The sequence below is a fragment of the Pseudomonas sp. AC532 genome, from assembly GCF_979258965.1.
Genome location: NZ_OZ409888.1, coordinates 3,149,285 through 3,206,046, shown reverse-complemented (window position 1 = coordinate 3,206,046; position 56,762 = coordinate 3,149,285). Strand labels below are relative to the sequence as shown.

General features: G+C 62.7%; 53 protein-coding genes and 2 pseudogenes (2 of these 55 running past the window's edge). 29 read left to right on the top strand and 26 right to left on the bottom strand.

Translation table 11 applies throughout. The features are described 5' to 3' along the window. The 3 genes in view from ftsX to ftsY are tightly spaced (each overlapping or abutting the next) and all read right to left on the bottom strand, a layout consistent with a single transcriptional unit that may run on beyond the window. Positions 1-49, bottom strand: the beginning of a protein-coding gene (gene ftsX / locus ACZ0AV_RS15055) for a permease-like cell division protein FtsX (protein WP_499151774.1). 968 nt of this gene lie to the left of the window's left edge; only the first 49 of its 1,017 coding nucleotides appear in the window; it begins with the start codon at positions 47-49; its stop codon lies beyond the left edge, outside the window. Further along, complete coding sequence (gene ftsE / locus ACZ0AV_RS15050; protein ID WP_070881017.1) at positions 46-717, bottom strand: cell division ATP-binding protein FtsE; 672 nt, start codon at positions 715-717, stop codon at positions 46-48. Before ftsE ends, ftsX begins: the two co-directional genes overlap by 4 nt. Continuing rightward, positions 717-2,123, bottom strand: coding sequence for a signal recognition particle-docking protein FtsY (gene ftsY, locus ACZ0AV_RS15045; RefSeq protein WP_499151773.1), 1,407 nt, complete (start codon positions 2,121-2,123; stop codon positions 717-719). Before ftsY ends, ftsE begins: the two co-directional genes overlap by 1 nt. Positions 2,124-2,390: 267 nt before the next feature. On the opposite strand from ftsY, the gene ACZ0AV_RS15040 reads away from it, so the two are divergent. From ACZ0AV_RS15040 to ggt, 9 genes are all read left to right on the top strand, one after another. Next, entirely contained in the window at positions 2,391-3,746 is a 1,356-nt protein-coding gene (locus ACZ0AV_RS15040) for a M16 family metallopeptidase (protein WP_499151772.1), read from the top strand. Beyond that, entirely contained in the window at positions 3,739-5,229 is a 1,491-nt protein-coding gene (locus ACZ0AV_RS15035) for a M16 family metallopeptidase (RefSeq protein WP_499151771.1), read from the top strand. The genes ACZ0AV_RS15040 and ACZ0AV_RS15035 overlap by 8 nt, the downstream gene beginning before the upstream one ends. Next, positions 5,229-5,834: a 16S rRNA (guanine(966)-N(2))-methyltransferase RsmD gene (rsmD, locus tag ACZ0AV_RS15030; protein ID WP_499151770.1), complete on the top strand. Its 606-nt coding sequence runs from the start codon at positions 5,229-5,231 to the stop codon at positions 5,832-5,834. Before ACZ0AV_RS15035 ends, rsmD begins: the two co-directional genes overlap by 1 nt. After that, positions 5,827-6,393, top strand: coding sequence for a hypothetical protein (locus ACZ0AV_RS15025; protein WP_499151769.1), 567 nt, complete (start codon positions 5,827-5,829; stop codon positions 6,391-6,393). The genes rsmD and ACZ0AV_RS15025 overlap by 8 nt, the downstream gene beginning before the upstream one ends. A 22-nt stretch (positions 6,394-6,415) precedes the next feature. After that, a complete protein-coding gene (locus ACZ0AV_RS15020; protein WP_499151768.1) occupies positions 6,416-7,423 on the top strand; it encodes a hydrolase in 1,008 nt (335 codons plus the stop codon). A gap of 71 nt (positions 7,424-7,494) precedes the next feature. Continuing rightward, a complete protein-coding gene (locus ACZ0AV_RS15015; RefSeq protein ID WP_499151767.1) occupies positions 7,495-8,910 on the top strand; it encodes a coniferyl aldehyde dehydrogenase in 1,416 nt (471 codons plus the stop codon). Between the two features lie 121 nt (positions 8,911-9,031). Further along, positions 9,032-9,514, top strand: a complete 483-nt coding sequence (gene coaD, locus ACZ0AV_RS15010) for a pantetheine-phosphate adenylyltransferase (RefSeq protein WP_499151766.1) — start codon at positions 9,032-9,034, stop codon at positions 9,512-9,514. Positions 9,515-9,664: 150 nt separating this feature from the next. Next, on the top strand, positions 9,665-9,916 hold the full coding sequence (locus tag ACZ0AV_RS15005; RefSeq protein WP_499151765.1) for a YfhL family 4Fe-4S dicluster ferredoxin: 252 nt from the start codon (positions 9,665-9,667) through the stop codon (positions 9,914-9,916). 2 nt (positions 9,917-9,918) lie between these two features. Further along, on the top strand, positions 9,919-11,604 hold the full coding sequence (ggt, locus tag ACZ0AV_RS15000; RefSeq protein WP_499151764.1) for a gamma-glutamyltransferase: 1,686 nt from the start codon (positions 9,919-9,921) through the stop codon (positions 11,602-11,604). An 89-nt stretch (positions 11,605-11,693) separates the two neighbouring features. Here ggt and ACZ0AV_RS14995 read toward each other — a convergent pair whose 3' ends face one another. From ACZ0AV_RS14995 to ACZ0AV_RS14985, 3 genes are all read right to left on the bottom strand, one after another. Then, complete coding sequence (locus ACZ0AV_RS14995; RefSeq protein WP_499151763.1) at positions 11,694-12,035, bottom strand: multidrug transporter; 342 nt, start codon at positions 12,033-12,035, stop codon at positions 11,694-11,696. Positions 12,036-12,152: 117 nt separating this feature from the next. Continuing rightward, positions 12,153-12,965 (bottom strand): bifunctional DNA-formamidopyrimidine glycosylase/DNA-(apurinic or apyrimidinic site) lyase, encoded by an 813-nt coding sequence (gene mutM, locus ACZ0AV_RS14990; RefSeq protein ID WP_499151762.1) that lies wholly within the window; start codon positions 12,963-12,965, stop codon positions 12,153-12,155. Positions 12,966-13,046: 81 nt separating this feature from the next. Further along, positions 13,047-13,859, bottom strand: coding sequence for an HDOD domain-containing protein (locus ACZ0AV_RS14985; protein ID WP_499153371.1), 813 nt, complete (start codon positions 13,857-13,859; stop codon positions 13,047-13,049). A gap of 219 nt (positions 13,860-14,078) precedes the next feature. On the opposite strand from ACZ0AV_RS14985, the gene ACZ0AV_RS14980 reads away from it, so the two are divergent. From ACZ0AV_RS14980 to gloA, 6 genes are all read left to right on the top strand, one after another. Then, a complete protein-coding gene (locus ACZ0AV_RS14980) occupies positions 14,079-14,618 on the top strand; it encodes a type 1 glutamine amidotransferase domain-containing protein (RefSeq protein ID WP_499151761.1) in 540 nt (179 codons plus the stop codon). 181 nt (positions 14,619-14,799) lie between these two features. Continuing rightward, positions 14,800-15,996 carry a class I SAM-dependent rRNA methyltransferase gene (locus ACZ0AV_RS14975; RefSeq protein ID WP_499151760.1) on the top strand — a complete coding sequence of 399 codons (1,197 nt, stop codon included), beginning with the start codon at positions 14,800-14,802 and terminating at the stop codon, positions 15,994-15,996. Positions 15,997-16,234: 238 nt separating this feature from the next. Next, positions 16,235-18,073, top strand: a complete 1,839-nt coding sequence (gene ilvD / locus ACZ0AV_RS14970) for a dihydroxy-acid dehydratase (protein WP_499151759.1) — start codon at positions 16,235-16,237, stop codon at positions 18,071-18,073. Positions 18,074-18,171: 98 nt separating this feature from the next. After that, entirely contained in the window at positions 18,172-18,495 is a 324-nt protein-coding gene (locus ACZ0AV_RS14965) for a hypothetical protein (RefSeq protein WP_499151758.1), read from the top strand. 63 nt (positions 18,496-18,558) lie between these two features. Further along, positions 18,559-19,017 carry a metallophosphoesterase family protein gene (locus ACZ0AV_RS14960; protein ID WP_499151757.1) on the top strand — a complete coding sequence of 153 codons (459 nt, stop codon included), beginning with the start codon at positions 18,559-18,561 and terminating at the stop codon, positions 19,015-19,017. A 191-nt stretch (positions 19,018-19,208) separates the two neighbouring features. Continuing rightward, positions 19,209-19,736 carry a lactoylglutathione lyase gene (gene gloA, locus ACZ0AV_RS14955; RefSeq protein ID WP_499151756.1) on the top strand — a complete coding sequence of 176 codons (528 nt, stop codon included), beginning with the start codon at positions 19,209-19,211 and terminating at the stop codon, positions 19,734-19,736. A gap of 32 nt (positions 19,737-19,768) precedes the next feature. Here gloA and ACZ0AV_RS14950 read toward each other — a convergent pair whose 3' ends face one another. From ACZ0AV_RS14950 to ACZ0AV_RS14940, 3 genes are all read right to left on the bottom strand, one after another. After that, positions 19,769-20,263, bottom strand: coding sequence for a DUF3060 domain-containing protein (locus ACZ0AV_RS14950; protein WP_499151755.1), 495 nt, complete (start codon positions 20,261-20,263; stop codon positions 19,769-19,771). Positions 20,264-20,359: 96 nt separating this feature from the next. Next, a complete protein-coding gene (locus ACZ0AV_RS14945) occupies positions 20,360-21,253 on the bottom strand; it encodes a LysR family transcriptional regulator (protein WP_499151754.1) in 894 nt (297 codons plus the stop codon). Between the two features lies 1 nt (position 21,254). After that, complete coding sequence (locus tag ACZ0AV_RS14940) at positions 21,255-21,923, bottom strand: DUF3592 domain-containing protein (RefSeq protein ID WP_499151753.1); 669 nt, start codon at positions 21,921-21,923, stop codon at positions 21,255-21,257. Between the two features lie 283 nt (positions 21,924-22,206). On the opposite strand from ACZ0AV_RS14940, the gene trpB reads away from it, so the two are divergent. Both trpB and trpA read left to right on the top strand, forming a co-directional pair. After that, entirely contained in the window at positions 22,207-23,418 is a 1,212-nt protein-coding gene (trpB, locus tag ACZ0AV_RS14935; RefSeq protein ID WP_499151752.1) for a tryptophan synthase subunit beta, read from the top strand. Then, the gene (trpA, locus tag ACZ0AV_RS14930; protein WP_499151751.1) at positions 23,415-24,224 is read left to right on the top strand and encodes a tryptophan synthase subunit alpha; all 810 of its coding nucleotides are present in this window, start codon (positions 23,415-23,417) and stop codon (positions 24,222-24,224) included. The genes trpB and trpA overlap by 4 nt, the downstream gene beginning before the upstream one ends. A gap of 57 nt (positions 24,225-24,281) precedes the next feature. Here trpA and ACZ0AV_RS14925 read toward each other — a convergent pair whose 3' ends face one another. Beyond that, positions 24,282-25,232, bottom strand: coding sequence for a 2-hydroxyacid dehydrogenase (locus ACZ0AV_RS14925; protein WP_499151750.1), 951 nt, complete (start codon positions 25,230-25,232; stop codon positions 24,282-24,284). A 354-nt stretch (positions 25,233-25,586) separates the two neighbouring features. Between ACZ0AV_RS14925 and ACZ0AV_RS14920 the strand changes: the two genes are divergently transcribed. Next, positions 25,587-26,885, top strand: coding sequence for an Nramp family divalent metal transporter (locus ACZ0AV_RS14920; protein WP_499151749.1), 1,299 nt, complete (start codon positions 25,587-25,589; stop codon positions 26,883-26,885). Between the two features lie 128 nt (positions 26,886-27,013). On the opposite strand, the gene ACZ0AV_RS14915 is transcribed toward ACZ0AV_RS14920, so the two are convergent. Then, a complete protein-coding gene (locus ACZ0AV_RS14915) occupies positions 27,014-27,625 on the bottom strand; it encodes an NAD(P)-dependent oxidoreductase (protein WP_499153370.1) in 612 nt (203 codons plus the stop codon). Positions 27,626-27,841: 216 nt separating this feature from the next. On the opposite strand from ACZ0AV_RS14915, the gene ACZ0AV_RS14910 reads away from it, so the two are divergent. Next, positions 27,842-28,744 (top strand): LysR family transcriptional regulator, encoded by a 903-nt coding sequence (locus tag ACZ0AV_RS14910; RefSeq protein ID WP_092371543.1) that lies wholly within the window; start codon positions 27,842-27,844, stop codon positions 28,742-28,744. An 18-nt stretch (positions 28,745-28,762) separates the two neighbouring features. Here the strand turns inward: ACZ0AV_RS14910 and pbpG are convergent, their stop codons facing one another. The 4 genes from pbpG to ACZ0AV_RS14890 all read right to left on the bottom strand — a co-directional run bounded on the left by pbpG (position 28,763) and on the right by ACZ0AV_RS14890 (position 32,083). Continuing rightward, positions 28,763-29,668, bottom strand: a complete 906-nt coding sequence (gene pbpG / locus ACZ0AV_RS14905; RefSeq protein ID WP_092371708.1) for a D-alanyl-D-alanine endopeptidase — start codon at positions 29,666-29,668, stop codon at positions 28,763-28,765. A 175-nt stretch (positions 29,669-29,843) separates the two neighbouring features. Continuing rightward, a complete protein-coding gene (locus tag ACZ0AV_RS14900) occupies positions 29,844-30,707 on the bottom strand; it encodes a carboxylate/amino acid/amine transporter (protein ID WP_499151748.1) in 864 nt (287 codons plus the stop codon). 63 nt (positions 30,708-30,770) lie between these two features. Continuing rightward, positions 30,771-31,133 (bottom strand): DOPA 4,5-dioxygenase family protein, encoded by a 363-nt coding sequence (locus ACZ0AV_RS14895; protein ID WP_092371549.1) that lies wholly within the window; start codon positions 31,131-31,133, stop codon positions 30,771-30,773. Further along, on the bottom strand, positions 31,130-32,083 hold the full coding sequence (locus ACZ0AV_RS14890; RefSeq protein ID WP_499151747.1) for a choline sulfate utilization transcriptional regulator: 954 nt from the start codon (positions 32,081-32,083) through the stop codon (positions 31,130-31,132). Before ACZ0AV_RS14890 ends, ACZ0AV_RS14895 begins: the two co-directional genes overlap by 4 nt. Before the next feature lie 112 nt (positions 32,084-32,195). Between ACZ0AV_RS14890 and betC the strand changes: the two genes are divergently transcribed. From betC to ACZ0AV_RS14875, 3 genes are all read left to right on the top strand, one after another. Continuing rightward, on the top strand, positions 32,196-33,704 hold the full coding sequence (gene betC / locus ACZ0AV_RS14885) for a choline-sulfatase (protein ID WP_499151746.1): 1,509 nt from the start codon (positions 32,196-32,198) through the stop codon (positions 33,702-33,704). 97 nt (positions 33,705-33,801) lie between these two features. After that, entirely contained in the window at positions 33,802-34,731 is a 930-nt protein-coding gene (gene choX, locus ACZ0AV_RS14880) for a choline ABC transporter substrate-binding protein (RefSeq protein WP_092371558.1), read from the top strand. A gap of 501 nt (positions 34,732-35,232) precedes the next feature. Beyond that, the gene (locus ACZ0AV_RS14875) at positions 35,233-36,798 is read left to right on the top strand and encodes a SulP family inorganic anion transporter (RefSeq protein ID WP_499151745.1); all 1,566 of its coding nucleotides are present in this window, start codon (positions 35,233-35,235) and stop codon (positions 36,796-36,798) included. Positions 36,799-37,260: 462 nt separating this feature from the next. On the opposite strand, the gene ACZ0AV_RS14870 is transcribed toward ACZ0AV_RS14875, so the two are convergent. Then, on the bottom strand, positions 37,261-38,508 hold the full coding sequence (locus ACZ0AV_RS14870; RefSeq protein ID WP_499151744.1) for an MFS transporter: 1,248 nt from the start codon (positions 38,506-38,508) through the stop codon (positions 37,261-37,263). Positions 38,509-38,725: 217 nt separating this feature from the next. Here ACZ0AV_RS14870 and ACZ0AV_RS14865 point away from each other — a divergent pair, with 217 nt between their 5' ends. After that, positions 38,726-39,628 (top strand): alpha/beta hydrolase, encoded by a 903-nt coding sequence (locus ACZ0AV_RS14865; RefSeq protein ID WP_499151743.1) that lies wholly within the window; start codon positions 38,726-38,728, stop codon positions 39,626-39,628. 101 nt (positions 39,629-39,729) lie between these two features. Here ACZ0AV_RS14865 and ACZ0AV_RS14860 read toward each other — a convergent pair whose 3' ends face one another. Genes ACZ0AV_RS14860 through ACZ0AV_RS14850 form a run of 3 tightly spaced genes read right to left on the bottom strand, consistent with a single transcriptional unit; the run spans position 39,730 to position 41,637 of the window. After that, positions 39,730-40,032: a hypothetical protein gene (locus ACZ0AV_RS14860; protein WP_499151742.1), complete on the bottom strand. Its 303-nt coding sequence runs from the start codon at positions 40,030-40,032 to the stop codon at positions 39,730-39,732. Further along, on the bottom strand, positions 40,029-41,201 hold the full coding sequence (locus ACZ0AV_RS14855) for a baeRF3 domain-containing protein (RefSeq protein WP_499151741.1): 1,173 nt from the start codon (positions 41,199-41,201) through the stop codon (positions 40,029-40,031). Before ACZ0AV_RS14855 ends, ACZ0AV_RS14860 begins: the two co-directional genes overlap by 4 nt. Positions 41,202-41,211: 10 nt before the next feature. Further along, the gene (locus tag ACZ0AV_RS14850; protein WP_499151740.1) at positions 41,212-41,637 is read right to left on the bottom strand and encodes an HPF/RaiA family ribosome-associated protein; all 426 of its coding nucleotides are present in this window, start codon (positions 41,635-41,637) and stop codon (positions 41,212-41,214) included. Between the two features lie 719 nt (positions 41,638-42,356). Between ACZ0AV_RS14850 and ACZ0AV_RS14845 the strand changes: the two genes are divergently transcribed. The 3 genes from ACZ0AV_RS14845 (at position 42,357) to ACZ0AV_RS14835 (ending at position 45,484) form a co-directional block, all read left to right on the top strand. Then, positions 42,357-43,010 (top strand): hypothetical protein, encoded by a 654-nt coding sequence (locus ACZ0AV_RS14845; protein WP_499151739.1) that lies wholly within the window; start codon positions 42,357-42,359, stop codon positions 43,008-43,010. An 8-nt stretch (positions 43,011-43,018) separates the two neighbouring features. Beyond that, positions 43,019-44,077 carry an energy transducer TonB family protein gene (locus tag ACZ0AV_RS14840; RefSeq protein WP_499151738.1) on the top strand — a complete coding sequence of 353 codons (1,059 nt, stop codon included), beginning with the start codon at positions 43,019-43,021 and terminating at the stop codon, positions 44,075-44,077. A gap of 258 nt (positions 44,078-44,335) precedes the next feature. Further along, positions 44,336-45,484 (top strand): aldose epimerase family protein, encoded by a 1,149-nt coding sequence (locus ACZ0AV_RS14835; RefSeq protein WP_499151737.1) that lies wholly within the window; start codon positions 44,336-44,338, stop codon positions 45,482-45,484. A 138-nt stretch (positions 45,485-45,622) separates the two neighbouring features. Here ACZ0AV_RS14835 and ACZ0AV_RS14830 read toward each other — a convergent pair whose 3' ends face one another. From ACZ0AV_RS14830 to ACZ0AV_RS14820, 3 genes are all read right to left on the bottom strand, one after another. Next, on the bottom strand, positions 45,623-46,318 hold the full coding sequence (locus tag ACZ0AV_RS14830; RefSeq protein ID WP_499151736.1) for an OmpW/AlkL family protein: 696 nt from the start codon (positions 46,316-46,318) through the stop codon (positions 45,623-45,625). 465 nt (positions 46,319-46,783) lie between these two features. Further along, positions 46,784-47,038, bottom strand: coding sequence for a hypothetical protein (locus tag ACZ0AV_RS14825; protein WP_499151735.1), 255 nt, complete (start codon positions 47,036-47,038; stop codon positions 46,784-46,786). A 43-nt stretch (positions 47,039-47,081) separates the two neighbouring features. Continuing rightward, a complete protein-coding gene (locus ACZ0AV_RS14820) occupies positions 47,082-47,333 on the bottom strand; it encodes a glycine zipper domain-containing protein (RefSeq protein ID WP_499151734.1) in 252 nt (83 codons plus the stop codon). 295 nt (positions 47,334-47,628) lie between these two features. On the opposite strand from ACZ0AV_RS14820, the pseudogene ACZ0AV_RS14815 reads away from it, so the two are divergent. Further along, positions 47,629-48,822, top strand: a pseudogene (locus tag ACZ0AV_RS14815) (IS4 family transposase). Positions 48,823-48,885: 63 nt separating this feature from the next. On the opposite strand, the gene ACZ0AV_RS14810 reads toward ACZ0AV_RS14815, so the two are convergent. After that, a protein-coding gene (locus tag ACZ0AV_RS14810; protein ID WP_499150580.1) for an IS3 family transposase occupies positions 48,886-50,036 on the bottom strand; the annotation gives its coding sequence in 2 pieces (ribosomal slippage) (positions 48,886-49,793 and positions 49,793-50,036; 1,152 coding nt in all). Between the two features lie 236 nt (positions 50,037-50,272). On the opposite strand from ACZ0AV_RS14810, the gene ACZ0AV_RS14805 reads away from it, so the two are divergent. Next, positions 50,273-51,466: an IS4 family transposase gene (locus tag ACZ0AV_RS14805; protein WP_499151733.1), complete on the top strand. Its 1,194-nt coding sequence runs from the start codon at positions 50,273-50,275 to the stop codon at positions 51,464-51,466. Between the two features lie 242 nt (positions 51,467-51,708). Here the strand turns inward: ACZ0AV_RS14805 and ACZ0AV_RS14800 are convergent, their stop codons facing one another. Continuing rightward, positions 51,709-51,915: a hypothetical protein gene (locus tag ACZ0AV_RS14800; RefSeq protein WP_499151732.1), complete on the bottom strand. Its 207-nt coding sequence runs from the start codon at positions 51,913-51,915 to the stop codon at positions 51,709-51,711. After that, complete coding sequence (locus ACZ0AV_RS14795; protein ID WP_499151731.1) at positions 51,912-52,529, bottom strand: hypothetical protein; 618 nt, start codon at positions 52,527-52,529, stop codon at positions 51,912-51,914. Before ACZ0AV_RS14795 ends, ACZ0AV_RS14800 begins: the two co-directional genes overlap by 4 nt. A 382-nt stretch (positions 52,530-52,911) precedes the next feature. Between ACZ0AV_RS14795 and ACZ0AV_RS14790 the strand changes: the two are divergent. Beyond that, a pseudogene (locus ACZ0AV_RS14790) lies at positions 52,912-53,091 on the top strand (IS4 family transposase); the annotation flags it as partial. Positions 53,092-53,184: 93 nt separating this feature from the next. Here the strand turns inward: ACZ0AV_RS14790 and ACZ0AV_RS14785 are convergent. Then, positions 53,185-56,762: the 3' portion of a two-partner secretion domain-containing protein gene (locus tag ACZ0AV_RS14785; RefSeq protein WP_499151730.1), read on the bottom strand. It continues 4,240 nt past the right edge of the window; only the last 3,578 of its 7,818 coding nucleotides appear in the window; its start codon lies beyond the right edge, outside the window; the stop codon is at positions 53,185-53,187.

Genomic DNA, 56,762 nt, shown 5'->3' with positions numbered 1-56,762 from the left:
CGCCGACGCGCTGGGCCGGCTGCGGTGGTGGAACGCGTGAGGCGCTCATTCTGCAGCCTCCCCATCGCCGATCAGGCGACCGCGTTGCAGGGTGAGCATGCGGTGGCGCATGCGGGCGATCAGCGCCAGGTCGTGACTGGCGATCAGCACACTGGTGCCGAGGCGGTTGATGTCTTCGAATACGCCCATGATTTCCGCCGCCAGACGCGGGTCGAGGTTACCGGTGGGTTCGTCGGCCAGTAGCAGGGCCGGACGGTGAACGATGGCGCGGGCAATGCCGACGCGCTGTTGCTGCCCGGTCGACAGGTCGCCGGGATACAGCTCGGCCTTGTCGCTGAGGGACACCCGTTCCAGCGCAGCGCCGACACGGCGGCCGATATCGGTCTTCGACAGGCCCTGGATCTGCATCGGCAACGCCACGTTGTCGAACACGCTGCGGTCGAACAACAGCTGGTGGTTCTGAAACACCACGCCGATCTGCCGACGCAGGAAGGGAATCTGTGCGTTGGTGATCTGCGACAGATCCTGACCGGCGAGCAGCAACTTGCCCGACGTCGGTCGCTCCATGGCCAGCAACAGGCGCAGCAGCGTGCTCTTGCCGGCGCCGGAGTGGCCGGTGACGAACAGAAACTCGCCGCGCCGCACGCGGAAACTCAACTCATGCAACCCGACATGACCGTTGGGGTAACGCTTGCCGACCTGCTCGAATCGGATCATCACTGCTCCCGCTGTTGGAAAAGCGCCTGAACGAAGGGTTCGGCCTCGAAGGTGCGCAGATCGTCTATGCCTTCGCCAACGCCGATGTAGCGAATCGGCAGGCCGAACTGCTTGGCCAGGGCGAAAATCACACCACCCTTGGCCGTACCATCCAGCTTGGTCAGGGCCAGCCCGGTCAAGTTCACCGTCTGGTTGAATTGTTTGGCCTGGTTGATCGCGTTCTGCCCGGTGCCGGCATCCAGCACCAGCAGCACCTCGTGGGGCGCAGTGTCGTCGAGTTTGCCGATCACCCGGCGCACCTTCTTCAGCTCCTCCATCAGGTTGTCTTTGGTATGCAAACGGCCCGCGGTGTCGGCGATCAGTACGTCCATGCCGCGGGCCTTGGCCGCCTGCACGGCATCGAAGATCACCGATGCCGAGTCGGCGCCGGTGTGCTGGGCGATCACCGGGATCTTGTTGCGCTCGCCCCACACCTGCAGCTGCTCCACCGCAGCGGCGCGGAAGGTGTCGCCAGCGGCGAGCATGACCTTCTTGCCCTCGCCCTGCAGCTTCTTGGCCAGCTTGCCGATGGTGGTGGTCTTGCCGGCGCCGTTCACGCCGACCACCAGAATCACGAACGGCCGCTTGCCGGTATCGATGTGCAGGGGCTGCTCGACCGGGCGCAGCAGCGCAGCGAGTTCTTCCTGCAGGGATTTGTACAGCGCCTCGCTGTCGGTCAGCTGCTTGCGCGCGACCTTCTGGGTCAGGCTGCCGATGATCGCCGTGGTGGCTTCGACACCCACGTCGGCGGTGAGCAGGCGGGTCTCGATCTCGTCGAGCAGGTCATCGTCGATGGCTTTCTTGCCGAGGAACAGGCTGGCCATGCCCTCGCCCAGGCTGGCGCTGGTCTTCGACAGGCCCTGGCGCAACCGCGCGAACCAGCCACCCTTGTTGTCCGACGGCTTGTTCTGCTCGACCACCGGCGCGGGCACTTCGACCGGCGCGGCGACCACGGCCGCCGGGGTCGCTGGCATGGCGTGGTGCACGTCGCTGCCGGTGGCCAGGTCGACGGGGTGTTCGAGAGCAGCCGCCGGCTGCTCGGCGACGGGCTCGGCCATCGCTTCGGGGCCATGCCGAGTCGGCTCTGGGTCTATAACGGCCGGTTCGGGCTCTACCTCAGGCTGAGGCTCAGGCTCGAAACGGAGCGGCTGCTCAATAGGCGCCGGCAGATCAGCCACGACGGGCTCAACCGTCTCGGGCTCAGGCGCGCCCTGCGGCGTTTCCGCTTCGGGCGCGGTGGGCGCGGGCTCTGCGGGCTTCTTGCGCAACCAGCCAAACAGGCCGCGCTTCTCGGTGGCTTTCTCTGTGCCCTGCTCGGCGCTGGCGTCGGGGGCCGGGGTCTTGTTGTCGTCTTTTGAACCAAACATGAAGGACGGCTATCTCAGAGGGGCGAACGCCAAGGCCCAGGCACGATGGGGCTGAGGGCGGTGCAGAGCGGCAAGTGCACAGGGGATTCGCACACCATCGCTGCACAGACGTGGTCGCCAGTAAAACGGATGCGTATCCTAGCACCTCCGCACAGGCCACGGCTAAGCCAAGCAGCCCGACTGGCGCTGCGCGGTACCTGCTGCACGACCACGGCCCAGCCGTCGTCGCCATCGCCACGTTCGACGTGGTTCTACGAGGAGAGAGGTTTGTCCATTTCAGTTGCCCGCCATCTCGCCGGCCTGCTGTTAGCCTGCGCCCTGCCCCTGGCAGCCCAGGCCGCGGCGCCCCAACCGACCCATGAATTCACCCTCGACAACGGTCTCAAAGTCATCGTCCGCGAAGACCACCGCGCGCCGGTGGTGGTGTCCCAGCTCTGGTACAAGGTCGGCTCGAGCTACGAGACCGCCGGGCAGACGGGCCTGTCCCATGCACTGGAACACATGATGTTCAAGGGCAGCCGCAAGCTCGGCCCGGGCGAAGCCTCACGCGTATTGCGTGACCTCGGCGCCGAAGAGAACGCCTTCACCAGTGACGACTACACCGCCTACTACCAGGTGCTGGCCGCTGATCGCCTGGGCGTCGCCTTCGAACTCGAAGCAGACCGCCTGGCCAGCCTGCGCCTGCCCGCCGACGAGTTCGCCCGCGAGATCGAGGTGATCAAGGAAGAGCGCCGCCTGCGCACCGACGACAAACCGTCGGGCCTGGCCTTCGAGCGTTTCAAGGCCATGGCCTACCCGGCCAGCGGCTACAGCATCCCCACCATCGGCTGGATGGCCGACCTCGACCGCATGACCGTGGATGAGCTGCGCCACTGGTACCAGACCTGGTACGTGCCCAACAACGCCACCCTGGTGGTGGTCGGCGATGTCACTCCGGACGCGGTCAAGGCCCTGGCACAGCGCTATTTCGGGGCTATTCCCAAGCGCGAGATACCAGCCGCCAAGATCCCGCTGGAGCTGCCGGCACCCGGCGAGCGGCAAATCACCCTGCGCCTCAAGACCCAGCTGCCGAGCCTGATGATGGGTTTCAACGTGCCCGGGCTGGCCACCGCCGAGACACCCCGCGACGTGCATGCCCTGCGCCTGATCGCCGCCCTGCTCGACGGCGGCTACAGCGCGCGCCTGGCCACCCGCCTGGAGCGCGGCGAAGAACTGGTGTCCGGTGCAGGCGCCTGGTACAACGGCTACACCCGCGGCGACAGCCTGTTCATGGTCTCGGCCACGCCCAACGTGCAGACCGGCAAGACCCTGGAGCAGACCGAAGCGGGCATCTGGCGTGAGCTGCAGGACCTGCAGAAGAACGCGCCATCGGCAGAAGAACTGGCCCGCGTACGCGCCCAGGTGATTGCCGAACTGGTCTACGACCGTGACTCGATCACCAGCCAGGCCACCGCCATCGGCCAGCTGGAAACCGTTGGCCTGTCCTGGCAGTTGATCGACCAGGAACTGGCCGAACTGGAGGCCGTGACCCCGGCCGACATCCAGCGCGCCGCCAAGACCTACTTCACCCGCGACCGCCTCAGCGTCGCCCATGTATTGCCCGAGGAGAAGCGCGATGAGTAAGCGTAACGGCCCGCGCTACGCCCTGCTGGGGCTGTTCCTGATCGCCCTGCTGGTGGCCCTGACCTTCACCGTGCAGCACAAGCCCGACGCAGCCCCGGCCGCCGCCGATGCGCCGAAAACCGCTGACACCCAGTTGCAATCGCTGGCCGAGCTGGACGGCAAGGCGCCCGCGCGACGCTCGCTGGATATCCAGAGCTGGCAGACCGCCGAAGGCGCCAAGGTGCTGTTCGTGGAAGCCCGCGAACTGCCGATGTTCGACCTGCGCCTGACCTACGCCGCCGGCAGCAGCCAGGACAACGGCGTGCCAGGCCTGGCGATGCTCACCAACGCCATGCTCAACGAAGGCGTACCCGGCAAGGATGTCGGCGCTATCGCCGCCGGCTTCGAAAGCCTCGGCGCCCAATTCGAGAACGGCGCCTACCGCGACATGGCGGTGACCGGCCTGCGCAGCCTCAGCGCCGCCGAGCAGCGCGCGCCGGCCCTGAAGCTGTTCGAGCAGGTGATCGGTCAGCCGACCTTTCCCGCCGACTCCCTGGTGCGTATCAAGAACCAGGTCCTCGCCGGCTTCGAGTTCCAGAAGCAGAACCCGGGCAAGCTGGCCAGCCTGGAGCTGTTCGAACGCCTGTACGGCACGCATCCCTACGGCCACCCCAGCGAAGGCAACGCGCAGTCGATTCCGGGCATCAGCCGTGAACAACTGCAGGCTTTCCACGCCAAGGCCTATGCCGCCGGCAACGCGGTGATCGCGGTGGTCGGCGACCTGTCACGCGAAGAAGCCGAGGCCATGGCTGCCGAAGTTTCCGCGGCGCTGCCAAAGGGCCCGGCACTGCCGAAGACCGTCGCGCCCGAGGCACCGAAGGCCGGCCTGACCCATATCGACTTCCCGTCCAACCAGACTCACCTGCTGATCGCTCAACTCGGCATCGACCGTCGCGACCCCGACTACGCGGCGCTTTACCTGGGTAACCAGGTGTTTGGCGGTGGCGGCTTCGGCACCCGCCTGATGACCGAGGTGCGCGAGAAGCGCGGCCTGACCTACGGCGTCTACTCGGGCTTCACCGCCATGCAGGCGCGCGGGCCATTTCTGATCAACCTGCAGACCCGCGCCGAACTCAGCGACGGCACCTTGCAGCTGGTCAAAGACCTGCTCGCGGAATTCATCGCCAACGGCCCGACCCAGGCAGAACTGGACGCGGCCAAGCGCGAAATGGCAGGCAGCTTCCCGCTGTCTACCGCCAGCAACTCGGCGATTGTCGGCCAACTAGGCGCCATCGGCTTCTACGACCTGCCACTGACCTACCTGGAAGATTTCATGGGCCAGGTACAGGCGCAAAGCGTCGAACAGGTGAAAGCTGCCATGGCCAAGCACCTCGACCCCGAGGCGCTGGTAATCGTCACCGCCGGGCCGAAGGTCGCGCAGAAAGAGCTGCCACCGCCCACCGACAAACCTGCCGCACAGCCGACCGGCGTCCCGGAGCACTGATGGCCAGACGACCCGTTTCTGCCAAGATCCCGGCCGCCCACAGTGGCGACGGGCAACTGCGGATCATCGCCGGGCAATGGCGCAGCCGCCAGTTCGGCTTTCCCATGGCCCATGGCCTGCGGCCGACGCCCAACCGCGTGCGGGAAACCCTGTTCAACTGGCTGGCGCCCTACGTCGAAGCCGCGAAGGTGTTCGACCCGTTCGCCGGTAGCGGTGCGCTGTTTCTCGAAGCGTTGTCGCGCGGGGCCGCCAGCGCTCTGGCGCTGGATCTCAACCCGGCGGCCGTGATCAGCCTGCGCGGCCACCTGACGACCCTGCGCTGCGACAACGGCCAGGTGCTGCAGAGCGACGCGCTCGCCTACCTGCAAGGCCAGCCGGCCACGCCGTTCGACCTGGTGTTCCTCGATCCGCCGTTCAGCCAGAACCTGCTGCTGCCGGCCTGCGAGCTGCTCGAACAGCGCGGCTGGCTGGCCGATGACGCGTGGGTCTACACCGAGAGCGAACAACCGCCGTCCAGCCTGGGCCTGCCCGGCAACTGGCGCCTGCACCGCGAGCAGAAAGCCGGCCAGGTGCATTACGCGCTGTGGCAACGCAGCCATGCATGAGGCCACGCAGGCGCTGCGCCAGGCCCTCGTCGACCAGGGCCTGAGCCTGCGCACGCAGGATGCCGGGGAGTGGCAAGGCGATATCCCTTTGCCTGCCGATATCGCGCGGTTCTACCGCGAGATCGGCCCGAACAACTGCAACCTGGAGACCGCGGGCAATTCGTTCTTCATTCCTTCGCTGAGCCGCCTGTGGCGGCTGCAGGCCGGCTACCGCTGGCATGGCATCAGCGGCGAGCGGCTGACGGACTGGCACGACGACTGGCTGGTGGTGGCCGACCAGGGCGGTGATCCGTTCATCTTCGAGGTCAGCAGCGGCAGGGTGCTGCATGACCGCCACGGCAGCGGCACCTGGCAGCCGGCACCGCTGTTCAGCGACCTCGAACAGATGATCGCCTGTCTCGCCTGCTTCGACGCCATCTGGAGCAGCGCTGGCGAAGACCTCTTTCTCGACGACTTCAGCGTCAACCCGGTGCACCGTGACCGTTTGATCGAGGCCCTGTTGCCGATACTGGGTGAGCGCGGCACGGCGCAGTCGCTGGCCGAAGAGTTCGGCTGGTAATGAGCACAACCGGGGCCTGCCGATGACCAGCACGCCGCACTTTACCGCCGCCTGGTGGCTACCGGGCCCGCACCTGCAAACGCTCTGGGGCTCGCTGTGCCGCCGCCCGCCAAGCCTCGATCGCCAGCGCGAGCGCCTGTGGCTGGAGGATGGCGACTTTCTCGACCTCGACTGGCACGGCCCCCACGAGGCGCACGCGCCAGTCGTGCTGGTGCTGCATGGCCTGACCGGCTCGTCGAATTCCCACTACGTGCTCGGCTTGCAGCGCCAGCTCGGCGCGCAGGGCTGGGCCAGCGTGGCGCTCAATTGGCGGGGCTGCTCGGGCGAGCCCAACCTGCTGCCGCGCGGCTACCACTCCGGGGCCAGCGAAGACCTCGCCGAAACCGTCCGCCACCTGCGCGCCAGGCGGCCGATGGCGCCGCTGTATGCGGTGGGTTATTCGCTGGGCGGCAATGTGCTGCTCAAGTACCTCGGCGAGAGCGGTGCCGACAGCGGGCTGCAGGGCGCTGCGGCGGCGTCGGTGCCATTTCGCCTGGATCAGTGCGCGGACCGCATCGGCGTCGGCTTTTCGCGGGTCTACCAGGCCCACTTCATGCGCGCCATGGTCGCTTACGTGAAGGACAAGCAGCGCCTGTTCGCTCACCAGGGCCAGGCCGACCGCCTGTCGATTCTGGAAAAGCTCGGCCCGCTGGACGGCATGCGCACCTTCTGGGATTTCGACGGCCGCATCACCGCGCCGCTGCACGGTTTCGAGAATGCCGAGGACTATTACCGACGCGCCTCAAGCCGCTATTACCTGGGACGCATCCAGACGCCGACGCTGCTGATCCAGTCCAGCGATGACCCGTTCGTGTACCCGTACAGCCTGCCGGAAGCCGACGAGCTGGCGCCGTGCATCACCTTCGAGCTGCATGCCAGGGGCGGCCATGTCGGCTTCGTCGACGGCACGCTGCGCAAGCCCGGTTATTACCTGGAGCGGCGCATTCCCGATTGGCTGCGGGCCAGCGAACAGCGTGCCGAGGCCCGGTGAACGCGCGCCCGCCCCCGGCACGCGGCGCAAACAGCATAGCGCCAGCCGGCGCGCACCTCAGGGAGCACCACATGCACGACAACCCAGGCGCCGCGCCGCATGAGGCCATGCAACGCAGTTTGCAGGCGCAGCGCCAGGCATTCGCCGCCAACCCCATGCCCTCGGCCGGGCAACGCATCGCCTGGCTCGACAGCCTCAAGGCCCGCCTGCTCAGCGAGCAGGACGCGCTGATCCGCTGCATCAGCGCGGATTTCGGCAACCGCAGCGCCGACGAAACCCTGCTCGCCGAAATGCTGCCCAGCGTGCATGCCATCCGCTACACGCGCAAACGCCTGCGCGGCTGGATGAAGCCCTCGCGACGCCGCGTCGGCCTGCCCTTCATGCCGGCGTCGGCACGGGTGATCTACCAGCCAGTGGGCGTGGTCGGCATCATCGTGCCGTGGAACTACCCGCTGTTCCTGGCCATCGCTCCGCTGGTCGGTGCGCTGGCGGCCGGCAATCGGGTAATGCTCAAACTCAGCGAAGCCACACCGCAGACCTCGCAGCACATCAGGCAACTGCTGGCCAGCGTGTTCCCTGAGGATCTGGTCACTGTGGTGCTGGGCGAAGCGGAGGTCGGCAAGGCGTTCGCGCAGTTGCCGTTCGATCACCTGCTGTTCACCGGCGCCACCAGCGTTGGCCGCCAGGTGATGCGCGCCGCCGCCGAGAACCTGACGCCGGTGACCCTGGAACTGGGCGGCAAATCGCCGGCCATCGTCTCCGCGCACGTACCGCTGGAGCACGCCGCCGAGCGCATCGCCTTCGGCAAGACCCTGAACGCCGGGCAGACCTGCGTGGCGCCGGACTACGTGCTGGTGCCGCGCCAGCGCGTGGAAGGATTCGTCGCAGCCTATCGCCGTGCGGTGCAGCGCTTCTATCCGCAGGCCGAGGGCAACCCGGACTACACCAGCATCATCAACGCCCGCCAGCAACAGCGCCTGCTCCGCTACCTGGACGACGCCCGCGACAAGGGCGCCATGGTGATTGCCCTGCACGCCGAAAGCAGCGACCGGCGCATGCCCCACTGCCTGCTGCTGAACGTCGACGACAGCATGCTGGTGATGCAGGACGAGATATTTGGCCCGCTGCTGCCGGTGGTGCCCTACGACAACGTCGACGAGGCGCTGGCCTATGTCGCCGCGCGCCCGCGGCCGCTGGCCCTCTACTACTTCGGTTACGACCGCCGCGAACAGCAGCGCGTCCTGCACCACAGCCATAGCGGCGGCGTGTGCCTGAACGACACCCTGCTGCACGTCGCCCAGGACGATCTGCCGTTTGGCGGCATCGGCGCCTCGGGCATGGGTCAGTACCACGGGCGCGAGGGTTTTCTGACCTTCAGCAAGGCCAAGGGCGTGCTGGGCAAGCAGCGCTTCAACCCCGCCCGGCTGGTCTACCCGCCCTACGGCAAGGCGCTGCAGCGCCTGGTCTACCGACTGTTCATCCGTTGAGCGGGCTGCGAACAGCGCGATTAACGCCCACATCCGCGACTGCCGGCGGGCCAGCGGCTTTGCCCGCCCCGGCAGGCTGCGCTACCATCCGACTCCCCAACGCGCCTGCCAGGACGTCACGATGAATCGAGTGTTATACCCGGGCACCTTCGACCCCATTACCAAGGGGCACGGCGATCTGGTCGAGCGCGCCTCGCGCCTGTTCGACAGCGTGGTCATCGCGGTCGCTGCCAGCCCGAAGAAGAACCCGCTGTTCTCCCTCGAACAACGCGTGGAGCTGGCCCGGGAAGTCACCCGGCACCTGCCCAACGTCGAAGTGATCGGCTTTTCCACACTGCTCGCCTCGTTCGCCAAGGAACAGGGCGCCAACGTGCTGCTGCGCGGCCTGCGTGCAGTGTCGGACTTCGAATACGAGTTCCAGCTGGCCAACATGAACCGTCAGTTGGCGCCGGATGTGGAAAGCCTGTTTCTCACGCCCTCCGAGAAGTACTCGTTCATCTCTTCCACGCTGGTGCGGGAAATCGCCAACCTGGGCGGCGACATCACCAAGTTCGTGCACCCTGCCGTGGCCGAAGCGCTGACCGAACGTTTCAAGGCTCGCTAAGCACATGCGCCCGCGCGGTAATCCCACAGGCCGCGCAGGGGCGTTGCTCCGTATGGCGCCCGGGCGTGCGCTGGCGGCGACAATCCGGCACAATCATGCATTCCTGTTTGAATGTGTCGCGGCCAGTGGCCCGGCAGGAGCGTGCCCTTCATGTCCCTGATCATCACCGACGATTGCATCAACTGCGACGTCTGCGAACCCGAGTGCCCGAACGCGGCGATCTCCCAGGGTGAGGAGATCTACGTGATCGACCCCAACCTGTGCACCGAATGCGTGGGCCACTACGACGAGCCCCAGTGCCAGCAGGTCTGCCCGGTGGACTGCATCCCCCTCGACGAGAACAACGTCGAGAGCAAGGAGCAGCTCATGGAGAAATACCAAACCCTTACCGGCAAGGCCTGAGCATGCGCCGCTCGCTGCGCGGCCACCGTGCTGTGACGGGGCTGTTCGGTGCGCTGTTCCTGCTGTGCAGCCTAGGCCTGCAGGCCGGTGAACGACCCGGCCACAGTGCCATTGCCACGGCCCACCCGGCCGCCACCGTTGCCGGCCAGGAGACCCTGGCGCTCGGGGGTAACGCCTTCGACGCCGCCGTGGCCATCAGTGCAGCCCTTGCCGTGGTCGAGCCTTATGGCTCTGGACTGGGCGGCGGCGGGTTCTTCCTGCTGCGCAACGCCGATGCCAGCTACGACTTTCTCGATGCCCGCGAGCGTGCGCCTGGCGCGGCCCATGCCGACCTTTATCGGCGTGACGGCCAGGTGCAGGCGGCGCTGTCGCGTGATGGCGCGCTCGCCGCAGCGATTCCCGGCCTGCCGGCGGCGCTGGTGGTGCTGGCCGAAGAGCATGGTCGCCTGCCCCTGCGCGACAGCCTGGCTCCGGCCATCCGCCTGGCTCGCGAGGGCTTTCCGGTCGACCGCGTATACCGCCAGCGGGCCGGCATGCGCCTGGCCGCCATGCGCGACGATGCGGAAACCGCGCGGCTGTTCCTGAGCGATGGCGAGGTTCCCCGGGAGGGTGCGCTGCTGCGCCAGCCCGAGCTGGCCGACACCTTGCTGGCGCTGGCCCGTAGCGGCCGCGACGGTTTCTATACCGGGCCGCTGGCCGAGCGAATGGTCGCTGGGGTACGCGCCGCCGGCGGCATCTGGACGCTGCAGGACCTGCGCGACTACCGCACCGTGCAGCGCCAGCCGATTCGTGTACCGTTGGCCGAAGGCCGCGAGCTGATCAGCGCACCGCCGCCTTCGGCCGGTGGCCTGGCGCTGGCGCAGAGCCTGCTGATTCTCCAGCGCCTGCCCTGGCGCGACGCCGAGCCGGCGCAGCGCAGCCACCTGGTGGTCGAGACCCTGCGTCGCGTGTACCGCGACCGCGGCCTGCTGGGCGACCCGGATTTCGTCGACAGCCCCACCGCCCGCCTGCTCAACCCGGACTACCTGCAACGCCTGGGCGACAGCATCGACCCGCAGCGCGCCACGCCGAGCAGCGAGCTGCCGCCTGCCGGCACCTGGAAGGAAGGCGACCACACCACCCATTTCACCGTGCTGGACGCCGATGGCAATGCGGTGAGCGCCACCCTGTCGATCAACCTGCCGTTCGGCGCCGCCTTCACCGTGCCTGGCACCGGCGTGCTGCTCAACGACGAGATGGACGACTTCGCCGCCGACCTGGCCGGCGCCAATGCCTACGGCTTGGCCGGCAGCCACGCCAACGCGATCGCAGCCGGCAAGCGGCCGCTGTCGAGCATGAGCCCGACCTTCCTGGAAAGCCCAGGCGAGTTCGCCAGTTTCGGCACGCCGGGCGGCAGCCGCATTCCGAGCATGGTGCTGCTGTCGATCCTCGAGTACCTGGATGGCCAGCCCATCGAGCGCTGGCCAGCGGCGCCGCGTTATCACCACCAGTACCTGCCGGACGTCATCGAGCACGAGCCAACTGCCTTCAGCGCCGCACAGCTCGACGAGCTGCAGGCACGCGGGCATACGCTCAAGAACGTCGAACGGGATTATGGCAACCAGCAGGTGCTGCGCTGGAACAAGGCCAGCGGCAAGGTGGAAGCGGCCAGCGATCCGCGCGGCGTTGGCAGTAGCGACGTGCGCTAGGCACAGCGCCCGCCCCCGCAAACGCAGCCAGCAAAAAGGCCCCTGACGCGGCAAGCGCCAGGGGCCTTTTGCATGTCGAGCCGGCGCGATTACTGGCGCTGGTTGTAGCCGTCACCGGTGCAGCCCAGGCAGCGCACGAATGCAGCCTTGCCAGGCTCGACCACCAGCGCGCGACCGGTGGCCCCGATACCGCCACCCATGGCCGAGAACGGCAACGCGACGACGAAGGCAACCGCGCCGATGGCGGTGGCGCCGATCAGCAGCGGGCGGGCGATCAGCAGGTCACCGAGCATGGCAAAGCCATCCGGGGCCTGAACGGTGTAGAGGGGGTCTCCGCTGGCGTTCTGCTGCACTTCTTGCGCATTGGCAGTGAGCGCCAGCGAGGCAGCAGTCAGCGCCAGAACAGCAGCGCAAGAGCGAAACAGTTTCATGGGGCGATCCTTCAGAGGTATACGGTCGATGCCGGTAACTATAACAGCGAGCCGGCAATTGTCAGCGTGATGGCCGTCAATCGCTGAGCAACTGGTCATCCGCGCCGACGAAGCAACCTAGCGCTGGCATTTCGGGCAATAAACACTGGCACGCTGGCCCAGCTTCACCTCCCGCAGGGTGCTGCCGCAGGCCTTGCAGAACTGGCCGCCGCGCCCATAGGCGAACAGCTCCTGCTGGAAGTACCCCGGCTGGCCATCGCCACCGATGAAATCACGCAGGGTGGTACCGCCACGTTCGATGGCGTGGGCCAGCACCCGCTTGATCTCCTCGGCGAGGCGTACGTAGCGGGCCCGCGAGACCGTGCCGGCAGCGCGGCGCGGATCGATGCCGGCGGCGAACAGCGCTTCGGTCGCATAGATGTTACCCACCCCCACCACCACGGCGTTGTCCATGATGAATGGCTTGATCGCCACGGCCTTGCCGCGCGACAGCTGGTAGAGGCGCTCGCCATCGAACAGATCGGTCAACGGCTCGGGGCCCAGGCGCACCAACAGCTCGTGCTCCAGGGGCAGCTCGCTCCATAGCAGCGCACCAAAGCGCCGCGGGTCGGTGTAGCGCAGCGCCAGGCCCGATTCCAGCTCGATATCCACGTGCTCGTGCTTGGCCGCCGGCAAGCCGGCCTCGACCATGCGCAGGTTACCGGACATGCCCAGATGGCTGATCAGCGTACCCACCTCGGCCTTGATCAGCAGGTACTTGGCGCGGCGCTCCACGGCTTCGATACGCTGACCCGACAGGCGCACGTCGAGATCCTCGGGGATCGGCCAGCGCAGGCGCCGTTCACGCACGATCACCCGACTGACCCGCTGACCGATGAGGTGCGGCGCGATGCCTCGGCGGGTGGTTTCGACTTCTGGCAATTCGGGCATGGCGGCTACTTCGAACAGGAGGGCAAGGCAGCCACCCTAGGGGCTGCCTGGCTACGCCGTCAACAACCTGGCAGACGCCAGTCAGGCGGCGCCGAGGTCGCGAATGCTTTCGCGCAGGTTCTCGAAGTCGTACCCGGAAAGGCCGACGTAATCGAGGATCAGCGGCTCGATGCTCTGCCACTCATGGTCCTCGTCCTGGCTACCCAGCACCTGATAACTGCGGCAGATATGCTCGGCCATCTTGAGGATCGCCAGCAGGTTCTTGAGTTGCGCGTCGTGGCCATTGTCATCGGTGAAGATGACCAGCGCATTGTGGTGGTTGGCGATGGCCTCGCACAGGTGCAGCGGCAGGTTCCAGGATTTGGCGGTGTAGTAGCCGACCACCGCGTGGTTGGTGTTGAGCAGGCGGTTCTCGGTGTCGACGATACGCCGCTCGGCACTGGCGCTGGCGTAGGATTCCTCGAGCACCGTCATGTAGTCGGGAAAGCGCTTGAGCATCAGCGGAATGCCACAGTTGTGGAACAGACCCAGGGTGTAGGCCTCATCCACGGACTCGTAGCCAATGCGCTTGGCCAGGGTCAGGCAGGTCATCGCGACGTCCTGGGCGGTGTCCCAGAAACGGTTGAGGGTGACGATGGTGTCATCGCTCATCTCGCCGCGGATCGACAGCGCGTTGACCATGTTGATCACCGAGCGACTGCCCAGCAGGTTGACCGCCCGCTGGATCGAGCCAATGCGATTGGCCAGGCCGAAATAGGGCGAGTTGACGATCTTCAGCAGCGCGCCGGAGAGCCCCGGATCCTGGCTGATCAGCCGTGCAATGGCCTTCAGATCCGGGCTGGGCATGTATTGCTCGAACTGCAGGTCAACCATGATCTGCGGCTGCGGCGGCACGCTGATGCCCTGCAGAAACGTCTGGATCTGCTCGGCGGAGAGTTCTTTTTCCATGGGGGGACGGGCTGAAAAGGTGATTGAGCGCACAGTCTACCCTGTGCAAGATGACTTTTTACCCGCCGGTTACACAGTAAATCTGCACGCCGTCAATTTGCCTGAACTTCTGCCCGCACGATGACCCGAAATTCACTCAGTCATCCTACTCATAGAGGTGTTTTGATGAGCAAGTCCCTGAGCGGTAAACGCGTGGCCCTGCTGGTTACCGACGGCTTCGAACAGGCCGAATTGACCGGCCCCAAGGAGGCACTCGAAGCACTCGGCGCCAAGGCTGACATCCTCTCCGCCAAGACCGGCAAGGTTACCGGCTGGAACCACACCACGCCGGCTGACACCTTCACGGTCGACAAGACCTTCGACACCGCCAGCATCGAGGATTACGACGCCATCGTGCTGCCTGGTGGGGTGGTCAACTCCGACACCATCCGCCTCGACGAAATGGCCGTGGAGCTGGTCAAGGACGCCGCACGCGCCAACAAGCCGATCGCGGTGATCTGCCATGGCGCCTGGATTCTCGCTACCGCCGACCTGGTCAAGGGCAAGACGATGACCAGTTGGCCGTCGCTGACCGACGACCTGAAAAACGCCGGCGCCAACTGGGTCGACCAGGAGGTGGTGGTCGACGGCAAGCTGATCAGCAGCCGCAAGCCCGACGACATCCCGGCCTTCAACCAGAAGCTGATCGACGCCCTTGCTGCCTGACCAGGGCCGCAGGCCCGCGCGCGGTGCCTGGCCGCGCGCCGGCCGGTAGCCGCTCCAGACTGCCAGGCTGCCTGCGAGCGCAACGCTCGATAGACCAACGGACGCGCGCTTTTTCATCGCTCACCAAGCGCCCACCAGGCTCCTCGTTTAGAATGCGCGTTTTTTCCCGACGGAGCCCACCATGTCCCTGCCCAGCCTGCGCCTGAAAGCCAACGCCGACCGACGCCTGCGCGCCGGCCACCTGTGGGTCTACAGCAACGAGATCGACGTCGCCGTGACACCGCTCAACGCCTTCGAGGCCGGTGACCAGGCGATCCTCGAAGCCGCCGGCGGCAAACCGCTGGGCGTCGTCGCCCTGAGCCCCAACAACCTGATCTGCGCCCGCCTGCTGTCGCGTGACGTCAAGCACGTGCTGGACAAATCCCTGCTGGTGCACCGCATCAACGTGGCGTTGAGCCTGCGCGAACGGCTGTTCGACAAACCCTGCTATCGCCTGGTGTTCGGCGACTCCGACTTGCTGCCTGGCCTGGTGGTCGACCGTTTCTTCGACATTCTGGTGGTGCAGTTGGCGTCGGCGGCCATGGAGCGTCACAAGGATGACGTGCTGGCTGCGCTGATACAGGTCATCAAGCCCAGCGGCATACTGCTCAAGAACGACTCTGCCGCACGCGACGCCGAAGGTCTCGAGCGCTACGTGGATACCGCCTTTGGCGTGGTGCCGGAGTGGGTCGCTCTGGAAGAGAACGGCGTGAAGTTCGAGGCACCGGTGATCGAGGGCCAGAAGACCGGCTGGTTCTATGACCACCGCATGAACCGCGCGCGCCTGGCGCCCTACGTGCAGGGCAAGCGGGTGCTCGACCTGTTCAGCTACATCGGCGGCTGGGGTGTCCAGGCCGCGGCCTTCGGGGCCAGCGAAGTGTTCTGCGTGGATGCCTCGGCCTTCGCCCTCGATGGTGTCGAGCGCAACGCCACGCTCAATGGCTTCGCGGAAAAGGTCACCTGTGTGGAGGGCGACGTGTTCGCGGCGCTGCGCGAACTGAAATCCGCCGAAGAACGCTTCGACGTGGTGATCGCCGACCCACCCGCCTTCATCAAGCGCAAGAAGGACATCAAGAACGGCGAAGCCGCCTACCGCCGCCTCAACGAAGCCGCCATGCGTCTGCTCAACAAGGACGGCATCCTGGTCAGCGCCAGTTGCTCCATGCACCTGGAAGAAGACAACCTGCAGAACATCCTGCTGACCAGCGCGCGTCATCTGGATCGCAACATCCAACTGCTCGAGCGCGGCGCCCAGGGCCCGGATCACCCGATGCATCCGGCCATCGCCGAAACCCGCTACATCAAGAGCCTGACGGTGCGCCTGCTGCCCAATAGCTGATGACCCGGCGCCCACCAATCGGCGGGCGCTCTTTCCCCTGCGGCGCCGAGCGGCGTAGAATCGGGCTCATTCCTCGCCAACCATCCTTCGGCGGGCTAGTGAGCCCCAAACCGCATGCACGTTACCCGACGCTGCCTGTGCGGCATCACCGACCAGGCGGCCATCTGCCGCTCACCCTCGGCCAACGCGCTCACCTTTCGCACATAACCAGATATCTGATTAGCCGCAGGAAACCGCCATGCCTGACTATCGCTCGAAAACCTCCACCCACGGCCGCAACATGGCCGGCGCCCGTGCCCTGTGGCGCGCCACCGGGATGAAGGACGAAGATTTCAAGAAACCGATCATCGCCATCGCCAACTCCTTCACCCAGTTCGTGCCCGGCCACGTGCACCTCAAGGATCTGGGTCAGCTGGTCGCCCGCGAGATCGAGAAGGCCGGCGGCGTGGCCAAGGAATTCAACACCATCGCCGTCGATGACGGCATCGCCATGGGCCACGACGGCATGCTCTATTCGCTGCCGAGCCGCGAGATCATCGCCGACTCCGTGGAGTACATGGTCAACGCCCACTGCGCCGACGCCATCGTCTGTATCTCCAACTGCGACAAGATCACCCCCGGCATGCTGATGGCCGCCCTGCGCCTGAACATCCCGGTGATCTTCGTTTCCGGTGGCCCGATGGAAGCCGGCAAGACCAAGCTGGCCAGCCACGGCCTGGACCTGGTCGACGCCATGGTCATCGCCGCCGACAGCACGGCATCGGATGAAAAAGTCGCCGAATACGAGCGCAGCGCCTGCCCGACCTGCGGCTCGTGCTCCGGCATGTTCACCGCCAACTCGATGAACTGCCTGGTCGAAGCCCTGGGCCTGGCCCTGCCGGGTAACGGTTCCACGCTGGCCACCCACAGCGACCGCGAGCAGTTGTTCCTGCAGGCCGGCCGCACCATCGTCGAGCTGTGCAAGCGTTACTACGGCGACAACGACGACTCGGTGCTGCCGCGCAACATCGCCAACTTCAAGGCGTTCGAGAACGCCATGACGCTGGACATCGCCATGGGCGGTTCCACCAACACCATCCTGCACCTGCTGGCGGCAGCTCAGGAAGCCGAGATCGATTTCGACCTGCGCGACATCGACCGTCTCTCGCGCCACGTGCCGCAGCTGTGCAAAGTCGCGCCGAACATCCAGAAGTACCACATGGAAGACGTGCACCGTGCTGGCGGGATCTTCAGCATCCTCGGCTCCCTGGCCCGTGGCGGCCTGCTGCACACCGACCTGCCGACCGTGCACAGCACCTCCATGGCCGAAGGCATCGCCAAATGGGACATCACCCAGACCGACGACGAAGCGGTGCACCACTTCTTCAAGGCCGGCCCTGCCGGTATCCCGACCCAGACCGCGTTCAGCCAGTCGACCCGCTGGGACACCCTGGACGATGACCGTGAAAACGGCTGTATCCGCAGTGTCGAACACGCCTACTCGCAAGAAGGTGGCCTGGCCGTGCTGTACGGCAACATCGCGCTCGACGGCTGCGTGGTGAAAACCGCCGGTGTCGACGAGTCGATCCACGTGTTCGAAGGCAACGCGAAGATCTTCGAAAGTCAGGACAGCGCGGTGCGCGGCATCCTCAATGACGAGGTGAAGGCCGGCGACATCGTGATCATCCGCTACGAAGGCCCGAAAGGCGGCCCGGGCATGCAGGAAATGCTCTATCCGACCTCGTACCTGAAGTCCAAGGGCCTGGGCAAAGCCTGCGCCCTGCTCACCGACGGCCGCTTCTCCGGCGGCACCTCGGGCCTGTCCATCGGCCACGCCTCGCCGGAAGCCGCCGCTGGCGGCGCCATCGGCCTGGTACAGGATGGCGACAAGGTGCTGATCGACATCCCCAACCGCACCATCAACCTGCTGGTCAGCGACGAGGAAATCGCCCATCGCCGCCACGAGCAGGACAAGAAAGGCTGGAAACCGGTCGAGCAGCGCCCACGCAAGGTGACCACGGCGCTGAAAGCCTACGCCCTGCTCGCCACCAGCGCCGACAAGGGCGCGGTGCGCAACAAGGCGATGCTGGACGGTTGATTTTCAGCCCAGCAACACAAAGAAGCCCGGCTCTATGCCGGGCTTCTTCATATCCATCCCTACTTAAAAGGCCTGCCCAACTAATGCAAACCTTGAGGTTGGAATTCGAAGAGAACGCCAGCGAGTTCTACATAGCATCCCTAGCTAGAGGCATTCTCGAAGGTATCAAAGGTGGTGCCCTAACATTGGAAACAGGAGTCTGGTCTCTTGGTCGTCCGGTATTTAAGTGCGCGCTGACAACATGGCCGATCAGCGCGGAACTGAGAGATGTCTTGGAGGGCTTTGACGAGCTCAGCGCACTGAGTGAGCTAGGTATCGATCTTGGCCCAACTCTCCAGCAGATGACGGATGCGCTGGACCAATGCCAACGCGCAATCGACACCAGCAAAACCAGCCTTGTTATCCGGGCGACATTACCGTAGCGCGTTTTCCCAAGCAGAACGTTTTAAATACGCAGCGCTCATATCCCTGCATAGGAGCGCATCATGAAGATTGGCATCATCGCCGACACCCACGGCCTGTTGCGACCCCAGGCACTGGCGGCGCTGCAGGGCGTCGACCAGTTGATCCATGCCGGCGATATCGGCGGGCCGCAGATCCTCGCCGAGCTCGAACGCATCGCGCCGCTGTCGGTGGTGCGCGGCAACAATGATGGCGACGCCTGGGCCGAGGGCATTCCCGAGCGCCTGACGCTGCGCTTCGGCGCGGTCAGCCTGTACGTGCTGCACGATCTAAAGCAGTTGGCCATCGACCCCAGGGCTGAAGGCATCGACGTGGTGATTGCCGGCCATTCGCACAAGCCGCTGCATGAGGAGCGCGACGGCGTGCTCTACCTCAACCCCGGCAGCGCCGGCCCGCGGCGCTTCAAGCTGCCGATTGGGGTGGCCATTCTGCATATCGATGGCGAGCAAGTACGGGCCGAGATGATTGGGTTGGAGGTTTGATGGTGATTCAACGCAGTACTTGTGGGAGCGCGCCATGCGCGCGAAAAATCGCGGGCATGGCCCGCTCCCACAATAGATCGCCGATTGCAGACCCACCTTCAAACGCCACCCACCTTGAAAAACCCACCCCACGAGGCCATCTACTGACCTCATGACTTTTCGAATCGTCCACTCACCTGATGGAGATCCCCATGACCCTCGATGAACTCAACACCCTGCCCGGCGTGACCGGCAAGCCGGACGTGGCCACGGCGGACTTCGTCTACAACCACACCATGATTCGCGTGAAGGATCTTCAGCAGTCGCTGGATTTCTACACCCGCGTGCTGGGTTTCACCCTGCTGGAAAAGAAGGATTTCCCCGAGGCCGAATTCAGCCTGTATTTCCTCGCGCTGATTGCCGACAAGTCGCAGATCCCGGCAGACCCGGAGGCTCGCCACCAATGGCGCAAGTCCATTCCCGGCGTACTGGAGCTGACCCACAACCACGGCACCGAGAAGGATCCGGCATTTTCCTACCACAGCGGCAACAGCGACCCGCGTGGCTTCGGTCACCTGTGCGTGGCGGTACCGGACATCAAGGCCGCCTGCCAGCGTTTCGAAGAGCTCGGCGTGGACTTCCAGAAGCGTCTGACCGACGGCCGCATGAGTAACATCGCCTTCATCAAGGATCCGGACGGTTACTGGGTGGAAATCATCCAGTTCACCGACGTGGACTGATCAACGTGGCGCCCCACTCGGGGCGCCCGTTTCTATTGGCGCTCGACCTGGTTGTCGATGCCGCTCATCTGTACCTCCGGCTCCTCGCCGCGCCAGAGCACCTGCTGGTTGGTGCCGCTGACATCCAGCTTCACCGGCCCGTCGAACTGCAGGTCCAGCTCCTGATCGGCGCCCGTCACCTCGACCAGCGCTGGCTGCTCGCCGCCCGCAACGGTTGTACGCACCTGGTTTTCGGTGGTGTCGACGCTTAGTGCATTGACCCGCTCGGCAACTACCTCGTGCTCGGCACCCGATACGGTCAGCGACCTGGCGGTAGCCAGCGTCACCTTGTGCTCACTGCCGTAGACCAGCACCGCGCCGCAATCACCCGTCAGGTGAATCACATTGGCATTGCCGCTGATGTTCACGTCCTGGCCTTTGCAGGAAACGTCGCGCGACAGGCCAATACCCTCGATATTCAGCGGCTCGGCTTGAGCCAGGGTAGCGCTGCCGGCCAGCAGCAACCCTGTGATCAGCGTCTTGTTCATGGGCACATCCCTCTCTGTCAGTGATGGCCCGGAAGATGTGTGAGGGCCGCTGCTATGACCGATGCCCGAGAAACAAGGTTCTGCGCTGCAGGCGACTCAACTCGCGGTTTGCAACGCTGTTCTCAACCAATCGGCAAGCCTCTCGGCGCGCTGACCGTTGCGCCGCTCCGGCACCCAGAGCGACAACTGCGCCTCGGTCTGCACGAAGCCCCAGGGCGCGACCAGCCGCCCTGCAGCGAGATCGTCGGCCACCAGCTGCAACGGTGCGATGGCCACGCCAAGGCCAGCCGACGCAGCCTCGAGCAGGTAATACAGATGTTCGAAGCCCTGCCCCAGACGCATGTCCGCAGGCTGCAGATTCATCGCCGCCAGCCACTGCGGCCAGGCCTGGGGGCGCGAGGTGGTGTGCAGCAGCGCCTCCTGCAGCAACGCCTCGGGGGCGGCCTCGCTTAGTTCCAGGAATCGAGGGTGGCGCGGGCTGATCACCGGCCCGATGGATTCCCGCGCCAGCTCGAATACGTGCATGTCCGCCGGCCACGGCGGTTCGGCATACAGCAGGGTGGCATCCACCTGGGGGCTGCGTGGGTCCAGTTCGCCCTGGCTGGTAGATAGTTGCAAGCGCAGCTCGGGCAATGCTCCGTTGAGCCGGTCCAGCCGCGGGATGAACCAGCGCGCCAGCAGGCTGCCGGGGCAACCGAGCACGAAGGGCGTGTCCGCTTCGCGCTGGCGCAGTTCACCGCACACCTGGCGCAACCGGGTGAAAGTCTCGCCGCTGACATCACGCAGGCGTACGCCCGCTTCGGTCAGCTTCAGGCCGCGGCCATCCTTGACGAACAGTGCCACGCCCAGTTGCTCCTCCAGCGTCCTCACCTGCCGGCTGACCGCGCCGTGGGTGACATGCAGCTCACCTGCCGCACGGCTGACACTGCCCAGCCGCGCCGCAGCCTCGAAGGCATGCAGGGCATTGAGCGAGGGCAGCTGCTGGGCCATGTCAGTCCACCAGCTCGGGCAAAAAGCGCGTATCCATGCTGTAACGCTTGGGGTTGCCCGGGTCGATCATCACCGTGACCAGCGACTCGCTGATGTAGGGGCCGGGGTCGAACCACAGGTTGGCACTGCGAAACACATACAGTTTGTTGGTCTGCGGATTCAGCCACTGGGCGACGATGCGGTATGGACTGCGGCCATTGATGCTCAGTGACTCATTGAGCTCGACGTCCACCACCTCGGCCTGCACCGCCGTGCCGGTGACCAGCAGCTCGGCGGCGCGCCGCTTGCCGAACAAGGGCGGCAGCACGAAGAGCAGACCGATGGCCAGAAATACGCTGCCAATGCCGCCGAGGATCAGGCTTCCCAGCCAGTTTTGGCCAAAGCTGTCGATGTGCGCGCGCTCAGGATTCTGCGGGTCGTAATACACCTCAACCTGCTCGCCAATAGCAAAGGATGGCGGCGTGCTGCAGGTGCTGCTGTAGTGCTCGCCCAGGGTGCCGTCGAGGGTGGTGAACGACACGGTGGGGCAGCCGTCTTCGATGTCCACCACCGCGCCCTGCGTCAGTGTCATCTGCGCCTGCGCGCTGATGCGGTTCACCTGAACGCCCACGGCGATCAGCAGCATGAGTGCGCCGATGCCCGGGAAAATCCATAACCATCCTGTTTTCATGACGCCACGCACCTGTGCATAAATTTCATAGCTGACGATTATCGGCCAACCACGCTGGAATACCAATTGGCAACCAGCGACATAACGAAAATAGCGTCACATAATGAGCAACGGCCCTGATCCAGCCGAAAGCGAATTGCGTTAATACGTGACATTTACTCAACTATCCATTCAAACTAATCGCTTTTCCGAGCGACGCCGCAGCGTTAGTCTGGCCAACATCGACGCCAATGCCCCTTGGCAAGCAGGCCGCTCGCGGCCTCCGAATTCACAGGAGAACCCCATGACTTCATTACGCAACGGCCCAGACGCCACCGGCCTGTTCGGCGCGTTCGGCGGTCAATACGTCGCCGAAACGCTGATGCCGCTGATCCACGAGCTGGCCGCCGAGTATGAAAAGGCCAAGGCAGATCCCGAGTTCACCAAAGAGCTGGCCTATTTCCAGCGCGACTACGTGGGCCGCCCGAGCCCGCTGTATTTCGCCGAGCGCCTGACCGAGCACTGCGGCGGGGCGAAGATTTACCTCAAGCGCGAGGAGCTCAATCACACCGGCGCGCACAAGATCAACAACTGCATCGGCCAGATTCTCCTGGCACGGCGCATGGGCAAGCAGCGCATCATCGCCGAGACCGGCGCGGGCATGCACGGTGTGGCCACTGCCACCGTGGCCGCACGCTTCGGGATGCAGTGCGTGATCTACATGGGCACCACCGACATCGAGCGCCAGCAGGCCAACGTATTTCGCATGAAGCTGCTCGGCGCCGAAGTGATCCCGGTCACCGCCGGCACCGGCACCCTCAAGGATGCGATGAACGAAGCCCTGCGTGACTGGGTGACCAACGTCGACAGCACCTTCTACATCATCGGCACCGTCGCCGGCCCGCACCCCTATCCGGCAATGGTTCGCGACTTCCAGGCCGTGATTGGCAAGGAAACCCGTGACCAGATGCAAGCCCAGGAGGGTCGCTTGCCAGACAGCCTGGTCGCCTGCATCGGCGGCGGTTCGAATGCCATGGGCCTGTTCCACCCGTTCCTCGACGACAAGTCGGTACAGATCATCGGCGTGGAAGCGGCCGGCCACGGCGTGGAAACCGGCAAGCATGCCGCCAGCCTGAATGGCGGCGTACCGGGCGTGCTGCATGGCAACCGCACCTTCCTGCTGCAGGACGACGATGGCCAGATCATCGACGCCCACTCGATTTCCGCTGGCCTCGACTACCCGGGCATCGGCCCGGAACACGCCTGGTTGTTCGACATCGGCCGCGTCGAGTACACCTCGATCACCGACACGGAGGCGCTTGCCGCCTTCCACCAGTGCTGCCGCCTGGAAGGCATCATCCCGGCCCTGGAGACATCCCACGCACTGGCTGAAGTCTTCAAGCGCGCGCCGACTCTGCCCAAGGATCACCTGATGGTGATCAACCTCTCGGGCCGCGGCGACAAGGACATGCAGACCGTCATGCACCACTTCGACGAACAGGAAGAACATATATGAGCCGCCTGCAGACGCGCTTCGCCGAGCTGAAAGAACAGAACCGCGCCGCCCTGGTGACCTTCGTGACCGCCGGCGACCCTAACTACGATGCTTCCCTGGCGATTCTCAAGGGCTTGCCGAAGGCTGGCGCCGACGTGATCGAGCTGGGCATGCCGTTCACCGACCCGATGGCCGACGGCCCGGCGATTCAGCTCGCCAACATCCGTGCCCTGGCTGCCAAACAGGACCTGGCCAAGACCCTGCAACTGGTCCGCGAATTTCGCAAGGACGAGCAGGCCACCCCGCTGGTGTTGATGGGTTACTTCAACCCGATCCACAAATATGGCGTGGAGCGTTTCATCGCCGATGCCAAGCAAGCCGGTGTCGACGGCCTGATCGTGGTCGACCTGCCGCCTGAGCACAACCGTGACCTGTGCGACCCGGCCCAGGCCGCGGGCATCGACTTCATCCGCCTGACCACCCCGACCACCCATGACAAGCGCCTGCCCACCGTGCTCAACGGCAGCTCGGGCTTCGTCTACTACGTATCCGTGGCAGGCGTCACCGGGGCCGGCTCGGCGACGGTGGAACATGTGCAGGAAGCCGTCACCCGCCTGCGCCGCCATACCGACCTGCCGATCAGCATCGGCTTCGGCATCCGCACGCCGGAACACGCGGCGACCATCGCCCGTCTGGCCGACGGCGTGGTGGTCGGCTCGGCGCTGATCGACCAGATCGCCAAGGCCGACAACGACCAGCAGGCGATCGACGGCGTACTCGAGCTATGCAGCCAACTGGCCGAAGGCGTACGCAGCGCCCGGCGCTAAATCAGGCATGAAAAAACCGCTGCCCCGAGCAAGGGCAGCGGTTTTTTATTGCTGCTTTCAGACCGCGGTTACCGCCTTGCCCTCTCTGAACACGCCTTCGAGGTTGGCGAAGAACAGGTCGGCCATCGCCTGACGGGTTTCGTGGGTGCCGCTGCCGATGTGCGGCGTGAGTACCACGTTATCGAGCGTCAGCAGCGCTGCCGGCACAGTGGGTTCGTCCGTGAACACGTCGAGCGCAGCGCCGGCGATGGTGCCGTTCTGCAACGCCTCGACCAGCGCCTGCTCGTCCACCACGGTGCCGCGGGCGATGTTCACCAGATAGCCTTGCGGCCCGAGTGCACGCAGCTGCTCGGCGCCGATCAGCTTGTCGGTGGAGCGGCCACCTGGCACCACCAGCACCGCGTAGTCGGAGGCTTCGAGCAGCCCCTCCAGGGTCTCGTGGTAGGTGTAGTCAACATCATCACGGCGGCGACGGTTGTGATAGGCGACCGTCATGCCGAAGGCCTCGACACGGCGGGCGATGGCGCGACCGATGTTGCCCATGCCGACGATGCCGCACACTTTGCCGCCAATGCTGCCGGAGAGTGGAAAACGCGCGCTCTGCCAGTGGCCCGCACGCACGAAACGGTCTGCCTCGCAGATCCGCCGGCCCAGGGCGAGTAGAATGGACACCGCGGTATCGGCAACGCAGTTATCCAGAACACCCGGCGTGTTGGTGACAATTACTCCACGCTTCTTTGCCGTTTCGACGGCAATCGCGTCATAGCCTACGCCAAAGCTGATGATGGCCTTGAGGTTCGGCAGCGCCTCGATCAGTTCGGCCTTGGCGCCGAATACACCGCTGGTGGCGATGCCATCGATACGGTCTGCGTGCTCGCGCAGCCAGGCGTCCGGGTCGGACATTTCCCAGTAACGGTGGATCTCGTAGCCTTCGGCTATGCGCTCCACCAACGCTGGCAGAAGCGGCCCGATCATCAATAGGTGTGGGCGCGTGTTTGCAGCAGTCATAGGCTTCTCCTCTGAACGGGTATGGCGCCGTTATCGGACGGAAAATGCATCACGCGGACTAAAAGGCAGCGCGCGACGCACCCGTGAGCGAACCAGATAAACGGCCTGATTCACGCAAGTTGTATTACGACTTAGGGCAGATGGCAACGCATAGCGACCGCTGGTCGACGAAATAAATTTACTTCAATTCACAAAATTTATTCTTATCTTATTGATAAACATGATAAAAAAAATGGATAGCGCTACCAGCGTGATGATACTAAAAATTTCCGAACATCTTGAACTCGGCCAAGTTGTGTGATGTCGTAATACCCAGCTTGTGTCATTCCAACAAAAATAATCGGAGGCCCGCGCATGGCCCGCTCAGAAGTACTCGACAAAGCTGCCGTCGGCAGTTCCGGTTCCACCCTCGGCAAACTCATCAAGCTGCTTGGCCCCGGCATCATCGCCGTGCTCTCGTGGCTAGGCGCCGGTGACCTGATCACCTCTTCGGTAGCAGGCGCCAATTACGGCTATGCCATGATGTGGGTATTGGCCGTCTCGCTGCTTCTGCGCTTCCTCATCGTCAACATCATGGCGCGCTTCCAGCTGTGCAATAACCAGGGGATGAGTATCCTCGGCGGTTACGCTCAGTTGCACCCGAGCTTCGCCTGGTTCATGTTCGGCTATGCCCTGCTCATGGGTCACCTGACCAATGCTTACATGCTCAAGGGCGCTGGCGAAGCGCTGGCCACTCTGATCGGCCTGAACGCACCGCTGTTGTGCTCGATTGCAGTCGCCATCGCGGTATGGCTGCTGGTCGGACGCAGCATCTACTCGTTGATCGAAGGCGTGATGAAAGGCCTGCTGTGCCTGATGACCCTGGCATTCATGGCCCTGGCGCTGATGTCCGGTCCGGACTGGGGCGGCATCGCCGCGGGCACCATCGGCTTCAGCATTCCGCCGGATGAAGGCGTACATGGCGCTCTGATCGTCGCCGTCTCGGTAATCGGCGCGGTTGCCGGCTCCATCGCCAACTTCGTGCTGCCCTACGTGATGAAGGAAAAAGGCTGGACCGGCCCGGAGCACAAGCGCATCCAGCGTAACGATCTGCTGTTCGCGGTGTTCGTCGGCATCATCATCAACCTGGCGATCTGGGTGGTGGGTGCGGAAATCCTGCGTCCGAACGGCCTGCAGGTGGAAACACTGGGTGACCTGGGCGCTGCCCTGCAGATGTTCTTCGGCCCAACTGGCTGGTACCTGTTCTTCGTCGGCGCGTTCGCCACGCTGTTCGCCAGCGTCGCCGGCAAGACCACCGCGTTCCCGATGCTGATCACCGATGCCCTGCACCACATCGTGCCCAAGCGCCGCGAGAAATATGGCAGCACCTTCCACAAGGACCCGCTGCACAAGTGGTTCCTGCTGTTCGTGCTGATCACCCCGCTGGTGTGGTCGCTGCCCGGCATGCCGGACTTCGTGACCCTGACCATTGCGGTCAACGCCCTGAACATCGTCGGCCTGCCGGTGATCTCGCTGGGCCTGTTGATCATGTCCAACCAGAAAAAGCTGCTCGGCAAGTACTGCAACAACTGGTTCGAGAACATCGCCCTCGGCGCAGCCACGATCCTGGCGCTCTGGGTGGCCGTCCAGCTGGGCATGCAACTGCTGGCCTGAAACCACTCTCTAGCAACTTGCCTTGTGTGAAGCCAAGGCCCTGCAACGCGGCCAAGCCGCTCCCACTATTGCCGAATGTGGGGGTGCTTGAGCCGCGTTTTTTTGTGCTCGGATTGCGCGGATAAGCCTCAGTAACCGACCGTGAAGCGCTGCCGCGAATGCTGGGGCCGCTCCAGCTCATCGACCAGGGCGATGGCGAAGTCTTCCATGGAAATCGCACTGTTGCCGCCTGCATCGACCAACAGGCTGTCCTTGCCGATACGGAAGCGACCGGTACGCTGGCCAGGCTCGAAGAGCGCCGAAGGCGACAGGAAGGTCCAGTCGAGGGCGTTCTCGCCACGCAGGACGTTGAGGAAGTCGCGCCCGGCACCCGCCTCCTCCTTATACGCCGCCGGAAACTCAGGCGTATCGATCAGCGCCACGCCCGGCGCCACTTCCAGGCTGCCGGCACCGCCGACCACCAGCAGGCGCGGCACACCGGCGGCTTTCACGGCACCCAGCAGGCTGGCTGCGTCGCTGCCGACGAAGCGCGTCGAGCTGATCACCGCGTCGTGACCCTCGAGCAGCGGTACCAGGCGCTCGATATCAGCGACATCGGCACTGGCCACCTGCAGCCCCTGCTGCGCGGGCACCTCACCCACCTGCCGGGCGATGCCGGTGACCTGATGCCCACGCTGCAAGAGCTCATGGGCAATGCGCGACCCCGCCCGCCCGCTGATACCAAGGACGACGATTTTCATAGGATGCTCCGATTTGGCTGATGAGGATCGGTCGGCGGCAGGTTCGCCACTGGCGAACACCAGCCCGGCGAACGCCAACAGCAGGGTGGTGTAGAACAGTTGCATGGAACGGATCATGTGAGACACCGCCGATGGATGAGCTGGCAGCTTACTCGGTGCGAACCCTGCGAAAAGCTGCATAATCGCCGCAACTCAGTTGCATGGATCGAGCGAATCATGGACAGACTCATGGCGACCCGCGTTTTCGTCGAGGTGGTGGACCGCGGCAGCCAGACCGCCGCGGCCGAGCACCTGGATATTTCCCGGGCGATGGTTTCCCGCTACCTGGCCGCGCTGGAAGGCTGGGTCGGTGCGCGCCTGCTGCACCGCACCACACGCAAGCTCAGCCTGACCCAGGTGGGCAACGAGCTGTTGCCGCACTGCCGGGAGATGCTGCTCACCGCCGAAGCGATGCGCTCCACGGGGCTCAAGGCCAACGAGGGGCCCAGCGGCAATCTGCGTATCACCTGCAGCCAGGCATTCGCACAGGCCTGGCTGAGCCCGGTGCTGGTCGAGTACCTCGCCCTCTACCCCGACACCTCGGTGGACGTGCTCATCAGCAGCCAGGCAGAGAACCTGGTGGAGGAAGGCATCGATCTGGCCCTGCGCTTCACCAACCGCCTGGACCCCAACCTGGTTGCCCGGCAGCTGGGCACCTGTCATTCGGTGGTGTGTGCATCACCCGGCTACCTGGCGCGGGCGGGCGTTGCGCAACAGCCCTATGAGCTGGCCGCGCACAATTGCCTGAGCTACAGCTATTTCGGCCGCAGCGTCTGGCATTTCGAAGGCGAAGGCGAACAGATGGAGGTGGCGGTCAGCGGCAACCTGAGCAGCAACGACAGCGGCGTGTTGCTCGAGGCAGCCGTGGCGGGCGCGGGTATCTGCATGCAGCCGCTGTTCGCGGCGGCGCCGCTGCTCGCGAGCGGCCGGCTGACCCGTCTGCTGCCACACTGGCAGCCCCAGTCGCTGGGCATCTACGCCATCTACGCGTCACGCCGGCAGATGCTGCCCGCGCTGCGCAGCCTGCTGGACTTTCTCGCCCAGCGCCTGGCCGACGATCCGCTGTGGCAGGCGCACTAGCGCGAACGGCGCCTCGGGCTATTGAGCCGCCTGCAACTGGCGCTGCGAGGCGCGCTGCTGCTTGTAGGCCAAGGCGGCAGGTGCGACCGGGGTGACCTTGCCGGTTTCCACCCACTTGCGCAGGCGGTTGGCGTCGGCCATGTGGGTGTACTTGCCAAAGGCATCGAGCACCACGAAGGCTACCGGCTTGCCGCCCATGGTGGTACGCATCACCAGGCAGTGGCCGGCACGGTTGGTGAAGCCGGTCTTGGTCAGTTGCACGTCCCAGCCGGCCTTGCGGGTCAGCGCGTTGGTGTTGCGAAAGCCCAGGGTGTAGTTGGGCTTGCGAAACGCCACGGTCTTCTCACCGGTGGAGCTGAGCTCGCCGATCAGCGGGTACTTGCGTGTCGCCTTGAGCAGCTTGACCAGGTCATTGGCGCTGGAGACGTTGTGCTCCGACAGGCCGGTCGGTTCGACATAGCGCGTCTGGGTCATGCCCAGGGCGCGGGCCTTGGCGTTCATCGCCGCGACGAACGCGGTCACGCCGCCCGGGTAATGATGGGCCAGGCTGGAGGCGGCGCGATTCTCGGAAGACATGAGGGTCAGCAGAAGCATCTCGCGCCGGCTGATCTCACTGCCGATGCGTACGCGGGAATACACGCCGCGCATGTCGTGCACGTCGCGAATGATCACCGGCAGTTGCTCGTTCAGCGGCAGTTTGGCGTCGAGGGCGACCATGGCGGTCATCAGCTTGGTGACCGAGGCGATCGGCACGACCATGTCCGGGTTGCTGGAATACAGCACCTTGTCCGTGGTCAGGTCGACGAGCAGTGCACTGCCGGAGGCGAGTTCCTGCTTGGCAGGGGCGGCAGCCTTGGCGGCCAGGGGCGAGACGATGAACAGGCAGGCCAGGGCAAGGCTGGCGAAGGGGCGACGAATATTCACGATGGCATTCACTGGGCAAGAGATGGCTGAGAAGGCACTCCATGCCGGTGGAAAAACGTCATCCGTGCCCTATCGTCAGCAGCAAATAGGGTTTGAAAAACAGCTGATTGCGTTTGCAATTGAAGGTGCGATGTTAGCACCCGTCAAGGCCGGTTCCCATTCTCCGATAAATGGATCAGCTGGCGATAGACCGTCGACGTCCCAGACGATTGAGCCACAGTGACGCAAGGATGATCGCGCCTCCCAGGGCCAGGCGGGGAATATCGGCATCGCGGTTCCAGATCAGCAGGTTCACCACCAGCCCGGCCGGCACGTGCAGCTCGTTCATGATCGCCAGTGTGCCGGCGTCCACCTGCACGCTGCCCTTCACCCACCAGAACAGCCCAAGCGCCGTGGCGAACAGCCCCATCCACAGCAGGATGCCCCATTGCAGCGCCGTTTGCGGCAGCTTGTCCGGGTTGCCGAAGAGCAGGAACGAGGGCACCACCAGCACCATCGCCCCCAGGAAGAAGTGCCCGAAGAAGCGATGCAGCGGTTGCTCGGTCGGATAACGCATCAGCAGCTGGCGGCACAACACCTGGCCCGCCGCGAAGGTCACGTTGGCCAGTTGCAGCAGCAGGAAACCAATCAGGTATTCGCCCTCCAGGCGCTCGAAGCGGATCACCACTCCGCCCCCTACCGCCACGAGCGCGGCGACCAGCGCCCAGGGATTGAAGCGGCGCGCCAGGGCATCGTCGAGCAGGGTCACGTAGATCGGCGTGAGCACGGTGAACAGCAGCACCTCCGGCACCGTCAGCACCTGGAAGCTGCGGTACAGGCACAGGTAGGTCACCCCGAACTGCAACGCACCGGCCAGCCAGAAGCCGGCCAGCAGGCGCCGTGGCAAGCCGCGCCAGAGGGTGAAGGGCAGGAACACCAGCGCCGCCACGGCGACCCGCGCCAGCACGGCGAAATCGCTGTCCACCCGGCCCGCCAGGTATTCGCCGATCAGGCTGAAGGAAAATGCCCAGAGGACGGTGACGGCGAGCAGGTAAGGCATGGTACGGGCTCTTGGAAATCAGGCGCGGATCATACCGTGCCGCGGCTCCCGCGTCAGAGGCGTTCAGCGCCCCTCATCAGTTGGCCGCCCCGCGGGGAAAATGGACAGGTCCAGTGGTCGCACGGCGCCCATCCACAGGGCGAGGTCACGGTGATCGACCAGATCGTTACCGGTCAGAGGGTGGACGAACACCACCAGTTGCCCGCGATTGAGCATCAGCCAGGGAACCACTTCGGCGAACAGCTCGGCGGCAAACGCCAGCTGGCAACTCCAGTCAGGGTGCGGCCCAACGGGTTGCTGGTGCAGGCGCCCCATCGTCACCGCGAAGCGTGCCGCCGCGCCCTCGCACAGCGCGCGCGCCTGCGCCAGGCTGGCGGCGTCGAAATACACATGGGCGTGGTAGCCGCGAATGAGCGCCTCGGTCATGGCGCGATCGCCATCGGATCGATCACGCGCTGCGCGGCAGGCAGCGACTCGCGGGTCATCTCGTCGCGCAGCCAGTCGGTAAAGCCCTGCACCAGCCGCACCCGTCTCTTGCGCTCGGGCAGGACCACGTAATAGCCAAAGTCCGACGCGGCGCTGCGCTCGTCGAGGCGGCAAAGCAGCCCCTGAGCCAGCAGCTCGTCGACCAGGTGCCGCCAGCCGATCGCCACGCCCTGCCCGGCAATTGCGGCCTGCAGCAGCAAGGTGTAATTGTCGAAGCGCAGGCTGCCGGGGCTGGGTGTTTCAGCGATGCCCAGGGCGCGGAACAGGCCGCTCCAGTCGAACCAGCGCGAGCGGCTTTCAGGGCGCAGGTGCAGCAGCGGCAGGCGCGCCAGCAGTTGATTGGCGCTGGCGCTCTGCCCCTTGAGCAGTTGTGGGCTGCACACCGGGAATACTTCTTCCTTGAACAGCAGGTGCACCTCGCCGTTCTTCAGGCGGCCGTCGCCAAAGCTGATGGCCACATCGATTTCCGCCGGCAGGCTGGTCATGTCGCGCTCGCTGGTGACCAGGCTGACGTCCACCTCCGGGTGCAGCTGATGGAAGCGCTGCAGCCGTGGCATCAGCCAATACGCGGCGAAGGCGAAATCGGTGGCGACCTGCAGCACCTCGTGCTGATGCCGCCCGACCACCGCATCCAGCCCGGCATCCAGCGCAGCCAGGCCTTCCTGCACCGGCCCTAGCAGCGCCTCGCCAGCTTCGGTCAGCACGATTCCGCGATAAACGCGGTCGAACAGACGGGCCGCTACCTGCTCCTCCAGCCGCTTGATCTGCTGGCTGATGGCCGGCTGGCTGCTGCCCAGTTCGGCCGCCGCGGCGGTGAAGCTCAGGTGCCGTGCCGCCGACTCGAATACCCGCAGCACGTCGAGGGAAACGCCATCGAACGACTTGAACATAAGCTGTACTTATCCTAGCCATGTGCGTCATCGCGGTTTACCCAGGCGCTGCTAGGCTGGATGATCGAAACAACACTCTCGCATAAAAAAACGATATGGAATACACGCCACCATGAAGCGTCCCAACATCCTCTTCATCATGGCCGACCAGATGGCCGCGCCGCTGCTGCCGATGCACGACTCGGCCTCGCCGATCAAGGTGCCGCACCTGCAGCGCCTGGCGGCTGAGGGCGTGTTGTTCGACTCGGCCTACTGCAACAGCCCGTTGTGCGCCCCGTCGCGTTTCACCCTGGTCAGCGGCCAGTTGCCCAGCCAGATCGGTGCCTACGACAATGCCGCCGACTTTCCCGCCGATGTACCCACCTACGCCCACTACCTGCGCCGCCTCGGCTACCGCACGGCGCTGTCCGGCAAGATGCACTTCTGTGGCCCCGATCAATTGCACGGCTACGAAGAGCGCCTGACCAGCGACATCTATCCCGCCGACTACGGCTGGGCCGTGAACTGGGATGAGCCAGAGGTACGCGCCAGCTGGTACCACAACATGTCCTCGGTGCTGCAGGCCGGCCCGTGCGTGCGCACCAATCAGCTCGACTTCGACGAAGAGGTGGTGTTCAAGGCGCAGCAGTACCTCTACGACCATGTGCGCGTGACGCCGGACCAGCCATTCTGCCTGACGGTGTCGATGACCCATCCGCACGACCCGTACACCATCCCCGAGGAGTACTGGAACCGCTACAGCGATGGCGATATCCCGCTGCCGCGCCAGGTCATCGACCAGGCCGAGCAGGACCCGCACTCCCAGCGCCTGCTCAAGGTCATCGACCTGTGGGACAAGCCGCTGCCCGAACACAAAATCCGTGATGCCCGCCGCGCCTACTTCGGCGCCTGCAGCTACATCGACGACAACATCGGCAAACTGCTGAAGACCCTCAAGGACTGCAAGCTGGCCGACGACACCATCATCGTGTTCTCCGGCGACCACGGCGACATGCTTGGTGAGCGCGGCCTCTGGTACAAGATGCACTGGTTCGAGATGGCCGCTCGCGTACCGCTGCTGGTACACGCCCCGGCACGCTTCGCCGCGCACCGGGTCAGCCAATCGGTGTCCACCGTAGACCTGCTGCCAACGCTGGTTGAGCTGGCCGGCGGGCAGGTCGAGCCAGGCCTGCACCTCGACGGCCGGTCCCTGCTCCCGCACCTGCAAGGCAGCGGCGGGCACGACGAAGTGCTCGGCGAATACATGGCCGAAGGCACCACCAGCCCGCTGATGATGATTCGCCGCGGCGAATGGAAATTCGTCTACTCCGAAGAAGACCCGCTGCTTTTGTTCAACGTCGCGAATGACCCGCGCGAGCGCGAAAACCTCGCCGAATCGCCGGATCACCGTGAGCAGGTCGCGGCCTTCCTCGACGAAGCACGCAGCCGTTGGGACATGCCCGCCATCCACCAGGCGACCCTGGCCAGCCAGCGCCGCCGTCGCCTGGTCGCCGAGGCCCTGACCCAAGGCACGCTGAAGAGCTGGGACCACCAGCCGATGGTCGACGCCAGCGAACAGTACATGCGCAACCACATCGACCTCGACGATCTGGAGCGCCGCGCGCGGTTTCCCCAAGCGTGACGTGATGCGCCAGGTGACCCACGGAAAAGTGGGAACCTGGCGCGCTCACCTGCGTCGCATAGCCTGCCAACTAAAAATCCAACATAAGGAATTAGGCATGAAGACATTCAAGACCGCTGTCGCCGGCAGCCTGCTCCTGGCCACCAGCCTGGCCTTCCAGGCCCACGCCGAAGACGCCAGTTGCGCCACGGTGAAACTGGGCGATCCGGGCTGGAGCGACATTGCGGTGACCAACGGCATCGCCAGCCTGGTGCTCGATGGCCTGGGCTACAAGGTGCAGACCCAGACCCTTGGCGTGCCGATCATCTTCGCTGGTCTGCAAAAGGGCCAGGTCGATGTGTTCCTCGGCAACTGGATGCCCGCGCAGCAGGCCAACCACGACAAGTTCGTCGCCAACGGCAAGGTCGACAAGGTCGCCGAAAACCTCAGCGGTACCGAGTACACCCTGGCCGTGCCGACTTACGCGTACGAGGCCGGAGTGAAGACCTTCGCCGACCTGGAAAAGCACGCCGACAAGTTCGGTCGCAAGATCTACGGCATCGCCTCCGGCGCGCCGGCCAACGAGTCGATCAAGGAAATCATCGCCGCCAACGAATTCGGCCTCAAGGACTGGACGCTGGTCGAGTCCAGCGAGCAGGCCATGCTGGTGCAGGTCGGCCGTGCGGTGCGGCGTGACGAGTTCGTCGCCTTCCTCGGCTGGACGCCCCACCCGATGAACGTGCAGTACGACATGAAGTACCTCAAGGGCGGCGAGAAGTACTTTGGCGAGAGCGGCAGCGTCAACACCCTGGCCCGTAAAGGCTACGCGACGCAGTGCCCGAACGTCGGCAAGCTGCTGAGCAACCTGAAGTTCACCCAGGAGATGGAGAACGCCATCATGGACGCCGTGCTGAGCAAGCAGGCGAGCAATGACCAAGCCGTGAAGAACTGGCTCAAGGCCAACCCGCAGGTGATCGATGGCTGGCTCGAGGGCGTTACCACTCGCGACGGCGGCGATGCGGTAGCGGCAGTGAAGGCCAAGCTGTAGGGCCGTCAGGGCGTAGGGTGGATGGCGCTTTTTCATCCACCATTGCGATTCCCAGAGCGGTGGACGGGCCGGGCCGCGCAGGTGAAGCGTCGTCCACCCTGCGCGACTGACTAAAAGGGATCACCGGCGGCGATGAAGGCCAAGCTATAAGGCCGTCAGGGCGTAGGGTGGATGACGCTTTTTCATCCACCATTGCGATTCCAGAGCGGTGGAGGGGTCGGGCCGTGTAGGTGAAGCGTCGTCCACCCTGCGCGACTGACTAAAAGGGATCACCGGCGGCGATGAAGGCCAAGCTATAAGGCCGTCAGGGCGTAGGGTGGATGACGCTTTTTCATCCACCATTGCGATTCCAGAGCGGTGGAGGGGTCGGGCCGTGTAGGTGAAGCGTCGTCCACCCTGCGAATACCCGCTTTTGATAGCTCCCACGAAGCGTGAGAACGATCAGATAAACGCCTCTGCTACCCTGTTCGCCACCCAATCACGAGCTACCTGAGCGACCGCATGCGCTTACCCAGCCGATACAGCCTGTTTCCCTTCCTGCTCTGGTGGCCGAATGTCACCCGGCGCACGCTGGGTACGGATCTGCTGGTCGGCTTGAGTGGCGCGATTCTGGCTTTGCCACAGTCGATCGCCTACGCACTGATCGCCGGGCTGCCGGCCGAATACGGGCTCTACGCCGCGATCGTGCCGGTTATCATCGCCTGCCTGTGGGGCTCGTCGTGGCACCTGATCGGCGGACCGACGGCGGCCATCTCCATCGTCCTGTTCACCAGCGTCAGCCCCATGGCCAGGCCGGGCAGCGAGGAGTTCGTGGCGTTGGTGCTGCTGCTGACCTTTCTCGCCGGGCTGTTCCAGTGGCTACTGGGGCTGATGCGTTTCGGCAACCTGGTCAACTTCGTGTCACCCTCGGTGGTGCTGGGCTTCACCCTTGGCGCCGCGCTGGTCATCGCCCTGGGCCAACTCCCGAACCTGCTGGGCCTTGAGGTCGACAGCCAGCGCACGGCGGTGGCGACCCTGCTCGATCTTGGCCAGCACCTGGGCGAAAGCGACTGGCACGCGGTGCTGGTGGCGCTATTCACCCTGGCAGTTAGCCTGGCATGCCGGCGCCTCTGGCCGCGCTTGCCAGCGCTGCTCATTGGCGTAACGGCGGGCAGCCTGCTGGTCGCCGCCCTGCCTGGGTTCTTCGCGAGCATCGCCCTGGTCGACTCGTTCGAAGGCCAGTTGCCTCCCTTCACCACGCTGGACTTCGAGGTCAACAGCCTGCTGGAGCTGCTGCCCGCCGCCATCGCGTGCGGCATGCTGGGCCTGGTCACCAGCCTGTCCATCGCCCGCTCGCTGGCGGCCCGCTCGCAGCAACTGCTGGATGCCAACCAGGAAGTACGCGCCCAGGGCCTCTCCAACCTGATCGGCCCGTGGTTTTCCGGCTCGCTGTCGGCCGGCTCCTTCACCCGCTCGGCGCTGAACCTGCAGGGCGGCGCCACGTCGCCGCTGGCCGGGGTGTTCTCGGCGGTGCTGGTGGCTGCGTTCGCGGTGTTCTGCGCGCCGCTGATCGCGCACATCGCCCTGCCCAGCATGGCCGCCGCCATCCTGCTGATCTGCTGGGGGTTGGTGGATATACCCGGCGTTCGCGCATTGCTGCGGGTCAGCCGCTCGGAGTTCGTGGTGATGCTGCTGACCCTGCTCGCGACGCTGGTGCTGGAACTGCAGACGGCGATCTATGCCGGCGTATTGGCCTCGCTGTTCTTCTACCTCAAACGCACCTCGCAGCCACGCTTCAAATACACCCGCGATGGCGACGACGAACTGCTGCGCCTGGAAGGCTCGATCTTCTTTGGCGCCTGCCATTACGTGCAGCAAGTGCTGCAGCTCAGCCGTGGCGAGCGGGTGGTGGTCGATGCCCGGCACATCAACTTCATCGATTACGCCGGCGTGGAAATGCTCCACCACGAAGCTCGCCGCCTGCAGACGCAGAATCGCCAACTGGTGTTGCGCCACGCCCGACCGCACGTGGTCGAGGAGATCCAGAAACTCGAAGGCCCCGGCTGCCCCGTGCAGTTCGAAGAGTGAGCGATAGACAGGGAGCGATATTGATCGAAACCCTTTTTCGCCCGGCACCGACGATCCCGTAGGAGCCGCGACCCCGCGGCGAATGGCATGGGCAACGCCGATATCGCAGCAGGGCCACAATCATTCGCGCCGGGGGCGACGCTCCTACGCGAGGGTGTGTTTCGCAAGACCGCCGCACACCCCGTAGGAGCCGCGACCCCGCGGCGAATGGCATGGGCAACGCCGATAGCGTGGCAGTGCCACAATCGTTCGCGCCGGGGGCGACGCTCCTACGCGATGGGTGGTCATGCCGCGATCACTTGTAGGAGCCGCGACCCCGCGGCGAATGGCATGGGCAACGCCGATATCGCGGCATGGCCGCAATCGTTCACGCCGGGGGCGACGCTTGGCTGTTCTCCTACAGAACCCGGAGCGCCTGACAATCGTGCTGGCACGCTCGGCTACGCTAAGCGCGCTTCACTATCACCAGCCGTGACGACGGAAATAACGCCATACCAATAGCAATGCCGCCAGCCCCAGAACCCCGGCGGCAATGAACAGGCCGTCATAGCCGAGCGTCTTGGCCAGCACGCCGCTGGCGGCGCCGACGAAGCCGCCAAGGAGGATTTGCGTCGAGGCCTGCAGGGTGAAATCCGCCCCCTCGTGACCAGGCCGGCACTGGCGCATCATCGCGGCGAAAAGCGCGACTGTGGATAAACCGTCGGCCGCCTGCTCACACAGCGTCAAGGCATAGACCAGCAATGCGTCGCCGCCACGGCTGACCAGCAGCGCCAAGGCACCAAGGCTCAATGCCTGCAGTACGCCAAAAATCAGCAACGCGCGCAGCACACCCAGGCGCGCATACAGCAGCCCGCCCAGCAGCGCGCCGCCGATCCCCACCAGGCTGCTGATCAGCGTCAGTTGCCCCAGCTCGGCGTTGCTCCAGCCCTGGTCCACCAGCATCGGCTTGATCATCGGCGAGCCGAGGGCGTCGCCGAGCTTGAACGTCAGCACCACCGCCAGCCATAACCCCATGCCGGGCAGCACCAGCAAACCACGGTAATGCTGCAACAGCAGGCCCGGCCCCAGCGGCTCGGTCGACGCGGGCTGTGGCGGCAGATGGCGTGCCTCGGCGAAGCGCCAGATTGGCAACAGCGTCAGCGCCAGCAACCCCGCCAGCAGCAGCACCGAGAGATTCCAACCGAAACGGTCGATGATCAGCAGCAGGCCGCTGCCACTGACGATCATCCCGACCTTGTAGCCGCCCACCTGCAGGCTGTTGCCAAGCCCGCGCCAGCGCTCCGGCAACAGGCGCACGGTCAGGCCATCGGTGGCGATGTCCTGGGTCGCGGCAGCCAGGTTGATCAACAGCAGCAGGCCGAGCAGCAGCGGCAGATGCGCGCCAAACAGCGCACTCGGAGAGAGCATGGCCAGGGCCACGAGAACCAGCAGTACGCCGCTTTGCAGCGGCAGGATCCAGCCCCGGTGATGGCCCAGGCGCCGCGACGAGAGGCGGTCCACCCAGGGCGCCCACAGCACTTTGAGCAACCAGGGCAGCGCCAGCAGCTTGAGCAGGCCGATCAGCGCCAGGTCCACGCCGTGCTGGCGCAGCAGCACCGGCAGCGCGTGGGCGATCAGCCCGGAGGGCAGCCCCTGGGCGCAGTACAACGAGGCCAGCAGTACCAGCGTGGTACCCGCAGGGCGGCGCAGATCGGGGGATGTGGGCGACATGGCGGAGTCCGCTGCGGGTCAGCGGCGCAGCATAGCGCAGGCGTGAAAGCGGCCGCAGCCCTGTCATGCTTCGGTAACAACTCGATACCCGAAAGCAACTGCACAAACGAACATCGGCACGCCGTTCCGGTCTACTCGCCTATCACCTTTCACGCCCTTGCTGCCGCGCTCTTCGCTGCCAGCCATGGCGCCACGTGTTCGAGCACAGCGGAGATCCATGGCCACATCATTCATCCACACCCTGCGCCGCCGCTGGTTCAGCCTGGGCTTGCTGGCGTGCCTGGCCGTCGGCCTGCCGATCGGCTGCGCCAAGCTGGAACAGAAGGAACGCGAACTGGTGTTCCGCATCGAGCCCGGTACGGCCAGCTGGTTCAGCGGCCTGCCCACCGGGGTCAAGGAAATGACCCTCAGCGCACCGCAGTTTGGCGACACGCAGAACATCCACGCCTGGTGGTGGCCTTCGCCAAAGAAGGACGCACCGACGCTGCTGTACCTGCACGGCTCACGCTGGAACCTCACCGGCCAGCTGTTTCGTATCGAGCAGCTGCACGCCATGGGCTTTTCGGTACTGGCCATCGACTACCGCGGTTTCGGCGAAAGCCTCGGCGAGCTGCCCTCCGAGCGCACCATCTACGAAGACGCCGAGATTGCCTGGCAACGCCTCACCGAGCTGCAACCCGACCCGGCCAAGCGCTTCATCTACGGGCATTCCCTGGGGGGTGCAGTGGCGGTCAATCTTACCGAATCCCTGGGCCGCGATCGCCACACACCGCCGCTGGCCGGGCTGATCATCGAGTCGACCTTCACCAATCTGGCCGATGCCGCCACCGAGGTGGCAGCCGAGTACACGTCGCTGCCGGTGCATTGGCTGCTGTCGCAGAAATTCGACTCGCTGAGCAAGATCGGCGACATCAAGGTGCCGGTGCTGATCGCCCACGGCACCAATGACCGCTACATCCCGCAGCGCTTCAGCGAAAGCCTCTACGAGGCGGCCAACGAGCCCAAGCGCCTGCTGTTGATCAATGGCGGCAATCACAACAACAGCCTGCGCACCGGGAGCCGCGAATACCGAGCGGCGATTCGTGCACTGTTTACGCCGAAAGCGGTGAGCAGCGGGTAGCCCGCTTAGGAATGGCTGAAAGCGGACCTGCCGTTTACGCCACCTACAAAACGCCCGACAGGCACACTGTCGGGCGTTTCGGTTTCGGCATCAGACGTTGCTTACATCCCTGCGGCTTTCAACAGCGGATTGCCGTTCGAATCCGCACCACCATTGGTCTTGTAAGCATCCAGCAGCCTGCCGGCCTTGTTGCACTCGAAGACGGTCGACTCATTGTTGTTCGCAGCGCCAGGCAGCGCGCTGATCACGCTGTAACCGCAGTTCCAGATTTCCTTGCCGCTCAGCTCGAACTTGGCGTTCGGGTAACCGACCTGCTTGACCACCTGATCCTGAGTCGGGCTGCAGGCTTTGAGCTGTTGAACCGTCTCTGGCGTGATATAGGTGCTGCCGCTGGCACGCGTCAATACCGGAATACGGCAGCCACACCGCTGTCGGTCGGCATCACCCGTTCCGGGGGTGCCACCACCACTTCGCCGCCATGACGGATCACCGCGAGGATCAGCTCATCGAGCACATCCTCCGTGGCAGGATCAGCGTCCTCGTGCAGCACCAACTCGCCGCTGCTCAGGTCCATGGTCCCGGCGACCCGCTGCTCGGCAGCCACCAGCAGCAGCGCGATACGGCCTTCAACGGCGGCACGGGCGACAGCCGGCAGTTGGTCGCCGGCCAACTGCTGCCCCACCGCCACGCCGTAGCGGTTGAACGCATCGTCCAGTTTCTCGGCGTGCCGAATGCTCATCAGCTCACCGCAGGCGGACGCCAGCCGGGTACCGGAAAGCGTGGCGGGATCCACCTCGACGCCCTGTGCCAGCAAAAACGGGTTGCGGCTCAACGCCCTGAACACCGCCTGGTTTTCCGGCAGCGCCGCCAGAATCAGCGGCAGCCTGGTAACCCGAGAACAATGCTCGGTGATTTGCTTGTCGACGATGCGGAAGAACCGTTCGCGATCCAGGTTGATCTCGTCCTGCTTACCGCCGCCGCCCGACTCATGCATCATCGGGTCACCGCGCTCACCGCCACCGCTGAAGCCATCGGGGTGGCCCTGCTGGTCCCGTGAGGTCAGCTCATTACCCAGCGCCTCGACCAGGCTGGTCGGCACCGACTCGGGGAGTTCGACCGCCTGCAGGCTCTGCGTCGAGCCCTCATGCACGCGTACGCTGTCCCTCGACAGGCACAGCACCTGATAGCGGTCGGCCAGCGGCGCCAGGCGCAACAGGGGCTTCAGGTAAGGGTGGCTGTTGACGATGGCGACTTCCTCGACCGGCTGATGCAGCCCCACCACGTGGAAATGATCCTGCCCGGCGAAGATCGCAAGGCCCTCGGGGCAACCGTTCCAGAACGCCGTGTCATCGATCAGCGCCTGAATGGGCGCGAGCAGCCTGTCCTTGAGCTGTGGATAACGCTGCTGCAGGGAAGCTTCTAGAGTCTTGAGCAGGTTCTTCAGCCGAATGGGGTCCTGAGTGCGCTCCGGAAATGTGCGGTGCGTGGGCATATAGAGGCTCAGGTTGGGTTGGCCGGCGAGCGTCAGAAGCGTGCTTACGGTCTGTTGCGAAAAGGGTTGGATTGGGGTCATCACGGGCTCCTCATTCTTTTCCCAGGTCTGCCTGTTTGGCGAGAAATTCGTCCTCGAGCATGGCGTCGATCTCTGCTGCCGAGTCTTCATGCACGACCGGAGCCGTCAATTGCCCGGTGGACTCCACCCGCTGCGAAAGCCGCCCCGTCAGGTGCTCGAGCGCATGGCTCATTTTTCGCGCGGCGCCGGCTACGGCCAGGTCGAGGCTTTCCGCCTTGTGGGTCACCGATAGCGAACTGTGGCCCTTGGGGCGCGCCTCGATCTGGCAACGCTTGTCCTGCGCGCCAGCCTTGTGCGAGTTGACGTCGCCGACGTGGATCTCCACGCGCGTCAGCAAATCCGTGTAACGCTCCAGCTCGTCGACAACCCGGCTGCCCACCCACTCCTGCAGCTCGGTACCGCCTTCGATGTGATTACTGTCCACCTGTACTTGCATGTTGTGATCCTCCGCTGCGGCGCCGGGGGAGGCGCCTGTTGCCAGTAGAAGAGCGAGAAAAAGGATCGGTTCCTGAAGGTGGATGACTGGCACTTACCGCTTCGTTCAAGCGCAACGCAACGTCTAGCGAAGCGCTTAAGGCTCCATAAAGCTATTTATAATCAACTGGTTGCAAGGTGAGGCGAGCAGCACCGAGACGCGCATTTCGGTTCTTCGGCAGGCCGTTCAGCCGCATCCTGCTCCCTGTCCCAGCCGACAGAACGCCGCGAAGACCGGGCAGCAGACGGAGCCTGGAACAGGCCACGACGCAACCGCACTTGCACCCGCAGGCGTGCAGGAAGCGACGATCATCACTACACAATGGAGGCATCACCAACACCGCTCGCCGCAGCCGGCATCTCGGCGGTTGAAACCACCGTGGCGTGTTCCCCGCGTGGCTGACGGGCCAATTCAAGGCGGTGCCCTGAAAACAGGCGCCAATGGTGGGAGCGCCTGAGCGGCTGGGCTGGTCACCGCGCCGCAGAGTGCGAAGCGCTTCGTGGTTCAGGCCGCCGCTCGCCCATGAGGCCAGGCAGCTCGCTATAATCGCCCCCAGCTTCATTGCCATGAGGCTGCCAAGGATTGGTGTGCTACGCCCTCTCGCTTCACACCTTGTGTTCATTTCAGGCTTCGTCGGTCATTCAGGCACCGACGGTGCTGCCCTGCACGCGAGTGTACCGATGCCCCTGTTACGCAATCTCTGCGGCGCCCTGCTGCTGCTCACCCTGGCCGGCTGTTACAGCCTGTCGCCCATCGATATCGACAAAAACATTCGCCCTGCCGAAGGCGGTGCCACCAGCTACCTGGTGGGGGTTGTCGGCGTCTGGCCGGACGCCAAGTATTCTCTCCACGAACAAAGCCTTCTGCTGCGCCAGAAGGGCGGCGGCGGTGCAGCCTCGGCGCGCCTGCGCAACAACGTTCACCTGCGGACACCACGGGACATCCGCGATGGACGCCGCGGCATCGGCACGCTGTTCGTCATGCCACTCAAACCCGGCCGCTACGAGCTGTACAACGTCTTGTTCAAGCGCAGCAACGGCACCACCACCTGGAGACGCGAGGACTTCTCCATCCCGTTGCAACTGGAGCCCGGCAGGGCCTATTACATCGGCGACTTCCGTGCGGCCTGTATCGATTACAACGCCCGCTGCGCATTCATCCACCGCTACAACCTCAAGCGGGACCAGGCCCTGGTCATCGGCAAACACCCCGAACTGCCGCCGCTGCAGCAACTCGAGCTGGAGCATATGGAAGGTGCCTATCCCATCCTCCTCGACAGCGACGCCGAGAATGCCGCGGTCTTCAAAACGATTCTGTCGGGGCAGGCAAAATGAGCAACTTGATGCGCCTCCTCAGCCTCGCCATGGTGATGTTTCTGGGCGGCTGCCAGGTCAACCACACCCTGCCAGAACCCACGCTCGATCACGAACAGACGTTACCCCCGGTAAGCGTGCAGACCCTGGGGTCGGTACCCGGCCCGCTCATCCGTAACCACCTGCGCAGTGCGGGCGTATTCGAGCAGGTTCGCGAAGGCTTCGACCCCGCCGGGTACAATATCCAGGTGGTGTCGGTCGGCGACTACTACGGCTTCAGCAATTTACCCAATCAGTTGCTCAGTGCTTTCAGCCTGTTCATCATTCCGGCTTCCGTATCCTGGGACTCGGCACTGACATTCCGGGTGACCCGTGGCCAGGAGGAAGTGGCCACGTACCAGATCAACAACAAAACCACGCACTACAACGGGCTGTTCGTGCACCCGGACGGTCGCGACGACAATATCCGCCGGATCATCGACAACTTCGCCGCCCGGGTTCAGGCCGATGCGGCGCTGTTCAAGCTTACGCCGCTGAAGCCCGTGCACACGCCGATGCCGGTGGCGCCGGCAACCCTGCAACAGCACACGGCGTTGATTGTCAGCTACCAGGTAAACGCTGACGGGTCGGTGAGCGACGTGACGATCGCCGGCGATGCACCTGAACTCGCCCGCCTGGCCGTCGAAGACACGGTGCGCACCTGGCGCTATGAACCCTGGGCGCCCAGTTCGAAAGCACCGGCGACGCAGCGAACCAGCCAACCGATGATACTCAAGCCGCAATCGCTCGTGCGCACTCAGGAGCAGAGTTGCGCTCAGGTCATCCAGGAACTGCAAGCCTTCGAGCAAGCGTCGCCAGGCAAACCCGCGAGCGATCTGTCTACCTTCCAGCAAACCTCCGCACTGCTGTTCCTCGCCGAGCTGCGCCAACAGGACAAAGCCTCGGCTACCGAAGTAGACAAGGCCTTCGCACGTGCGCTGCCATGGATCATCGAACAGTGCCGCGCCAATCCTCAGGCCGATTACTGGACGTACGTGCACCAGGGCGTGAAGCAGCAAAAGGCGGCTGAAGGCGAAGCACGCCAGTAAAAGCTCCACCGCAGCACGTAGCGACCAGGCCGGTCGTTACGTGCTCGCCTCACTCGCCATACGGCCAGCGTGCGCCCGCAATAGACTTCCCTCCTGCAGCACGCGCATATTGTCCAGCACGTCGAAATAGACGGACTAGCTGGCTGTCAGATAACAGCTAACCTGATTTTCATATCAGGATTATTCCGACCAGGCACTCGCTGCCGTAAGCCGCTGTGCGTTAGAACGATTCCCCACAACAATAAAAGGAATTCGAGCATGACCCACCCACATCATCTGCTGTCCGGCCTGGCCCTCTCGCTGGCGATTGCCAGCACAGGCGCCAACGCTGCCGGGCTGACCAGCGAACACAAGCCATTCGGCAAGACCCGCGATGGCACACCTGTCGAGCAGTATCAGTTGCGCAACAGCCATGGCATGCAGGCCACCATCATCACCTACGGCGGCGTGCTGCAGGCCCTGGAGGTACCGGACAAGAACGGCAAGGTCGAAGACGTGGTGTTGGGTTTCGATGACGTGCAGGGCTATGAAGCCGGAACCGCGTTCTTCGGCGCCACCATCGGCCGCTTCGGCAATCGCCTCGCGGGCGGCGCCTTCGAACTCGACGGCAAGCGCTACCAGGTGCCGCTCAACGACGGGCCGAACGCCCTGCACGGCGGCGCCGAAGGGTTCGACAAGAAGGTCTGGGAAGCCAAGCCGGTGAAGGATAAAGATTCGGTCGGCGTGACCCTCACCTACCTGTCCAAGGACGGCGAGATGGGCTTTCCCGGCAACCTGAAAACCGAAGTCACCTATCGCCTCAACGACAACAACGAACTGCACATCGACTACAAGGCCACCACCGACAAACCCACGGTGCTCAACCTCACCAACCACAGCTACTTCAACCTCGCCGGGGCCGGCAACGGCGACATTCTCAAGCAGGTCGCGACCCTGCACGCCAGCCACTACACACCGGTCAACAAGACGCTGATCCCCACCGGCGAACTGGCACCGGTCAAAGGCACGCCGATGGACTTCACCCAACCGACCCCCATCGGCCAGCACATCAAGGACGACCACGAGCAGCTCAAATTCGCCGAAGCCAAACAGGGCGGCTTCGACTTCAACTGGGCGCTGGACGGCAAAGGCGACATCAAACAACTCGCCGCCGAGGTGCACGATCCGCAATCGGGCCGTCGCCTGCAGCTCTACACCACCGAGCCGGGCGTGCAGTTCTACACCAGCAACTTCCTGGATGGCACGGTGAAGGGCAAGGCGGGCAAGACCTACGCCCACTGGAGCGCCTTCACCCTGGAAACCCAGCACTTCCCGGATGCACCGAACCAGCCGACATTCGCCTCCACGCGGCTGGACCCAGGGCAGACGTATACGCAGAACACGGTGTTCAAGTTCTCCGCGGACTGACGGCGAGCGTAGCAGCCGCAATGCCGGGGCAGGCACGCACGATGAAGGCCTGATCGTCGCCTGCCCTGGCCGACCACCCGGTGAAAGAGTCAACGCCCGCGGCAGACCGCGGGCTCTCTGATCAGCCTGCCCAGCGCTTCAGAACTTGTAACCCAGGCCGATCATGTACACGAAGGGATCGACCTCGACATCCACCTCGGCTCTTACACCCAGCGTGGTGTTGCTGACGTAGGCATCGGTATCGATATCGATGTAGCGCATTTGCGCGTTGATCATCAGGCGGTCGGTCAGCATGTAATCCGCCCCCACCTGGGCCGCCCACCCCCAGGAGTTGCTGGCGTGGAAGTTATCGAACCCTGCCGCACTGGCACTGCTGCCCACGCTTTCATCGTAGATCCAGGTGTAATTGATGCCCGCACCGACATAGGGCTGAAAGGCCGATTTGTTATCGAGCGGGTAGTAGATCAGGCTCAGCGTCGGTGGCAGATGTTTGAGCGAGCCGAGCTTGCCATCGGCAATCCCCCCGGACGTGCCACTGATGTTCACGTCGTGCTCGAAAGGTGTCGCCGCCAGCAACTCGATCCCCAGATGGTCGGTAAGCATGTAGGCGAAGTTCAGGCCGAGCTGAGTGTCGCTGCCAAGGCTCGCCTTGCCCCCCAGATCAGTGCCTGACAGAGCCCCGCGATCGACCTTCACGCTGGAACTGCTTTCACGTGGGTCAACCGTCACCGCGCCCGCCCGAACGATGATATCGCCCGCTTCGTGCGCCTGAACCGTTGAAGCAGCCATGGCCAGCATCGCCAGGCCGCTGTTGAAAAGCATAAGTTTGCGCATGCCCGATTCCACCTCTCTTTGAAGGGCAGCCCAGGCCCGCGCATGGCAGACCGACTGCTCCTGGGAGCCAGGAGTATCGGCAGGGCGGCGCAGGCACACGTCCGCCGATCGGCATAGCGCCCGCCAACGGTTAGGTTACGGAATTTGTCGAAGCGGAAAGTGTTACAGGGAGGGTGGCGGATTTGGTTATGAAGACCTGAAAAGGGATGGCGGCGCGATTGGCGGCGGACAACAGGCTGGCCAAGCAGTGTTCATCGTCCGGCGCAGGCTCGGCAGGCGGCTGCGCTTCGCGTCCCGGCGACTGTTGGAATAATAGGGGGCAGACCAGAATGGCACTTACTCCAAATCTGTCCCCTTTTCCTCTTCAAGCTACCTGATTGATCTTCATGGATATTTTTTGGGGATTCCTCAGGGTCTGTCCCCTATTATTTGTATTTGTGGTCTGCCCAATCTGTCCCATTCCCCCTATTTGCTTTTATTCTTTGACTCCTCTAATTTAGCCATCAACCAGATCCCTATACCTAAAAAAACTCCAGCACCGCCGCCGCCTCTGGCTGAATATACAAGAGCATCCAGCCACATAAAATTGAACTCCCCGTTTACGAAAGTAAAATAAACTGCAACCCCGAGCTGTGCTAGAAATATTGCAGCAGAAATAATTCCGCACCAGAGAGCTACTAGGGTAATACACAATCCCAGTCCTACGCTCTTGAATATCACCTCCTGCCTCCCTCCTCGACACTGTTAGATACTTCTGCACCAACTACTTCGGAAAGCACTGAGCTTGTAACACTCCCCCTAACTCGCCTACAGATCCGGGAATAAATTTATTAAGCTGCTCTGACGTCATTTTTCCACCCAATGTGCCAATTGCTGCACCAGCTCCTGCACCAATCATCGCCCCAGTAGGATGCGTCCCCTTAAGTTGACTACCAACATATGCGCCACTGACACTGAGAGCCTCCGTGGCAAGAAATCCCCTCCCTTGACTTAGCGCGCCGACAATGGCTGCCACAGTAGCGTCTGTATACTAATAGAATTTAAGTCCGAGCTTAATTGATAACTGATGTTAGATCCCCCGCCTATAGATGCGCCTAGAACAATAGGAACAATAGGAACAATAGGGCAAACAATAGGAAACAAGAAACAATAGGGAAACAATAGGGGACTGAATCACGATTTAGAGGAGAATTAATCGTGGTCTGTCCCTGAGGAATCCCCACAAAATATCCATGCAGATCAATCGGATAGCTTGAAGATGCCTGCATGAGTCGGCAGTTTGGTAGTCGCCAAACAAACCTCCGAGACTCATGCAGGCAGTACGATTCTTACACAAGGCATTTTCCCAAGCACTCCCCACGATCCACAGCAAGCGACTGAGCGCCTTGATGAGCTGCGTCAGCGCCTTGCTGCACGGGCATCGTCTAACCCTGACCGACTTGGGCAGGGCCATGCCCAGCGAGGCTTACACCAAGCATTCGATCAAACGTGTGGATCGCCTGCTCGGCAACGCTCGTCTGCAGTACGAGCGCCCCCTGTTCTATTGGAAAATGCTGACTGCGCTGCTTGGCTCCCTGCGTCATCCCTTGATTCTGGTGCATTGGTCGCCGATCAATGCCGCTTCTGACCTCTACCTGCTGCGGGCCTCCATCCCGCTGGCCGGGCGGGCATTTCCTGTTTACGAGAGCGTGCATGACCGTGAAGCTTGTCCTCAGCGCCAGAAGCAACTGCTCGATGCCCTGGAAATCATGCTTCCCGAGCAATGCGTGCCGATCCTGGTAACGGATGCCGGTTTTCGCCGCCCCTGGTTCCAGGCCGTCGAAGCCAAGGGTTGGTATTACGTGGGACGCGTGCGCAATCGTGATCTCTATCGCGACGAGTACGATCAATGGCAGCCGATCAAGCAGCTCTACCAGCAGATAACCTCGACGGCGTGCTCGCTTGGACGAATCGAGATGACGCGCAGTGCTCCGCACTCTGTTGCTTTGTACGGCATTCACCAACCGCCCAAGGGTAGGAAACATCGACGCGTGACGGGCAGCATCGCGCGTAGCAAGCTCAGCCGGAAGAACGCTCGTCGTTAGCAGGAGCCTTGGTTGCTCGCCAGTAACCTGCCGCAACCGCATTGGGGGGCTCGGAAAATCGTCGGTATCTACCGTAAACGTATGCAGATCGAAGAAGGCTTTCGGGACGTGAAAAGTCTACGTTTCGGCTTTGCCTTCGACCTGCATCGAACGCGTTGCCCACGACGTATCGAGATCCTGCTGCTGATCGCAGCACTGGCGTGTTATGCGTTGTACCTGGCCGGTTTTTAGGCTCGAATGACAGGCCAGTCAGGCCGCTTTCAGAGCAACAGCGTCAGGCATAAAACCGTGCTGTCGCTCTGGCGTGTCGGCCTTGAATACCTCAGGCGCTCCACCAGCGATTCATCCTGTTCGGCCCTCACCAAGATGGAGCTATTGCTGCGTGACGAGGTTAACCGGCAAGCTCAATTACTGGACTAGATTTGTGGGGATTCCTCAGACTCTGACCCCATTGATTTTTGACCCTGAATCGCCCCGGCTTTCCTAGACACTTTCCAAGCTCTGGAAATAGCGCTTTTCAAAATCCACTGGCGATAGCTGCATAGCGCTGCTGTGCCGGCGTTTAGGGTTATAAAACATCTCGATGTAATCGAACACATCAGCACGTGCTTCTTCACGAGTGCCGTAGGTTTTTCGTCTGATGCGTTCGCGCTTCAGCAGTTGGAAAAAGCTCTCTGCCACGGCGTTGTCGTGACAGTTACCGCGCCGGCTCATGCTACTGATTAGGTTGTTAGCCTTGAGGAAACTTTGCCAGTCCAGGCTGCTGAACTGACTGCCCTGGTCTGAGTGGATCATCACTTCCTGCTTGGGTTTGCGCCGCCACACCGCCATCAGTAAGGCATCAATCGCGAGATCGCTGCACATCCGTGGCTTCATCGACCAGCCGACCACCTGGCGTGAGAACAGATCCAGCACCACAGCCAAGTACAGCCAGCCTTCATAGGTGCGAATGTAGGTGATGTCAGTGACCCAGACCTTATTGGGCTCTGCGACCTTGAACTGTCTCTCCAGGCGGTTGGGCGAGGCCACTTTTGGCTTGCCACCGTAATAGCCAGGGCGCCGACGATAGCCGGTCTGCGAACGCAGCTTCTCCAACCTCATCAGGCGGGCCACTCGGTGACGGCCACAGGACTCACCCAACTCACGCAGGTCGTCGTGGATCTTCCGATAGCCGTAAACACCACCACTTTCCAGCCACGCATGCTTGATCAACCCAAGCAGACGCTGATCTTCCTTGGCGCGTACGGAGCTAGGCTCGGATAGCCAAGCGTAGTAACCGCTGGGATGCACTTTGAGGGTTTGGCAGAGACGCCGAACCGGATACTCCACCGACAGCTTGCTGATGAAGGCGTACTTCAGCCGGACTCCTTGGCAAAGTACGCGGCGGCCTTTTTTAGGATGTCTCGCTCTTCGGTCACTCGCTTGAGTTCAGCACGCAGACGACGCAGTTCGGCCTGCTGATCGCCCTCTTGCTGCCGCTTTTCCTGGGGCTTGCTGTAGCGCTTGATCCAGGCATACAGGCTGTGCACCGACATACCTAACCGCGCTGCCACTTCGGCTACAGGAAGGCCACGCTCGGTCACTTGCTTGACCGCTTCGATTTTGAATTCTTCGGGGTAACGCTGGTTGCTCATGGCACCTCCTAGTGGGCCTCATTATGAGGCTTGGAGGTGTCTACGAAACTAGGGGCGATTCAATCTGCTTACGAAAAAGGGGACAGATTTATTTACTCCGCCACTGCCACGGCCAAAAATAAATCTGTCCCTGAGGAATCCCCACAAAATATCCATGCAGATCAATCGGATAGCTTGAAGATGCCTGCATGAGTCGGCAGTTTGGTAGTCGCCAAACAACCCAACGCCCGAGACTCATGCAGGCAGTACGATTCTTACACAAGGCATTTTCCCAAGCACTTCCCACGATCCACAGCAAGCGACTGAGCGCCTTGATGAGCTGCGTCAGCGCCTTGCTGCACGGGCATCGTCTAACCCTGACCGACTTGGGCAGGGCCATGCCCAGCGAGGCTTACACCAAGCATTCGATCAAGCGTGTGGATCGCCTGCTCGGCAACGCTCGTCTGCAGTACGAGCGCCCCCTGTTCTATTGGAAAATGCTGACTGCGCTGCTTGGCTCCCTGCGTCATCCCTTGATTCTGGTGGATTGGTCGCCGATCAATGCCGCTTCTGACCTCTACCTGCTGCGGGCCTCGATCCCGCTGGCCGGGCGGGCATTTCCTGTTTACGAGAGCGTGCATGACCGTGAAGCTTGTCCTCAGCGCCAGAAGCAACTGCTCGATGCCCTGGAAATCATGCTTCCCGAGCAATGCGTGCCGATCCTGGTAACGGATGCCGGTTTTCGCCGCCCCTGGTTCCAGGCCGTCGAAGCCAAGGGTTGGTATTACGTGGGACGCGTGCGCAATCGTGATCTCTATCGCGACGAGTACGGTCAATGGCAGCCGATCAAGCAGCTCTACCAGCGGATAACCTCGACGGCTTGCTCGCTTGGACGAATCGAGATGACGCGCAGTGCTCCGCACAAGGTTGCTTTGTACGGCATTCACCAGCCGCCCAGGGGCAGGAAGCATCGCCGCGTAACAGGCAGCATCGCGCGTAGCAAGCTCAGCCGGCAGAACGCTCGTCGTGAGCAGGAGCCTTGGTTGCTCGCCAGCAACCTGCCGCAACCGCAATGGGGGGCTCGGCAAATCGTCGGTATCTACCGTAAACGTATGCAGATCGAAGAAGGCTTTCGGGACGTGAAAAGTCTACGTTTCGGCTTTGCCTTCGACCTGCATCGAACGCGTTGCCCTCGACGTATCGAGATCCTGCTGCTGATCGCAGCACTGGCGTGTTATGCGTTGTACCTGGCCGGTTTTCAGGCTCGAATGACAGGCCAGTCAGGCCACTTTCAGAGCAACAGCGTCAGGCATAAAACCGTGCTGTCGCTCTGGCGTGTCGGCCTTGAATACCTCAGGCGCTCGACCAGCGATTCATCCTGTTCGGCCCTCACCACGATGGAGCTATTGCTGCGTGACGAGGTTCGCCGGCAAGCTCAGGTACTGGAGTAGATTTGTGGGGATTCCTCAGAATCTGTCCCCTTTTCCTGTTCAGAAAAGACAGCTAGACCTTATGGTCTGCTTCATCATAAAAACAAGCTTCACGGTTGTTGCCTCGCTGAATGACATGCTGAACGCATCCCGGGAAATAAAGACGGGGCAAACGGGCCATGGCGTGTTCCTCTCCTCAGGATTGGGAAACGATAATTGCCATGACATGCAAAAATCAATGACTCTGACCCCATTGATTTCACCTACATATCAACACCAAGTTGATCCGCAACTTCCCTCAGACGCAGAGAGACCTTGAGAATCTCTTCTTTATTCAATCCACAATATGTGGGAAGGGAGCCTTCCGGCACATTTTGTACTAGAGCTAAGCCGCATGAAATGAAGTATCGCAACTCTCTATGCGTGACTTCGAGATGAATAGACTTAGGGTCATTATTAATTTCAGTCATTTTTTAGGAACCTGCGATTTAATGTAGTTTTCCCAGCCAACGCCACCCTTGTCGGGTCTAAATGCCGTAGCCTCACCTCTCTGCCCTCGAATAACAACGGTCTTGGTCGAACTATCAAGATAGTAGACCGTACCATCAACAGCTTGGCGGCGCTCAATTGCTGGATTGGAAACGATTTTTTCTACAAAGCTCTGGAATTGGCTTTTTGTGTTGATGCCAAGATCAGCAAATTCTTTCCGTTCGACTACATGCTTATTGAACGCATGACCACTCGCGACCTCTTCAGCCAAGAGCTGAGAATTGAGCCTGCCCTGATTGATAGCGCTTTCTGCGCCGGTACTACCTTTTGCAGCCTCAATCCTACGCTCAGCCTCAACCTGCCCAGCAAGATTTCCACCGGCCTTAGGCCGCAGTCCGTTTGCGGTCTCAAAATAGAAGACTCCATCCGAAGACACCACTTCGGTATTGCCGGTCTTGGTGTTGAGCACTCGCCGATAACCATCCGGCAACTCACCTGCTTCGTTGAAGCTAGCGCCGACTGAGCCGCCGCTCTCACGATAGTGTTCGGGTAGGCCGGCCAGCGACGTGCCGCCGTGTCTTGGTTTGGGATCCAAGTTGGGAGCGTCAGCCTCCAGCTTGCCCTTCGCAATCGGGCCGGCCTCCCAGACATCCGCGCCTGACCTTGGTAGTTTTCTCAGCGCACCACTGCCACCACCTGCAAAGTTGAGTGCAAAGTTGGTTTCCCACTGCGCTTCAACTTTGGCAGCGGCCTCGGGATTACCCTGCAGGCGATACAGAGCAGCCTGGATCTGCGCATCATCACGGGCCTGGGTGTAATTCGCAGATCGATGGGGTCAGAGTCATTGATCCAACTATTTTCCACGCCGCCCGCTCGCTGCCAGCGGGAAAGAGATCGTCGACCTACACGCTACCAATCGCTTTTCTCAGCCAAAAATCAATGACTCTGACCCCATTGATTCTCATGATTCGGATATTGATGAGCGCCTTCACCAGTTACTGATGCTCATCGCCCAGCAGCGTGTAGGTAGCCGGCCTGGACGAGTGGAGCCGCGAGCACTCAAACGAAGGCCAAAACCCTATCCACTACTGACCCGAGCGCGCCAAGTGGAACGAACGGAAATTCAGAAAAAGGGACATCCAAGGAGGGCTAAGTAAGTGCCATTCAAATCTGCCTCCTTTTCCCATTTATTATCATTTATTATCATTTATTATCATTTATTATCATTTATTATCATTTATTATCATTTATTATAACTTCCACAATATTGCATACGGCAACTCATCATCAACAATATCTTGCAAACGAAAATAATAAATAGCAGATGAGCTTTCTAAACTCTTATGAACAAATGCACCGTCGTACATAATACGGTAAGAGGCATACTCCATGAGTTTGTCAGTCCCAAGAGAACTGAGGGCATTTTTTATCTGACTATAAGTCGACCCCGCTCCAGCTGGAAGCAACTCAGGCGGCGGCTGACATACAGTCATATCATCATTTTCAACATCCCTGTAGTAGGCTCTTCGGAATGCAGATTCACTGCAGGCCCAGTACAGGGATAGCAAACGGAGTTTTTCCTCTCCTTCATCAGAAAAAACGTCAGCTAGAAAATACTGATTATCTGAAAGTTTGTATGCGCCGTCCTCCATGGCGAGAACGTTTTGCTCCTGTACGTCAACAGCGTCCCAAACCTTCTTGCACAAATATGACCACTCTTTCATCTTAAATACCTCAAGCCTATTGCGGCCATTTAAATATTCGACCTTCGACCCTACCAGCCTTAAGCGCGCTTTCTGCGGATACTTTGGCAGGTCCCTCTGGCATATTTTGACTGAGTTTATGATCTCTGACTGCCAGGCTTGTAACCTTGAATCTGGCAATGAAGTCGGATACCGCCCACCAGGAGCACGATACTTGGCATCCCAGACGATCACAGAACGCGATGACGGGTCATACGTAATGTAATCTGCACCTGGAAGTGACGCTTTCCCAGGCCCTGAAATTGGTATTTGACCTGACTCAATAGCCTGACTCCAGCCACGAGCCTCCCCGATTGCACCGTTTAGCTCAGAATACGGGCTGCGTCCGTTATTAACCTTTGCAAGGACTTCTGGTTCGGCTGGATTTAGAGCCTGATTCTTTTTAGCCTCAATCCTACGCTCCGCCTCAACCTGCCCAGCAAGATTTCCGCCAGCTTTAGGCCGCAGTCCGTCTGCGGTCTCAAAGTAGAAAACCCCATCCGACGACACCACTTCGGTATTGCCGGTCTTGGTGTTGAGCACTCGCCGATAACCATCCGGCAACCCGCCTGCTTCGTTGAAGGCAGCGCCGACTGAACCGCCCTCACGGTAGTGTTCGGGTAGGCCGGCCAGCGACGTGCCGCCGTGTCCTTGTTTGGAGTCCAAATTGGGAGCGTCAGCCTCCAGCTTGCCCTTCGCAATCGGGCCGGCCTCCCAGACATCCGCGCTTGACCTTGGTAGCTTCCTCAGCGCACCACTGCCACCACCTGCAAAGTTGAGTGCAAAGTTGGTTTCCCACTGCGCCTCGACTTTGGCAGCGGCCTCGGGATTACCCTGCAGGCGATACAGAGCAGCCTGGATCTGCGCATCATCACGGGCCTGGGTGTAATTCGCATAGGCCTCGTTAGGCTGGAATGCAGTCTGACGTATGCCGTTGGCGATCTGCTCGCTAGTCGAAAGCGGCTCGGTTACCAAGCCTTTGCCTAGCTCATACGTACCTACAACAGTGTCGCCTACAACCGCACCTGCCCCTTTGCCAAAACCAACCAGCTGAGCCCCAACGCCAATACCGTCGCTGTAATTGAGGTTGTTCCTGTAGAAGTCCTGATACTCCCAATCGGAGGATGTCCGACCGATCAGGTGCTCTGCATTGATCTTGCTGTCGAAGAAATCGGTGTGGTTGGACTCGTAACGCTCCAGCAAGCCAAGTGTTTCTGCAGCGGTATAAGTTCGCTCGCCTATTTGTGGAACATCGCTCACTGCCTCATAACGATTGGCCAGTGGCGCCAGAGCCTTACCCAGATTCGATAGGGTCGACTCTTCTATTAGTGCCTCTTTACCGACGATGGTCGACCGCCAGTCTTTGTCGGTGTAGTAAGCAAAGGCCTCAGCCATACGACGACTGGCCTCGTCCTCGCTGATACCCTGCTCTCTGGCCAGCTCTTTGGCCTGACGCTTGATCAGGCGAACTTCTTCAGGGTGCATCTGGCGGTTGTAGGCTGTCGCGTTCTTGGCCAGCTCTGCAGCCTTCGCGAGGTCACCGCCTGTCGCGGTTGCTGCGGCCACACCAATCAGTTGGGACACCGCCAGCTCGAGATTCTTGTCCTGTTTTATCTGGCCTGACAGTTGTTCGACCAACAGCTCGTTGCCGCCAGCGGCCAAGGCGCCGGTTGCAAAATCACCGCCGGTCGCTTCGCTTAGTAAGCCTCCAATCACAGCGTGCAGTGCAGCTTTCTGTGCACTGCCTTCAGCCCAGTTGACGTCGGCCCACTCACCCAGATTGTCGCTCCAACGACCTTCTGCAAAATCGCCAGCAAAGGTGAAGCCGGTAGCCTGCATCAGGTGATAGACCTGATTGGTCAATGAGCCTTGCAGGTTGTCCGAGAAGCTGCCGCCCTGAACAGCCGTCTGGGCCGCCGCCTGCACCGTGCCTTGAACGCCGAGGTAGGTACCGAACTTGCCGATGTCCGATGCATCGCTTAGGTTGAACCCCTTGGTCACCTTGTTGACGTTGTCCCCAGTGACCCCAAATGCTTCATCAAGCATGCCCGACGTAAAGCCCGCAGTTACGGCTGTAACTGCATATCCTTTGAGTGCGCTGCTTGATGTGACATCTTTAAACACAGCTCCTAGGTTGCCCTGGTTATTCACCGTGCTAACTGCGGCACTGCTCGTCGCAGAAGTGGCGACAGCGGTCAATGCCACATTTGCCCAACCAGCACTGGCAGTCCCCACAGCCGTTCCCGCAGAAACCATTGCAGAAGAACCAGCAGCAGCCATTGCCGATCCGCTACCAGCCCCTGCTCCAGCGGCGCTACCTATCAACCCACTCGCCGCCCCCGCCGTGAAATACGCCACGATAATGGCGATCACGATCGCAGCGCCGCCACCCAACCCCGAATGGCTGTACTTGAAGCTGTCGTGGATCTCCTTGACCCGGTGCCAGTCGACGTCGCCGCGTTGCTCGGCGGCTTTCAGCCAGGCCAGTTGCGGGTCGGCTTCGACCATGGCGTCGATGGTCTGGGAGACGGTCTGCTGGTCGACGTGCTTGATGTCGATGTTCAGGCCTTCCACCGCTTTGATGGCGATTTCGCCCTGGGCGATCATCTGCGTTTGCAGCAGGGTTTCGTCGGTGGTGCCCTTGCCTTTGGCGGAGGTCCATACCAGGCTGTTGCTGCTCTTCTCGTGGCTCTCCTGATCCAGATCCTTCACCGCCTCGAAGGTGATGCCACCGCCGCTTTGCAGTGTCAGGTCGGCGCCGCTGTCCAGCCGTGCGCGCTGGTACAGCTGATCCCCGGCGCTGGCCAGGGTCAGGTTGCTACCGGTGGTGATCTCGGTGCCGATATGGCGGATGGTGGTGACTTCGTCGCGCTGTGTTTCCTTGCTACCCCAACCGCCCTTTTTCTTCTTGTCGTACAGCGAATAATCGGTGTTCTGGTTGGCGATGAGCGCCAGCTGCTCGCCTGCGTACAGGTAGGCTTCGTTACCAGCCTTGAGCCGGCTCGAGGCGAGGACGAGATTGCCGCCTGCCTGTGCCTTCAGGTTGCCGCCCGCTTCGATGACCGAGGCCACCTGTTTGACGTGAT

Bases quoted from the DNA above. Each gene is read 5' to 3' on its own strand.
- ACZ0AV_RS14925 (WP_499151750.1), bottom strand. From the start codon at position 25,232: ATGACTGCTGCAAACACGCGCCCACACCTATTGATGATCGGGCCGCTT.
- ACZ0AV_RS14975 (WP_499151760.1), top strand. From the start codon at position 14,800: ATGTCCCTGCCCAGCCTGCGCCTGAAAGCCAACGCCGACCGACGCCTG.
- ACZ0AV_RS14890 (WP_499151747.1), bottom strand. From the start codon at position 32,083: ATGTTCAAGTCGTTCGATGGCGTTTCCCTCGACGTGCTGCGGGTATTC.
- ACZ0AV_RS14900 (WP_499151748.1), bottom strand. From the start codon at position 30,707: ATGCCTTACCTGCTCGCCGTCACCGTCCTCTGGGCATTTTCCTTCAGC.
- ACZ0AV_RS14895 (WP_092371549.1), bottom strand. From the start codon at position 31,133: ATGACCGAGGCGCTCATTCGCGGCTACCACGCCCATGTGTATTTCGAC.
- ACZ0AV_RS14805 (WP_499151733.1), top strand. From the start codon at position 50,273: ATGCAGGCAGTACGATTCTTACACAAGGCATTTTCCCAAGCACTTCCC.
- ftsY (WP_499151773.1), bottom strand. From the start codon at position 2,123: ATGTTTGGTTCAAAAGACGACAACAAGACCCCGGCCCCCGACGCCAGC.
- ACZ0AV_RS14840 (WP_499151738.1), top strand. From the start codon at position 43,019: ATGCGCCTCCTCAGCCTCGCCATGGTGATGTTTCTGGGCGGCTGCCAG.
- ACZ0AV_RS15035 (WP_499151771.1), top strand. From the start codon at position 3,739: ATGAGTAAGCGTAACGGCCCGCGCTACGCCCTGCTGGGGCTGTTCCTG.
- rsmD (WP_499151770.1), top strand. From the start codon at position 5,229: ATGGCCAGACGACCCGTTTCTGCCAAGATCCCGGCCGCCCACAGTGGC.
- gloA (WP_499151756.1), top strand. From the start codon at position 19,209: ATGACCCTCGATGAACTCAACACCCTGCCCGGCGTGACCGGCAAGCCG.
- ACZ0AV_RS14945 (WP_499151754.1), bottom strand. From the start codon at position 21,253: ATGGCCCAGCAGCTGCCCTCGCTCAATGCCCTGCATGCCTTCGAGGCT.
- ACZ0AV_RS14845 (WP_499151739.1), top strand. From the start codon at position 42,357: ATGCCCCTGTTACGCAATCTCTGCGGCGCCCTGCTGCTGCTCACCCTG.
- trpA (WP_499151751.1), top strand. From the start codon at position 23,415: ATGAGCCGCCTGCAGACGCGCTTCGCCGAGCTGAAAGAACAGAACCGC.
- coaD (WP_499151766.1), top strand. From the start codon at position 9,032: ATGAATCGAGTGTTATACCCGGGCACCTTCGACCCCATTACCAAGGGG.
- ACZ0AV_RS14940 (WP_499151753.1), bottom strand. From the start codon at position 21,923: ATGAAAACAGGATGGTTATGGATTTTCCCGGGCATCGGCGCACTCATG.
- ACZ0AV_RS14850 (WP_499151740.1), bottom strand. From the start codon at position 41,637: ATGCAAGTACAGGTGGACAGTAATCACATCGAAGGCGGTACCGAGCTG.
- ACZ0AV_RS14950 (WP_499151755.1), bottom strand. From the start codon at position 20,263: ATGAACAAGACGCTGATCACAGGGTTGCTGCTGGCCGGCAGCGCTACC.
- ACZ0AV_RS14980 (WP_499151761.1), top strand. From the start codon at position 14,079: ATGAGCAAGTCCCTGAGCGGTAAACGCGTGGCCCTGCTGGTTACCGAC.
- ACZ0AV_RS14830 (WP_499151736.1), bottom strand. From the start codon at position 46,318: ATGCGCAAACTTATGCTTTTCAACAGCGGCCTGGCGATGCTGGCCATG.
- ACZ0AV_RS14875 (WP_499151745.1), top strand. From the start codon at position 35,233: ATGCGCTTACCCAGCCGATACAGCCTGTTTCCCTTCCTGCTCTGGTGG.
- ACZ0AV_RS14865 (WP_499151743.1), top strand. From the start codon at position 38,726: ATGGCCACATCATTCATCCACACCCTGCGCCGCCGCTGGTTCAGCCTG.
- ggt (WP_499151764.1), top strand. From the start codon at position 9,919: ATGCGCCGCTCGCTGCGCGGCCACCGTGCTGTGACGGGGCTGTTCGGT.
- ACZ0AV_RS14800 (WP_499151732.1), bottom strand. From the start codon at position 51,915: ATGACTGAAATTAATAATGACCCTAAGTCTATTCATCTCGAAGTCACG.
- betC (WP_499151746.1), top strand. From the start codon at position 32,196: ATGAAGCGTCCCAACATCCTCTTCATCATGGCCGACCAGATGGCCGCG.
- choX (WP_092371558.1), top strand. From the start codon at position 33,802: ATGAAGACATTCAAGACCGCTGTCGCCGGCAGCCTGCTCCTGGCCACC.
- ACZ0AV_RS14915 (WP_499153370.1), bottom strand. From the start codon at position 27,625: ATGAAAATCGTCGTCCTTGGTATCAGCGGGCGGGCGGGGTCGCGCATT.
- ACZ0AV_RS14835 (WP_499151737.1), top strand. From the start codon at position 44,336: ATGACCCACCCACATCATCTGCTGTCCGGCCTGGCCCTCTCGCTGGCG.
- ftsE (WP_070881017.1), bottom strand. From the start codon at position 717: ATGATCCGATTCGAGCAGGTCGGCAAGCGTTACCCCAACGGTCATGTC.
- trpB (WP_499151752.1), top strand. From the start codon at position 22,207: ATGACTTCATTACGCAACGGCCCAGACGCCACCGGCCTGTTCGGCGCG.
- ACZ0AV_RS14855 (WP_499151741.1), bottom strand. From the start codon at position 41,201: ATGACCCCAATCCAACCCTTTTCGCAACAGACCGTAAGCACGCTTCTG.
- ACZ0AV_RS14995 (WP_499151763.1), bottom strand. From the start codon at position 12,035: ATGAAACTGTTTCGCTCTTGCGCTGCTGTTCTGGCGCTGACTGCTGCC.
- ACZ0AV_RS15005 (WP_499151765.1), top strand. From the start codon at position 9,665: ATGTCCCTGATCATCACCGACGATTGCATCAACTGCGACGTCTGCGAA.
- ACZ0AV_RS14920 (WP_499151749.1), top strand. From the start codon at position 25,587: ATGGCCCGCTCAGAAGTACTCGACAAAGCTGCCGTCGGCAGTTCCGGT.
- ilvD (WP_499151759.1), top strand. From the start codon at position 16,235: ATGCCTGACTATCGCTCGAAAACCTCCACCCACGGCCGCAACATGGCC.
- ACZ0AV_RS15020 (WP_499151768.1), top strand. From the start codon at position 6,416: ATGACCAGCACGCCGCACTTTACCGCCGCCTGGTGGCTACCGGGCCCG.
- ACZ0AV_RS15025 (WP_499151769.1), top strand. From the start codon at position 5,827: ATGCATGAGGCCACGCAGGCGCTGCGCCAGGCCCTCGTCGACCAGGGC.
- ACZ0AV_RS15015 (WP_499151767.1), top strand. From the start codon at position 7,495: ATGCACGACAACCCAGGCGCCGCGCCGCATGAGGCCATGCAACGCAGT.
- ACZ0AV_RS14870 (WP_499151744.1), bottom strand. From the start codon at position 38,508: ATGTCGCCCACATCCCCCGATCTGCGCCGCCCTGCGGGTACCACGCTG.
- ACZ0AV_RS14910 (WP_092371543.1), top strand. From the start codon at position 27,842: ATGGACAGACTCATGGCGACCCGCGTTTTCGTCGAGGTGGTGGACCGC.
- mutM (WP_499151762.1), bottom strand. From the start codon at position 12,965: ATGCCCGAATTGCCAGAAGTCGAAACCACCCGCCGAGGCATCGCGCCG.
- ACZ0AV_RS14960 (WP_499151757.1), top strand. From the start codon at position 18,559: ATGAAGATTGGCATCATCGCCGACACCCACGGCCTGTTGCGACCCCAG.